The organism is Burkholderia guangdongensis, assembly GCF_013403875.1.
In the GTDB taxonomy this organism is placed as follows: domain Bacteria; phylum Pseudomonadota; class Gammaproteobacteria; order Burkholderiales; family Burkholderiaceae; genus Burkholderia; species Burkholderia guangdongensis.
Map to the genome: position 1 here is coordinate 1 of NZ_JACBNX010000019.1, position 56,550 is coordinate 56,550.

The window sequence follows — 56,550 nt, forward strand, 5'->3', positions numbered from 1 at the left end:
GTCAGCGCCAAAGGAGTCAGGGAACGGGGGGCGGCTTCGCCGCCCCACCCCAACACCATAAACAAGGACAAGACAAAGCCCAAACACCGCGACATTTCAATTTAGCTGGAAGCACGACAATTGAACTTAGCGGGGACATTGTGTGTAGCGGCTAAGTTGTAATGTCCGCTTCTGGCTAAGTTCAAACGTCCGCTTTCTGGCCCATCGTAAGCTGATTGGCTGCTGGGAATCCAGCGCCGGAGGCTTCGATGGCAGCGACGGAACGGATAACAATGACGATGCGCGAGCTGGATCGATTCAAGGTCATTCAGGATGTGGCGGACGGCAAGCTCAAGCCGTGGCGCGCGGCGTAACGTCCGCTTTCGCGACGCGTCAGCTATTCAGCCGCAGATGCCGCGCTGCCCGGACCGTCGTGAAGCGCACGGCCGACGCGGTCGATCAGCGATTTCGCGGCGCTCGTCATCAGCGCGGCATCGACGTTCGACGTTTGCCACGCACCGTCGCTGTCCTGGACGAACGACAGCGGGACGTGCAACGTCGTCGTGTCGCCGTTGCCACTGCCGCCGTTGTCGCCGTCGCTGGACCGCCCGTTGTGCCATGCGATCGCGACCGTGCATGCATACGTGCGGTCGGCGGTTTTCTTGCAGTCGCCGTCGCGCGTGACCGATGTGACGTCGGCCGATACCGGCAGCGGCTGTCCGAGCAGCGTGCTCAGCGGCCCGTGATTTTCCGCGTCGAGCGCGCGTCGCACCGCGGCGTCGACGTCGCGCCCGGATGGGCCGTCGTGGAGCCACCCGCACGCGGCCAGCAGCGTCGACGAAATTCCCAGCAAGTACAGCGTTCGAAGCTTCATGGTTCTCCGTCAGTCGGCAGAATCGTGGAAACGCGGACGCCGCCATCCGCTCGCACCGCGCGGACGCGATGCGCCCGCGCGTAGTCTGCCGCGTTCGGCGCGGCCGCGGCGTATCGATTTGTAACCGAAACCGGCAATCGTGGCAGCCCCCGGTACGCTCGACGAATGCCCGCTCCCGCGCCGCGCGCGCACGGCTTCGGGCCAATCGACCCGCGCGCTGCGACGTCCGCGCAAATCGGCTACATTGAGCGCTTCGTCCGCCCGTGCGGCATCCCACCCCGAACGCTTTCGACCATGCCCGATTTGTCCGCCTTCCCGATCACGCAAAAGTGGCCGGCCCAGCATCCCGACCGCATCCAGCTCTATTCGCTGCCGACGCCGAACGGCGTCAAGGTGTCGATCATGCTCGAGGAGGTCGGCCTGCCCTACGAGCCGCATCTCGTGCGCTTCGACGCGAACGACCAGCTCTCGCCCGAGTTCCTGTCGCTGAACCCGAACAACAAGATTCCCGCGATTCTCGATCCGAACGGGCCCGACGGCAAGCCGCTCGCGCTGTTCGAGTCGGGCGCGATCCTGATCTATCTCGCCGACAAAAGCGGCCAGTTGATCCCGCAATCGCTCGCTGCCCGCTACGAGACGATCCAGTGGGTGATGTTCCAGATGGGCGGCATCGGCCCGATGTTCGGCCAGGTCGGATTCTTCCACAAGTTCGCCGGCCGCGACTATGAAGACAAGCGTCCGCGCGACCGCTACGTCGCCGAGTCGCGCCGGCTGCTCGCCGTGCTCGATGGGCACCTTGCCGGACGGCAATGGGTGATGGGCGACGCGTACACGATCGCCGACATCGCGATCTTCCCGTGGGTGCGTAATCTCGTCGGCTTCTACGAGGCGGGCGAACTCGTCGGCTTCGGCGATTTCGCGAACGTGAGGCGCGCGCTCGACGCGTTCGTCGCGCGGCCCGCGGTCGCGCGCGGGCTCACTATTCCGGCGCGCGGCTGACGTCCGCCGATGCGCGATGCTGCGGCCCCTCCTCCCGACGAAACCCGTCACAGACCGGAGTCCCGATGACGAAGCTCAAGCGCATCCTGGCGAGCGCGTTCATGCTGCTCGCGGCCATGGGCGTCGCGCATGCGCAGACGCAGACCTATCAATTCGGCGAGGGGCAGTCCCAGCCCGAGGACACGACGCATCTGCCGCCGTTGCCGCCGGGCATGCCGACCGAGTCGGCCCCCACTTCGTCGTCCGGGCAAGTCGCGCCGCATGTGCACCGGCGCACGCATGCGGCGCGCCGACACGTCCGGCACGCGGCGCGCGGGCGACATGTCCGGCACGTGCGGCATGTGGGCCATCGGCACCGGCAACATCATCGCCATCATGATCGGCACCACGCCGCGCCGCTCCGCCGCTCGCGCTACTCGTACGTCTGATCCGCCGCCCGCCCGCGCGCGCGCCGACGTGCGCCGACGTGCGCTCGCGCGCACCGACGTACGACGCGCGCGGCAGCACCTCCCGGGCCGGTCGCCACGCCTTGATGACCTTCAGACGAGGAACGTCTCCGCCAACGTGACCCAGTACGACGCACCTGTCGGCAGCGCCGCGTCGTTGAAGTCGTAGCCGGGGTTGTGGACCATGCAGCCGCCCTCGCCGTCGCCGTTGCCGATGGTCAGATAGCAGCCGGGACGCTTCTCGAGCAGGAACGCGAAGTCCTCGCTCGCGGTGAGCGGCACGACGTTCTCGAGAAGACCGCCGTCACCGGCCCACCGACGCGCGACGTCGCGCGCGAACGCGGTCATTTCCGCGTCGTTGACGAGCACCGGATAGCGGCGCTGATAGTCGATTGTCGCGGTCGCGCCGAACACGGCCGCCTGCGCGTGCACGACTTCCTTGATGCGGGTTTCGAGCAGGTCGCGCACGTCGGGCTTCAGCGCGCGCACGGACAGGCGCATCTGCGCGCGATCGGGAATCACGTTCGGCGCCTCGCCCGCATGGATCGCGCCGACCGTGATGATCGCCATATCGAGCGGCGCGACGTTGCGCGACACGATCGTCTGCAGCGCGACGACGATGTGCGCGCAGACGACGACCGGGTCGACGGCTCGGTTCGGCATCGCGCCGTGGCCGCCTCGGCCGTGCACGTCGACGATCACGGTATCCGACGACGCCATGAACGGCCCGGCCAGGAAGCCGAACTTGCCGGTCGGGAAGCCGGGCATGTTGTGCATCGCGAAGATCGCGTCGCACGGGAACTGCTCGAACAGGCCTTCGTCGAGCATGCGCTTCGCGCCGCCGAGGCCCTCCTCCGCCGGCTGGAAGATCAGGTTCAGCGTGCCGGAGAAGCGCCGCTCGTGCGCGAGATGCTTCGCGGCCGCGAGCAGCATCGCGGTGTGGCCGTCGTGGCCGCACGCGTGCATCTTGCCGGGGATCCCGCTCGCGTACGGCAGGCCGGTCTCCTCGTGGATCGGCAGCGCGTCCATGTCCGCCCGGATGCCGAGGCGCTTCGCGCCGTCGCCGACCTTCATCTGCGCGACGACGCCGGTGCCGCCGAGCCCGCGATGCACGGTATAGCCCCACGCCTGCAGGCGTTCGGCGACGAGGTCGCTCGTGGCGAATTCCTCGAAACCGAGCTCGGGATGGGCATGAATGCGATGTCGCAATTCGATCATTTCGTCGGCGAGGCCGGCGGGGAGCACGCTGTGCGTCACGGTGTCGTCTCCTGTTGGATGGGGTGTGTGGACGAAGGATAGCGGGAAGCGGCCGCTGACTGTCAATAAAGAAACAGCCGGATCGTCGCCGTCGCCGAAAACGGCCCGACCTTCGGCGGCCCGAACGGCCTCAGCACCGCGGTGAACGGCACCGACCGCGTCGCCACGTCGACGGGCAGCTCGGTGATCGTGAACTGCCGGTTGAACGACACCGCGTGCCCGTGGCCCTCCTCGATCCCGATGCCGAAATTGCTGTCCGCGTCGGGCAGCAACAGGTCGTTGCGCACCGTATGCACGGTATCGAAATAGCCGTCGACCCGCACCGCGACGTTACATTGTTTCTTGTCCAGCCGCAGTTCGAATCGCGCGCGCGGCTCGGCCGGCGAGAAACCGCCGCTGACCGCCTGCACCGGGCCGAACCGCACGATGCCCGACGTCGGCATGACGGTCACGTCGACGAAGCACGGGGTCGGCTTCAGCCGGCCAAGGCCACTCAGGCTATATCGAAAGCTCGGGTTGACGATGTTCGGCCCGCGCTCGCCGTCGAACTGGAACGCCGTGTAGCTGTCCGGCAGCGCGCCGCGCCACGCTCCTTTCTTGCGCACGATGACCTGAAAGTCGATGCCCAGCCGATACGGCCTGCAGCGCCCGCCGTTGTCGTTGAATTCCTGGCTCGCGCATGGCGGCACCGTGAGCGGCGTCCGCACGCGCGTGTCGCTGAAGTAATCCTGGCCGTTGTAACGGATGCCGACTTCGAGCCCCCATGCGGCCGGGGCCAGCCGGTCCGGATTCGGATAGAAATAGACGGGATCCGGATGGCTCAGCGAATGGCCGAGATCCTTGAAGCACTCGCCGGTCGTCCGGCGCATCGGCGATACCCAGATCACGTAGCCGTCAGGCGCGCTCGTCGGATACGACGCGACCGCGCCGATCGGCTCGGCGAGCCGCGTCGAGCCGTCGTCGGCCACGCAGCGCAGCGCCCGGGCCGGCTGCGCGGCGATCGCGAGCAGCACGAACACGCCTGCGCCAAGCGACGCCCGTGCCGCAAGCCCCCGCTCCCGGCGCGCGCTCATCGCTTCGCGCTCCGGCATTCGTCGGCGCTGCACGCATATTCGACCGTGATCTGGCCGCCATAATCGTCGACGTGCGTGACGAACAGCGACGCCGGCGCCCCGCCGCCAAACGGCGCGTCCGCGCGGCTCATCGGATCGACCATTACCGGATCGAACGACAGCGGCGTCGCGTGCGCGCCAGTCTTCAGGCCAACGATCGTTACGTGATACGGCGTCGGATTGTCGAACACGAGCCGATGCGCGGGCGCATCGACGCGCACCGTCATCGGCAGCGTCGGATCCTCGCCGCGCGCCGGCTGCACGCCCTTCGGACGCCAGAACAGCTTCATCTGCGTGTGCAGCGCGATCTGCAGCGTGTTCGGCGTGTCGGTTTTCGGCGGAATTTCGCGGACGTTCAGATAGAACACCGACTCGCGGTCCGCCGGCAGATCGCCGCCCGGCAGGCGCGCGATCCGCAGCACGGTGCGCTCGCTCGGGTCGATGCGCTGCAGCGGCGGCACCGCCATCAGTGGCGACGTGATCCGCCGCCCGTGCGGATCCTCGATCCACGACTGCACGAGGTACGGGATCGCGCCGTTGTTCGTGAGCGTGACGACCGCCGCCGGCTCGCCCTCGTTGAATATCACGCGTGTGCGGTTGGGTACGATCGACGCGTGCGCGGCGCCGGCGACACCCGCGCAGGCGAATGCGATTCCGATCGCGAACGTGCACGATGCGCGTCGTGTCGGCAGGGAAAAAGAAAGGGTCATCGTCGTTCGAATCACGAGTCGTTCGGGGTGGCCGCCGTGCGCGGCGGATCGGGCGAGCGGCACGCGACCGGAATCGGCGTGCCGTCGAGTTGCTGCGTGTCGGGCAGCGCGCCGAGCGTGCAGAGCGTGTGCGCGGCCGAGCGCACGACGAGCCGCGCGTCGGGCCGCACTCGCGTCAGGTAGACGGCGCCCTGCTCGCCGACGATGCCGAGTTCGCGGCCGTCGTCGGCGTCCTGCACCGACGCGCCGAACGGCACGCGCGGGCCGAGCGTCACGTATAGCGTGCGCCCGCGCGCGGCCGGAAACGCGACGAAGCCGATCGCACCTTCGGTCAGCACGACGCGCCGGATCGGATGATCGACGTGCACGTCGAGCGGCAGCCGTTCGACGTCGATGGCCGCGTCGTACGCCTCGTACGGCAACAGGTCGTCGAGCGTCGCATAGCCGCGTGCGCCCGTCTGCGTACGGGCGCCCGCGAGCGGCACGTTCGGCACGCCGTCGGTCGATACGAGCAGCCGCGTGTCGCCCGCGTTGCCGTTCGCATGCGCGGACACGCCGTAGCGCGTCGCGACGAGCGAGCCCGACACGTCGAGCGACGCGGCCGCGTAATTGCCCGCGACCGTCGACGCCTGCGCGCTCAGCTGGACTGCCGGCAGTCGCGCGAGCATGCTCGCGTTCAGCGACGCGCGGCCATCGGTGGCGCCGCCGTGGAGCTGGAACGTGCGGCCGTCCGGATCGTCATGGGTGTAGCCCGCGTTGACGCTCGTGCCGCCCGGGCTACCGGACAGCAGGTTCGACGTCAACGTCCGCCGCTGGCCGAGCGGCAGCGTCACGGTCAGCGACACCGTGTTGCCGTCATCCGATGCACGCTGCGTGCGAAACGCGGATACGCCGACGCTCACCTGCCGCGCGCGGAACGAAAACGTGCGCGCAAGCGCGACGCCGATCCGACGGTCGGGCGACCGCGACCAGTGCGCTGTGCTGTCGTACGACAGGTACGCGGACGTCCCGCCGAACCGTTTCAACAGCGTCGCCGAAAAGTGCTGCTTGCTGTTCGCGAGCGCATACGCGGCCGGGGCGCCGGCAAACTGCGCGAAGCTCGCGTAGTGGCGCGCCGAGAAGCGATAGCCGAAGAAACGGACGTCGGCGTCGAGCGCGTCGAAGCGTTTCGAATAGTTGACGCGATACGCGCGGCCGCTGTGCGCCGCACCGTTCCACCACAGCCGCGCGCGCGTATAGGTGACGTCCGCCGACAGCGCGCCGAACCTCCCGAAGTCACGGCCGACGCCGAGCGCGGCCGACGTGTAGCGCGAGGCGGCCATGACGCCGCCATAGACGGTCACGTCGAGCGGCAACCCGTACGCGGCCTCGGCGAAGCCGAAGAACGGCGTGATGCCGGTGCCGCCGAAGTGGCGCGGCTGGCCAACGGCGAACTTGTAGCGCAGCTGGCCCGATCGCGAGAGATACGGCACCGACGCGATCGAGACCTGGAAGCGTTCGACCGTGCCGTCCTCCTCCTCGACCGCGACGTCGAGCGTGCCTTGCACGCTCGTGTGCAGGTTCTGCAGCGCGAACGGGCCCGGCGACACCTTCGTGACGAGCAGCACGCGACCCTGCTGCGATACCGTGACGGTCGCGCTCGTGCGCGCGCCCCCGGTGATCAGCGGGGCGTAGCCGCGTAGCGCGGGCGGCAGCATGCGATCGTCGCTGCGCAGCGTCGCGCCGGTCAGCGCGAACGTGTCGAAGATGTCCGAGTGCAGATAGTCGTCGCCGATCGACAGTGTCGATGCGATCGATGGCAGCGCACGGAATCCGTAGAGCCGACTGAAGCGAACGCTGTGCCCCGCATAGGCCGAGCCGCCGTTCGCCTGTGCCTGCGCCTGATAGTCGCCGCGCAAGCGCCACGCGCGCCAGTTCGCGCCGATCGTTCCGTACGACCGCGCCGATTGGCTCCGCTGCGCGCCGTCGCCGAGCGCACGGTGGGCATTCGCGACGACGCGGTAATCGAGCATCGCGCCCGCGATGCCGTCGCTCCAGCGCTCGGGCGGCACATAGGACGGGTCGGTATAGCGAAGCGCGGCCTGCGGGATCGTGATCCGCAGCCGCCCGTCGTTTTTCAGATAACGCACGGTGGCGCCGTCGATCGCGCCGACGTCGACGCAGCGGCCATCGTCGAAGCCCGGCAGTTCGTTCGCGAGCGACGGCTTCAACCCGAACTGCGCGACCAGCGTCGGCGTCAGGCAGGGCCGGCTCGCACGCGAGCTGCCGTCAATGACGAAATCGATCGTCTGCAGCCCGTGGAACGCGTCGTTGACGTCGACGTCGAGCAGATACGCGCCGGGCGGCGTGAAGTCGGGCTGCTCGAACCGCGACAGGTCGACGTTGTCGTTCATGCCGCCGATGTTCAGGAACGATGGATTGAACGTCGTCGCGATGCCCGGATCCCCGACGGCCCACGCGCACAGGCAGATAACGGCAGCTCGGATACGCAGCACGACGGCACGCCCGGGACGCGGAAGAAGACGGGACGGAAAAGTGGGGATCAGGAAGACGGCGCGCGTCTTCCCCGAGGTGCCGCGCTAGTGGTAGCGCACCCGGAAGTTCGCGACGGCGTCGGCTCGGCCGGGTGTGACCGTGGCGGCGGTCGCTTCATACATCGCGGAGAAGCGCACGACGTTCGAACCGTGCTGCAGCACGATCGGGCGCTTCTGCTCGAAGCCGTTGTCGATGTATTCGCCGGACGCCGCCTGCAGCCGCACGCCGACGTTGCGGGCGGCCCCGACGACGCCCAGCAGGGCCGGAGCCGCCGGGTGGCCGGTGCCGATGAACGTGAAGTACGCGTTTCGCGCGACGGACGTGTCGCAGTCGGTGAGCGTCACATCGAAGGTTTGCGACGCCGACCGGTCGCCGGCCGCCTTGAACCTGTTTGCGGACACGACGCCGAGGCGGACGGTCTGATCCAGAGAACCGGCATCGATACCGCACGCACCCGCCACGATCTCGCCGGTGAAGCTGACCGTGCTGCCTCCAGCGGAAAGGCTCGAAGTGGACAGTGCCGCGCTGACGAACACAGGCAAAATGAACTGTTTCATGGCCGATTCTGTGTGTGATTTGTCGATAAATGAAATGCCTGGAAAATACGATGCCGAGACGGTCTGCTTTGTTGTAAAGCTCAGATTATATCGATTGGGTTGGCAAAGCAAATCGCGGATTGTCTTTTGTTGGAAATTGATTTTTCAACCTGAAAATGAAAGCGGCTTGCTCCGCGCCGGGTGGCGGTTCGCGGGTTTCATTGACTGGATCCGCCGAAGTTGCTTTGTTTTTATTGTTCTTGCGCAATGCCGGATGCATCCGTGATGCCGATATAAATAAAATACCGGATCTACAGCTATTTATTTTTTGATCTGTCGTTTTCAGTGAAAGGATTCGATTCGCCGATTTCTCTTTTAATTGTTTTGGCGCGACGTACGATCGGGAGGCGTTTTTTAATTGCCCCCTACCGTCACGGTCATTCCCGCCATGCGAAACAAACGGACAGACCCCGTTTAATATTTTCATCAAATCCGGAACATCTGCGCGTGAACGCTGTCATTATTGGTTAGTTTCTTCGCGCGATCCGGGTTTCGACCCGAATTAACGCCGCCGTTCGGAGCGAGCCTTGCCCGCTCGCTGGGCCGAACGGCAAACGAAACAGGCCCCGTGAGGGGCCTGTTTCGTTGTACGCCCGCTTGTATGCCTGCTTGTACGCTCGCCACACGGCCCACCGCCGCCCGACGCGTGCCCGGCTCGCGGCGTCCGCCCGCCCTCTTTCGTTCGAACCGCTTTTCCTGATGTGGACACCCTTGGTCAAGTCTGTCACCTACCCTGATGCCCGCGCGCCGATGGCCGGCCGCGCGCGGCTGCCCGCCATCGTGCTGGGCGCGGTCGCCGTGCTCGGTCTCGCGCTCGCGTTGCCGGCGCTGTCGAGCGCGCCCGACGTTACCGAAACGCGCGCCGCCGCGCTGCCGCAACGCGTGCTGTCCGACACGCCGTTCCCCACCGCGCAGCATTTCGTCACCGACGAGCTCGCACAAATGACCGGCGAGCGCAGCCCCTCCCCCGGCCTCCTCGCGCCGCTCGCCGCGCATCGCGACGACGTGCTCGGCTCGGCGAGCCTCTTCGCGCTCGCATCCGCCGAGTCCGGACACGGACTGCGCGCCGGCAACGTCGAGCTGACGCTGTCCGACACGCTGAACCGTCTCGATCTGCCGCCCGAAGTCGCGATTCAGCTCGGCGACCTCGTATCCGGCAAGATTCCGATGCACGCGGATGCGCAGCCGGGCGACCGTTACCGGATCGCATTCGACTCCGTCGACGGCACGCCGCGCGTGACCGCGCTCGAGCTGCACGTCGCCGGCCGCACGTTCGGCGCGGTGTGGTTCGTCCCGCCGGGCGCGACGCAAGGCGCGTATTACACGTTCGACGGCGCGCCGCTCGAAGCCGCCGCGTTCGAGATGCCCGTCCAGTGGACGCGCATCAGCTCGCCGTTCGGCGAGCGTATTCATCCGCTCACGCATCAGGCGGAGTTCCATACCGGCGTCGACCTGGTCGCGCCGACCGGCACGCCCGTCGACGCGGCCGCCGACGGCGTCGTCGCGTTCGTCGGCGTCGATCCCGGCGGCTACGGCCGATACGTGATCGTCGATCATGCGAGCCACTACTCGACGTACTACGCGCACCTGTCCGCGTTCGCGCCGGGCCTGAAGGTCGGGGATACGGTCCGGCAAGGCGAGCGGATCGGCGCGGTCGGGATGAGCGGCGAGGCGACGGGCCCGCATCTGCATTTCGAAGTGCGGATCGCCGATCAGCCGGTCGACCCGATCGTCACGCTCGCGAATGCGCAGACTGCGCTGTCCGCAATGCAGCTCACCGCGTTCCGCGTGGAAGCGGCGCAATGGCGCTTCAGATTCGCGTCGATCGGCACGTCGCCGTTCGCGTTCGCGCAGGCGGACGGCCCGCTGTGGGGCGACTTCGCGGCCGGCATGTCGACGACATCGACGCTGCGCGCGATGTTCGACGCGCGGTACGGCGACGTGGCCTGACGACGCGCGAGCCGGCTCAGGGCTCAGGGCACTCGGCTCAGGGCTCCCGGCTCAGGGCTCGTGCCGCAGATACCCTTCCCGGCTCGGATCGCGCATCCGGTACGACACGATCAGCGAGATCGCGCAGAGCGCGGTCACATACCAGTAGAACGTCCCCTCGCTGCCGATCGACTTGAACCACAGTGCGACGTACTCGGCCGAGCCGCCGAACAGCGCGTTCGCAACCGCATACGACAGGCCGACGCCCATCGCGCGCACCTCGGGCGGGAACATCTCGGCCTTGATCAGGCCGCTGATCGACGTATAGAAGCTCACGATCGCGAGCGCGACCGTGATCAGCGCGAACGCGGCGACGGGGCTCGTCACGCCCTTCAGCGCGTGCATGAGCGGCACCGTGCCGACTACCGCGAACGCGCCGAACAGCAGCATCGACGTGCGCCGGCCGATGCGGTCGGACAGCGCGCCGAACACCGGTTGCAGCGCCATATAGACGAACAGCGCGGCCGTCATCACGTTGCTCGCGGTCTTCGCGTGCATGCCGGCCGTGTTGACCAGATACTTCTGCATGTACGTCGTGAACGTGTAGAAAATCAGCGAGCCGCCCGCGGTGAAGCCGATGACGGTGAAGAACGCCCCTTTGTGCTGCCAGACGCCGCGAATCGTGCCGGCGTCCTTCGCGTGGCGCGACGTGTTCGTCGACGTTTCGTCGAGCGACTTGCGCAGATACAGCGAGATCAGCGCGGATGCCGCGCCCACGACGAACGGAATGCGCCAGCCCCACGCCTTCAGATCGTCGTTCGACAGCGTCTGCTGCAGGATCACGATCACGAGCAGCGCGCACAACTGGCCGCCGATCAGCGTCACGTACTGGAACGACGCGAAGAAGCCGCGACGGCCCTGCAGCGCGACCTCGCTCATGTAGGTCGCGCTCGTGCCGTATTCGCCGCCGACCGACAGCCCCTGGAACAGCCGCGCGACGAGCAGCAGCAGCGGCGCGAAGGCGCCGATCTGCGCGTAGGTCGGCAGCGCGGCGATCATGAGCGAACCGCCGCACATCATCAGTACCGAAGTCATCATCGCGGTGCGGCGGCCGTGCTGGTCCGCGATGCGGCCGAACAGCCAGCCGCCGATCGGCCGCATCAGGAAGCCGGCCGCGAACACGCCGGCCGTGTTCAGCAACTGCGCGGTCGTGTTGCCGTGCGGAAAGAACGCGGACGCGAAATACAACGCACAGAACGAATAGATATAGAAGTCGAACCACTCGACGAGATTGCCGGACGACGCGCCGACGATCGCGAATATGCGTCGCCGGGTGTCGTGCGGGGACAGCGCGGTTGGGGTGGTCTGGACCTCCATCTCAGAGCCGCAACTCCGGCGCGACGTAGCGGCATTCGTAGCGCTTGCGCACGGTGCCCGCCTCGTCGACGCTTTCCAGGAACACGTCGAACTGCCAGAGCCGCGCCATGTGCTTCAGCACCTCGTCGCTGTCGTTCGACAGATGGCGGTTATCGGTCATGAAATGGCGCAGCGTGAGGCTGCGGTCGCCGCGTGTGTTGACCGACCAGACCTGGATGTTCGGTTCGCGATGATGGATGTCGTACTGCCGCGACAGCGCCTGCCGCACGTACTGATAGCCGGAGTCGTCGTGGATCGCGGACACCTCGAGCGAATCGCGCATGTCGTCGTCGAGCACCGAGAACAGGCGCATCTCGCGGATCAGGTGCGGCGACAGATACTGCGCGATGAAGCTCTCGTCCTTGAAGTTGCGCATCGCGTAGTGCAGCGCGGGCAGCCACGGGCTGCCGGCGAGCTCGGGAAACCACTTGTAGTCCTCGTCGGTCGGCGCTTCGCAGATCCGCCGGATGTCGCTCATCATCGAAAAGCCGAGCGCATACGGATTGATCCCGCTGTAGTACGGCTTCGTGACGGGCGGCTGATAGACGACGCTCGTATGCGAATGGAGGAACTCCATCATGAACGCATCGGCGAGCTTGCCCTGGTTGTACAGCGTGTTGAGCAGGGTGTAATGCCAGAACGTCGCCCAGCCTTCGTTCATCACCTGCGTCTGCCGCTGCGGATAGAAGTACTGTCCGATCTTGCGCACGATGCGGATCACCTCGCGCTCCCACGGCTCGAGCAGCGGCGCGTTCTTTTCCGCGAAGTACAGCAGGTTCTCCTGCGGCTCCGGCGGATAGCGCCCCTCCTCTTCCTCGGCGAGCATCTGCTGTTTCGCGGGCAGCGTGCGCCACAGCTCGTTGACCTGCGATTGCAGATACGCTTCGCGCTCGCGGCGCAGCGCCGATTCCTTCGACAGCGACGGCTTCTGCGGCCGCTTGTAGCGGTCGACGCCGTAGTTCATCAGCGCGTGGCACGAGTCGAGCAGCTCCTCGACGCGGTCGAGCCCATAGCGCTCCTCGCATTCGGCGACGTAGTTCTTCGCGTAGACCAGATAGTCGATGATCGCGTGCGCGTCGGTCCACAGCCGGAACAGGTAATTGCCCTTGAAGAACGAGTTGTGACCGTAGGCCGCGTGCGCGACGACGAGCGCCTGCATCGTCATCGTGTTCTCTTCCATCAGATACGCGATGCACGGGTTCGAGTTGATCACGATCTCGTACGCGAGCCCCATCTGGCCGCGCCGATAGCTCTTCTCGGTCGACAGGAAATGCTTGCCGAACGACCAGTGCCGGTAGTTGACCGGCATCCCGACCGACGCATATGCGTCCATCATCTGCTCGGAGCTGATCAGCTCGAGCTGGATCGGATAGATATCGAGCTCATACTGTTCGGCGACCTGCGCGATGTGCGTGTCGTATTCCTCGATCAGCTCGAACGTCCAGTCGGACGGGCACGGCAGCGGCTTGCGTTCGGCAACGTTCATACGCGCTTCCTTCCGTTCTGCGGCGGGCGGCGCCGACGGCGCGGGCTGCCCAGGTTCGCCTTCGCCTGATGCCGGCTGGCCGCGCTGCGCTGCGGCATGGCCGTCATCGTCACCCGAACGGCGCGGCTGGTAGCCGCGCGATTCGTTGTGAAGATGGCGAGTCGTCATGACATTTCGACCTGCTTTTCGAACAATTCGCGAAATACCGGGTAAATGTCGGCAGCCGATTCGACTTTTTTCATCGCGAGATGCGGTTGCGACAACGCGAGCTGCGCGTATTCCAGCCACAGATTCTGCTCTTCCGGCGCGACCTGGATATACGCGAAGTAACGCGTCTTCGTGAGAATATCCTCTTCCAGGATTTTGCGACACTTCGGTGAATCGTCGGTCCAGTTGTCGCCGTCGGACGCCTGCGCGCCGTAGATGTTCCATTCGGTCGGCGAGTAGCGCTCGTTCACTACCTTGCGCATCAGCTCGAGCGCGCTCGACACGACCGTGCCGCCGCTCTCGGTCGAATGGAAGAACGTTTCCTCGTCGACTTCCTCCGCGCGCGTGTGATGGCGGATGAACACGACCTCGATGCGCTCGTAGTTCCGCTTCAGGAACAGGTACAGCAGGATGAAGAAGCGTTTCGAGAGATCCTTGCGCTGCTCGTCCATCGAGCCGGACACGTCCATCAGGCAGAACATCACTGCCTGGCTCGACGGCTGCGGCTGCTTCACGCGGTTGATGTAGCGCAGGTCGAATGGATCGATGAACGGAATCCGCCAGATGCGCCCCTTCAGATGATGGATCTGCTCCTCGAGCTCGGCGATCTCGGTGCGACGGTCGTCGGGATCGCTCTTCAGCACGTCGAGCTGCTCCTCGAGTTCGCGCAGTTCGTTGACGAGCGGCGAGCCGAGCGCGATCCGGCGGCCGAGCGCACTTCTCAGCGAGCGCACGACGTCGATGTTGTTCGGCGTGCCCTCGGCCGCCCAGCCGGCCCGCACGCTCTTCCAGCTCGGCACGGTCAGCAGGTGCGTCTTCACCAGGCGCGGCAGCTCGAGATCGTCGAAGAAGTACTGCATGAACTCGTCGCGCGACAGCTCGAACACGAAGTCGTCCTGCCCTTCGCCCTCGTTGCTCGCCTGACTGCCGCCGCCGCCCGCGCCGCCTTGCGGACGCGGAATCTTGTCGCCGCGCACGTAATCCTCGTTGCCGGGGTGCACGTGCTCGCGGCGGCCGCCCGGCCCATGCCGGAACGTCGGCTCCGCGATGTCCTTGCGCGGGATCGTGATGCTCTGCGTGTTTTGAATATCCTTGATGCTGCGGTCGCGCACGGCGTCGGATACGGCGCGACGAATATAGTTCTTCACGCGACGCAGAAAGCGTTCGCGGTTGGCAATGCTCTTATTCTTGCCGGCAAGCCTGCGGTCGATGATTTGATGAAGCACACCCGGTCTCCCGCTCGAATGTCGATACGCCGGGACGCACGCCGCACATGCCGTTTACCGTCATGCGGGCCGCGCCTCGCAGGGCGCCCGTGCGGCCCTGCCGCACGGACTGTGCATCGTGCGTGTCATGACGACTTGCGCACGCGCAGATACCAGTCGCAAAGCAGCCTGACCTGCTTCGGCGTATAGCCCTTTGCGACCATTCGGTTGACGAAGTCTTCGTGCTTGCGTTGCTCCTCCGCCGAGCCCTTCGCGTTGAACGAAATGACCGGCAACAGTTCCTCGGTATTCGAGAACATCTTCTTCTCGATCACGACCCGCAGCTTCTCGTAACTGACCCACGCGGGGTTCTTGCCGCCGCCCGCCGCGCGTGCGCGCAACACGAAATTGACGATCTCGTTGCGGAAGTCCTTCGGGTTGCTGATCCCGGCCGGCTTCTCGATCTTCTCGAGCTCCGCGTTCAGCGCCGCGCGGTCGAAGCTCTCGCCGGTGTCGTGATCGCGGAATTCCTGATCCTGGATCCAGAAATCCGCATACGTGACGTAGCGATCGAAGATGTTCTGCCCATACTCCGAATACGACTCGAGGTACGCGGTCTGAATCTCCTTGCCGATGAACTCCGCATAGCGCGACGCGAGCACGTCCTTCACGAACGACAGATACTTCTGCTCGGTTTCCGGCGGGAACTGCTCGCGCTCGATCTGCTGCTCGAGCACGTACATCAGGTGCACCGGGTTCGCGGCGACTTCGGTCGAATCGAAGTTGAACACGCGCGACATGATCTTGAACGAGAAGCGTGTCGACACGCCGGTCATTCCTTCGTCGACGCCCGCGTAGTCGCGATACTCCTGATACGATTTCGCCTTCGGATCGGTGTCCTTCAGATTCTCGCCGTCGTACACCTGCATCTTCGAGAACAGGCTCGAATTCTCCGGCTCGTGCAGACGCGACAGCACCGAGAACTGCGACATCATCTTCAGCGTGCCCGGCGCGCAGACCGCCTCCGCAAGCGACGAGTTGCGGATCAGCTTCTCGTAGATCTTCATCTCCTCGGACACGCGCAGGCAGTACGGCACCTTCACGACGAAGATCCGGTCGAGCAGCGCCTCGTTGTTGCGGTTGTTGCGGAACGCCTTCCATTCGGACTCGTTCGAGTGCGCGAGGATGATCCCGTCGAACGGAATCGCGCCGAATCCTTCGGTGCCCTTGAAGTTGCCTTCCTGCGTCGCGGTCAAGAGCGGATGCAGCACCTTGATCGGCGCCTTGAACATTTCGACGAACTCGAGCAGGCCCTGGTTCGCAAGGCACAGGCCGCCGGAGTAGCTGTATGCGTCGGCGTCGTCCTGCGCGTATTGCTCGAGCTTGCGGATGTCGACCTTGCCGACGAGCGACGAGATGTCCTGATTGTTTTCGTCGCCCGGCTCGGTCTTCGAGATGCCGATCTGCCGCAGGATCGACGGATAGCGGCGCACGACGCGGAACTGGCGGATGTCGCCGTTGTACTCGTGCAGGCGCTTGACCGCCCACGGGCTCAGGATGCAGCGCAGATAGCGGCGCGGAATGCCGTACTGCTCCTCGAGGATCGGGCCGTCCTCGTCGTAGTCGAACAACCCGAGCGGCGATTCGTTGACGGGCGAGCCCTTCAGCGAATAGAACGGCACGCGCTCCATCAACTGCTTCAGACGCTCGGCGATCGACGACTTGCCGCCGCCGACCGGGCCCAGCAGATAGAGAATCTGCTTCTTCTCCTCGAGCCCTTGCGCGGAGTGGCGGAAGTACGCGACGACCTGCTCGATCACTTCCTCCATTCCGTAGAACTCACGGAATGCCGGATAGACCTTGATGACCTTGTTCGCAAAAATCCGCGACAGGCGCGGTTCGATGCGGGTGTCGATGTGTTCAGGTTCCCCGATTGCAGCCAGCATGCGTTCGCCGGCCGAAGCATACGCGGATGGATCGTTCTTGCAGAGCGCGAGGTACTCCTCGAGAGAAAACTCTTCCTCTTTCGTTTTCTCGAAGCGGTTCGCGAAGCTGCTGTAAATATCCATGCTACCTCCTCGCCTGTGTCTGAAGACGTGCCTGCCTTCTGTGACAACGCGAACGCAGGAGCGTTCGATCCATCCTAAACCCTTTTGTCTTTTTTTTCACGGTCTACATGGTGAATCCTTCGTCGATCGCACGATCCCTTGGACGATCTTTTTTCGGCGCTCTACAATCGATGCCCCGAGCCGCCGAATCGACGTCGCTCACGGTGTGTCCAACCGAGATGCCGCCGCTGCGCCGGACCCTCCTCCGTCGCCGAATGTCGTCGCCGAATTCACCACCACTCTCCCTCTTTCCCTAGACGCTCGAACCCGCGTTTGCGACGACACGACGAACACGCCGTTACAACTTTCTTTTCGTCCGACGTGCTCCGCGAATCGACACGTACGAAGGATGCGCGAATGTGCATCGCATCATCTCAGCCATCGAGCTCGGCCAGGGTCGGGATCGACGGCTGCGCGCCCGCGCGCGTGACCGACAGCGACGCTGCGCGCTGCGCGAAGCGAATCGCCGCATCGACGTCCGCGCCCGCCGCGAGCCGCGCCGAGAAGGCGCCGATGAACGTGTCGCCGGCAGCCGTCGTGTCGACCGCATGCACGGCCGGCGCCGGGTAATGGCGCGCGGCACCGTCGGCGCTCAGCGCGAGCACGCCGCGCGCGCCGAGCGTGATCAGCACGTTGCGCGCGCCGTTCGCCTGCAGCGCGCGCGCCGCGGCTTGCGCGTCGGCCGGCGTGTCGATCGGCAGCCCGGTCAGCGCGGCCGCCTCGACTTCGTTCGGTATCAGGTAATCGACGAGCGGCAACCAGTCCGCCGGCAGCGGCGCGACGGCCGGCGCCGGGTTCAGCACGACGGTCCGGCCGAGCCGCCGCCCCGCGCGCAGCGCCGCATGCACCGCGTCGGCCGGTGTCTCGAGCTGGCAGATCAGCACGTCGGCCGCCGCGAGCGTCGCCTCGTGGCGCGCGATCGTGTCCGGCGTCACTTCGCCATTGCTGCCCGCGACGATCACGATCGCATTCTGGCTCGCGTCGTCGACGACGATCAGCGCGACGCCGGTCGGCGCGGACGCGCTCGACGCGAGCCCCGCGCAGTCGATCCCTTCGGCCTCGAGGCCGGCGCGCAGCGCGTCGCCATGCGCGTCGGCGCCGACACAGCCGATCATCGCGACCCGCGCACCGAGCCGCGCGGCCGCGACCGCCTGGTTGCCGCCCTTGCCGCCCGCCGCCTGCGCGAACGTGCGGCCCGCGAGCGTCTCGCCGGGCTTCGGCAGCCGCGGCGCCCGCACGACGAGATCCATGTTCAGGCTGCCGATCACGGTCACGCGGCCGCCGCCCGGCGCGCCGGCCGCGGCCGGCACCGTCATGTGCGCGCGCCGGCCTCGGCCGGCTCCCGGTATGCGCCCGTCGACTCGCGCAGCACGAGCCGCGGCGAAACGACGCGCCGCCGCTGCGGCGCGCTCGCCGATCCGCCGATCCGCTCGATCAGCGTCTGCGCGGCCATTTCGCCGAGCGCGCGCACCGACTGCCCGACCGTCGACAGCGCCGGATACGTGTAGCGCGAGAACTCGATGTCGTCGAAGCCGATGATCGAGCAGTCGTCGGGCACGCGCAGCCCGCGCTCGGCCGCCGCGCGCAGCGCGCCGAGCCCCATCAGGTCGTTGCCCGCGAAGATCGCGCTCGGCCGCACGCTCGAAAAAAGCCGCGTCGCCGCGTGATAGCCGCCGAGGCACGAGAAGTCGCCCTCCGCGATCGCGCCCGGCACGATCTCGATCCCGCGCTCGGCCATCGCGCGGATGAAGCCGTGCACCCGCATCGCGCTGACCGCCGTCTCGACCGCCCCGGTGATGCAGCCGATGTTCGCGTGCCCGAGCTCGAGCAGATGCCGCGTCGCGAGATACGCGCCGCGCTCGTGGTCGATCTGCACGAGATCGGCGTCGACCCCCTCGATGTTGCGGTCGACGACGACGAGCGGCGCCTGCGTGTCCGCGAGCGTCTGCGCGAGCACCGCGTCGTCGCCGGCCGACGCGACGATCAGCCCGTCGATCCGCTTTTCCTGCAGCACGCGCAGATAGTTGCGCTGCTTCGCGGGATCGTCGTCGGAGTTGCAGAAGAACACGCAGTAGCCGCTGATCGCGCATTGATCCTCGATTCCGCGCGCGAGCTCCGCGAAGTACGGATTCGTGCTGTTCGGCACCACGAGCCCGATCGTCGCGGTCGAGCGCTGCTTCAGCGAGCGCGCGACCGCCGACGGCACGTAGTGCAGCTCGCGGATCGCGGCCTCGACCTTCGTCCGAACGTCAGCCGACACCGGCCGCGTGTTGTTCACGACGTGCGACACGGTCGTAAAAGACACGCCCGCCCTGGCTGCCACATCCTTGATTGTCGCCATACCTTTTTCCTCGTTGTTCTGTCGGTTACGCCTGGCGCGCCCGAGCGCGACGGCGGCGATACGTGTCGAGCAAGACCGTGAGTACGACCGCGATCACGATCACCGCGCCCGTCATGATGCGCTTTATTGGCTTGTTTGCGCCGATTTGCGCAAACCCCGCCTCGTGCTGAACCTATCGTATGTCAGGAAGTGCAAGCTCAAAGCCGAGAATAGCGCGGTCATCTCGGCGGCCGCGCGTCGCGTCACTTCGTGACCAGATCGACCGGCGTCTCGACGACGCGGGACAGATCGGCCTGCTTCCGGTGCTCGGTGATCGCTTTCAGCGCGGTGTCGATGCCGAACACGGCCTGCTTGCCCGCGTACTGGTCGGCGCTCGCGAGCACGCGGCCGTCCTTCAGCATCGGCCTGATCGCGGCGATGTCGTCGTAGCCGACCACGTAGACCTTGGCCTGCTTGCCGGCCGCGCGCACCGCCGACACCGCGCCGATCGCCATGTTGTCGTTGCCGCACAGCAGCGCCTTCAGGTTCGGGTATTGGTTCAGCATCGCTGTCGCGACCGCGTTGCCCTTGTCGGTCTCCCATTCGCCGGACCGCACCGACACGACCTTCATCCCGCCCGCCTTCATCGCGTCCCGGAAGCCGGCGGTGCGCCGCTGCGCGTTCGTCGTCGTCGACACCCCCTCGACGACGACGACCTCGTCGCCCGCCGTCAGCCGCTTCGCCAGATAGTCACCGACCTTGCGCGCGCCCTTGCGGTTGTCGGGCCCGACGAACGGCACGTTCAGGTGCTTCGACTTCAGCGCGTCCGGATCGAGCGGGTTGTCGATGTTGACGACGATGATCCCGGCGTCGACCGCCTTCTTCACGACCGGCACGAGCGCCTTCGAATCGGCGGGTGCGAGCACGATCGCGTCGACCTTCGACGCGATCATCCGCTCGACGATGCGGATCTGGCTCGCGGTGTCGGTTTCGTCCTTGATTCCGTTCGTGATCAGGTCGAATTGCCACGCATTGTGCTTCTGGTACTCCTTCGCACCGTTTTCCATCGTCAGGAAGAACGCGTTGGCGAGCGACTTCATGACGAGCGCGATCTTCGGCTTCGATGCCGCGAACGCAGGCGCGACCGGCACGGCGGCTGCGGCTGCGGCGGCGAGCGCGACGGTCAGGAAACGGCGGCGATGCGTGACGTTCATGCGCAGGTCCTTATATGTTGTTTTAGTGCAACCAAACGTTTGCGTTGTATGAGCGCAACAGCGGCCTTCTTCGATGCGGTTCGGTGCGACAGAGAGGAATCGACGGAGACGGCCGGCTGCCCGGTGCGGAGGTGGCGCCCGCGCGCGACTGCCGGCCCGAGGCCGGCGAGGTGATCGGTATGCTGGACCGTTTCGCGTCGGCGTGCAACCGATCCGATCCGAATCAAGGGTTTATTTCAGACCGCCTCGCGCAATTGCCCGGCGATCTCGGCCTCGGTCAGCTGCGGCGCGAACATCTCGATCAGCCGGTACGCGTACGCGCGCAGGAACGCGCCGCGGCGCAACCCGACACGCGTCGTGCTCGCCTCGAACAGATGCTGGGTGTCGAGCGCGGCGAGGCCCGAATCGCGCTGCGGATCGTATGCCATCGCGGCGACGACACCGATCCCCATCCCGAGCTCGACGTAGGTCTTGATCACGTCCGCGTCGATCGCGGTCAGCACGACGTCGGGCACCGCGCCCGCCTGCGCGAACGCGTGGTCGATGTGCGAGCGGCCGGTGAAGTCCTGGTCGTACGTGATGATCGGATACTCGGCGATTTCCTCGAGCGTCAGGTTCTCGCGCCCGACGAGCGGGTGGTCCTTCGGCACGACGACCGTGTGATGCCACGAGTAGCACGGGAACGTGACGATGTCCGGATAGCGGTCGAGCGCTTCGGTCGAGATCCCGATGTCGGCCTCGCCGTTCAGCACCATCTGCGCGATCTGCTGCGGGCTGCCCTGCCGCAGCGCGAGATGCACCTTCGGGAACACGTCGGAGAACTGGCGGATCACCTTCGGCAGCGCATAGCGCGCCTGCGTGTGCGTGGTCGCGACGACGAGGTGGCCGCTGTCCTGGTCCGCGAACTGGCGCGCGACGCGGCGCAGGTTCTCCGCGTCGAGCAGCATCCGTTCGATCAGCTGGTGCACCGCCTTGCCCGGCTCGGTCAGGCCCGTCAGGCGCTTGCCGCGGCGGATGAAGATGTCGACGCCGAGCTCGTCTTCGAGATCCTTGATCTGCTTCGACACGCCCGACTGCGACGTATACAGCACGTTCGCGACTTCGGTCAGGTTCATGTTCTGGCGTACCGCCTCGCGCACGAAGCGCAGTTGCTGGAAATTCATGGGTCAGGGCCTCTTGGGCTTGGTATTGATCTAATGGGTGATGCGTGATGGCCGCGTCAGCGCGCCGGGAACACGCGCACCGCGCGCGGCACGGCGCGCGCGCGGTCGCCTGCCTGCAGCGCGAGCGCGCGCCACGCGTCGCGGTCGAGCTCCGCCTCGAGCGCGACGCCCGCCGCCGACGCGAGCTCGACGCGCACCGCGCCGCCGAGCGGGATCACGCGCCGCACGTCGACCACGATGCCGCCGCCCGCCGCTTTGTCCACTGCTTCTTCCACTGCTTCGCCCGCCGTTTTGTCCGCCGGCGCGAGCCGCAGGTCGTGCGGCCGCACGTACGCGTGCGCGGGGCCCGTGAAGCCGGCGTCGACCGCGATCGGCGCGTCCGCGCCGTCGGCGACGAAGCCGCTCGCCGCGACCGTGCCCGGCAGGCGGTTCGCGGCGCCGAGGAACGCGTAGACGAACGCGCTTTCCGGATGATCGTAGACGTCCTGCGGACGGCCCGCCTGCTCGACGCGCCCGCGGTTCAGCACGACGATCCGGTCCGCGACCTCGAGCGCCTCCTCCTGGTCGTGCGTGACGAAGATCGTCGAGATGTGCAGATCGTCGTGCAGCCGGCGCAGCCAGCCGCGCAGCTCCTTGCGGACCTTCGCGTCGAGCGCGCCGAACGGCTCGTCGAGCAGCAGCACCTTCGGCTCGACCGCGAGCGCGCGGGCGAGCGCGATCCGCTGCCGCTGGCCGCCGGACAGTTCGGAAGGATACCGCTCCCCGAGCCAGTCGAGTTGCACGAGCGAGAGCAGCGCGTGCACCTTGTCGCGGATCACGGCGTCCGACGGCCGCTCGCGGCGTGGCTTCACGCGCAGCCCGAACGCGACGTTCTCGAACACGGTCATGTGGCGGAACAGCGCGTAGTGCTGGAACACGAAGCCGACCTGCCGGTCGCGCGCGCCCACCGACCCGACGTCGAGCCCCTGCAGCACGACCTGCCCGGCGTCCGCGTGCTCGAGGCCCGCGATCACGCGCAAGAGCGTCGTCTTGCCGCAGCCGGACGGCCCGAGCAGCGCGACGAGCTCGCCCGACGGAAAGTCGAGCGACACGTCGTCGAGCGCGGTGAAGCTGCCGAAGCGTTTGTTCAGATGACGGACGGTGATGCCCATTTCGTTGCCTCTTCAAACATGGGATGGGTGGGGCGCGGCGTGCGCCGGGTCGGGCGAGCCGGCACGACGGCCGCGCTCGGCCGCGACGCGCCGCTCGGCGACGAGCTTCAGCGCGAGCGTGACGAGCGCGAGCAGCGCGAGCAGCGACGCCACCGCGAACGCGGCCGCGAAGTTGTATTCGTTGTAGAGAATCTCGACGTGCAGCGGCATCGTGTCGGTCTGCCCGCGGATGTGGCCGGACACGACCGACACCGCGCCGAACTCGCCCATCGCGCGCGCGTTGCACAGGATCACGCCGTAGACGAGCCCCCACTTCACGTTCGGCAGTGTCACGCGGCGCAAGATTTGCCAGCCGGACGCGCCGAGCACGCGTGCGGCCTCCTCCTCGTCGCTGCCCTGCGCCTGCATCAGCGGAATCAGCTCGCGCGCGACGAACGGGAACGTGACGAAGATCGTCGCGAGCACGATACCCGGCACCGCGAACACGATCTGCACGTCGTGCGCCTGCAGCCAAGGGCCGAACCAGCCCTGCGCGCCGAACAGCAGCACGTAGATCAGCCCCGAGATCACCGGCGACACTGAAAACGGCAGGTCGATCAGCGTCGTCAGCAGCGCCTTGCCGCGGAAGTCGAACTTCGCGATCGCCCACGACGCGCACACGCCGAACGCGAGATTGAGCGGCACGGCGATCGCGGCGACGGTGAGCGTCAGCGTGATCGCGGCCCACGCGTCGGGATCGGCGAGCGACGACAGATAGAACGCGACGCCCTTGCGCAGCGCCTCGACGAATACGGCCGCGAGCGGCACGACGAGGAACAGCGCGAGGAACGCGAGCGCGGCGCCGGTCAGCAGCCAGCGAACCGCGCGTGGCTCGGCGACCGGATCGACGCGCGCGGCGCGCGCGCGGGCGCCGGACGGCGACGGCGTGTCGAATGTGGCGGTACCTTGTCGGCTCATCGCGAGTCTCCTGTGTAAATGACGGGGATCGCACCGGCCGGCGCCGGCGCGGCCGGGTTCGCCGGCGCCGAGCGCGCGCTCGTGCGGTGCTGCAGCATCCATTGCAGCGAGTTGATCGCGAGCAGCATCGCGAACGACACGACGAGCATCACGACCGCGAGCGCGGTCGCGCCCGCGTAGTCGTACTGCTCGAGCTTCGTGATGATCAGCAGCGACGTGATCTCGGACTTCATCGGCACGTTGCCGGCGATGAAGATCACCGAGCCGTACTCGCCGAGCGCGCGCGCGAACGCGAGCGCGAAGCCGGTCAGCAGCGCGGGCAGCACGGCGGGCAGCACGACGCGGCGGAACGTGAGCCAGCGGCTCGCGCCGAGGCACGCGGCGGCCTCCTCCTGCTCGCGCTCGAAGTCCTCGAGCACCGGCTGCACCGTGCGCACGACGAACGGCAGCCCGATGAACGTCAGCGCGACGAGCACGCCGAGCGGCGTGAACGCGATGCGGATGCCGAGCGGCGCGAGCAGGCCACCGATCCAGCCGTTGGCCGCGTAGACGGACGCGAGCGAGATCCCGGCGACCGCCGTCGGCAACGCGAACGGCAGGTCGACGATCGCGTCGACGACGCGCTTGAACGGAAACGTGTAGCGCACGAGCACCCACGCGACGAGCAAGCCGAACGCGGCGTTGATGATCGCGCCGCCGAGCGCGGCCGAGAACGTGAGGCGGTACGACGCGAGCACGCGCGGCGACGTGACGGCGGCGGCGAATTGGCTCCACGACAGGGTCGCGGTCTTCAGGAACGTGGCGGCGAGCGGGATCAGCACCACGAGGCTCAGGTAGGCCACCGTGATGCCGAACGTCACGCCAAAGCCGGGCAGCGCGCTCGGTTTGCGGAAGGTGAACGTCGTCATCGGATGCTCTTGTTGGGGCGAAACATGGGTTCGCGCGGCGCTCGGCGGCGCCGCGTCGGTTGTCGTTGCCGCGACTGCGTGGCGGCGTGACTGCGTTATCGCGTCATTGCGGCTGGTAGATCGAATCGAACACGCCGCCGTCGGCGAAATGCGTCTTCTGCGCGTTCGTCCAGCCGCCGAACGTGTCGTCGACCGTGTACAGCTTCAGCTTCGGGAACGGCTTCGTCAGCTCGGCCGGCACGTCCTTCGAGCGCGGCCGGTAGAAGTTACGTGCGGCGATCCGCTGGCCCTCGGGGCTGTACAGGAAGTTCAGATACGCGTCGGCGAGCTTGCGCGTGCCCTTCCGGTCGACGACCTTGTCGACGACCGCGACCGGCGGCTCCGCGAGAATGCTGGCGGACGGCACGACGATCTCGAACTTGTCCGGCCCGAACTCCTTGACCGACAGGAACGCCTCGTTCTCCCACGCGATCAACACGTCGCCGATCCCGCGCTGCACGAAGCTCGTCGTCGCGCCGCGCGCGCCGGAATCGAGCACGCCCGCGTTCCTGTACAGCTTCGTGACGAAGTCCTTCGCGCTCGCGTCGCTGCCGCCCGGCAGGTGCCGCGCATATGCCCATGCGGCGAGATAGTTCCAGCGCGCGCCGCCGGACGTCTTCGGGTTCGGCGTGACGATCGACACGCCCGGCCTGATCAGGTCGTCCCAGTCGCGGATGTGCTTCGGATTGCCCTTGCGCACGAGGAACACGATCGTCGACGTGTACGGCGACGCGTTGTCGGGCAGCCGTTTCTGCCAATCCTTCGCGACGAGCCCCTTGTTCGCGAGCGCGTCGATGTCGTACGCGAGCGCGAGCGTGACGACGTCGGCCTGCAACCCGTCGAGCACCGAGCGCGCCTGCGCGCCGGAGCCGCCGTGCGACTGCCTGAAGTCGACGGTCTCGCCGGTCTTCGCCTTCCACTGCTTCGCGAACGCCTGGTTCACGTCCTGGTAGAGCTCGCGGGTCGGGTCGTACGACACGTTCAGAAACGCGGTGTCCGCGTGCGCGTGTCGCACGACGCCGAACGCCGCGGCCGCGCCGAGCGCGAAAGTCACGATCCATCGGCGTGCGTCGCCGGTCAGCCCCGTGGTGCGCCTGATCATCTTTTTTCCCCTTCGTGTTGTCGGTGTTGTGATGTCAGGCCAGTCTATCGATCACCTTTCATGATTAAAAATAATCTTTCTTGGAATTTTTATATTGAAAAGTGCTAACGAGGCGGCGGCGATGGCGCACGGTGCCGGACTTCAAGTAACACTTGAATTTCGCGGAACACTGTATAAAAATACAGCTCACTGTCTATCCATACAGCTGAACCATGACCAAACTCACCGCCCGCCAGCAGCAAGTGTTCGACTTGATCCGTCGCGCGATCGAGCGCTCCGGCTTCCCGCCCACGCGTGCGGAGATCGCCGCCGAGCTCGGCTTCAGTTCGCCGAACGCGGCCGAGGAGCATCTGCGGGCGCTCGCGCGCAAGGGCGTGATCGAACTCGCGGCGGGCGCGTCGCGCGGCATTCGGCTGATCGGCATCGACGACGGGCCGTACCAATTCACGCTGCCGCACGCGGGGCTGATGCAGCTGTCGCTGCCGCTCGTCGGGCGCGTCGCGGCAGGCAGCCCGATCCTCGCGCAGGAGCACATCTCGCAGCATTTCGCGTGCGATCCCGCGCTGTTCTCGAGCAAGCCGGACTATCTGCTGAAGGTGCGCGGGCTGTCGATGCGCGACGCCGGCATCCTGGACGGCGACCTGCTCGCGGTGCAGAAACGCACCGAGGCGAAGGACGGCCAGATCATCGTCGCGCGGCTCGGCGACGACGTGACGGTCAAGCGCCTGAAGCGCAGGCCCGGCGGCCTCGAGCTGATCGCCGAGAACCCGGATTACGAAAACATCTTCGTCAAGGCCGGCAGCGCGGAATTCGCGCTCGAAGGCATCGCCGTCGGGCTGATCCGCTCGGGCGAATTCTGACCGTCTGTCCCGCAATCGGTTTCGATCAGGAGCACATCATGGAACGCCTTGCCCGTCTGCTGCCTTTCCGCCAATTCGGCCGTCTGCGTCATCTGCGCGGCCGGATGCCTTGCGCTCCGCTGTCCGCCGCCGCGCCCGTCGACGGGCGCGGGGGTGCGCTTGTCGACGCTGATGCAGCCGAACGGCAGGCGCCGCTGCTGCCGTCGGCGCTGCCGGCCTTCGCGCGTGTATCGCTGAACGCGAACCTCCATCACGCGGAGCCGGCCCGGCGTGCGCCGGTGCGCGTCTATCATGGTCGGTCGCGGCTGATCATGGTCGGAACGATCGACGCGGTGTGCCGAATGATCGATCGCTGCATCGCCGAAGAGCACACGGTCGCGCAACGCGGCCGCTGATCGGGCGCGGGTGAGTTTTCGACGCTTGGCCTGACTTCGTGGAAGCGGTCGGCCGTCGATCTGCGCGACTGAACCGGCGGCCGCTCATGGGCGGCGCGCCGGTGCTGGAGAGTGAACTGGAGCGCTATTTGGATGCCATCGACGCGGCTTCGCGTTCGCGGGCGATTTCGGCCTTCTGCTCCTCTGCCGACGAGCACGCGACGAGAATGCTGCACGACACGCGGTCGAGCAGTTGCGTATTGCCCGAGCCCATCCACCAGCGCGACAGCCCGCTGCGGCACCGGTGGCCGACGACGACGAGGTCGACCTTCAACTCGCTGGCCAGATTCGCGATTTCGTCGATCGGGTAGCCGAACGCGAAATGCCCTTCCGCCTGCACGCCACGCTCGCGTAGCCAGTCCACGCCTTCCTGCAGGATTTCGCGCGCGGTTTCCTCGAACCGTCCGCATGCGACGTCGGTCAGCAGGCCCGCGCTTTGCGCGATGCTCGAGCGCATGTCGACGACCGACAGCAGGTGCGTTTCGGCCTTCAGATCGAGCGCGAGGTCCGCGCCGCAGCGCAGCGCCTTGCGCCCTTCGCGCGTTCCGTCGTAGCACAGCAGGATTTTCTTGTAACTCGTCATGTAGCCTCCCAATTGCGGCAAGTCCGATGAATCAATCATGGTGCGACGCAATTCAAGATGCAAGAGATGGAAAACGCTGATTGGCCCGACCGGCCGTGCCGGAGATGATGCGACGCAAAATCGGCACCCGCACGCGGCATTTCGCCGCACCGCGCGCTGAAGGCGCGCAGGCAATGCACTAGAATGGCCCGTTCATGCCCGGCGCCTGCGCGAAGCCGTCGCTATGCCGTTCCGATGACAGACAGCCTGCCCATGCCCGTTGCACCGATCGATTTCGCGGACGTCCAGAAGCGCTACGGCGACAAGCTCGTCGTCGACGGGCTGTCGTTCCGCGTGCAGGCCGGCGAATGCTATGGCCTGCTCGGCCCGAACGGCGCCGGCAAGACCACCACGCTGAAAATGCTGCTCGGCATCACGTATCCGGACGCCGGCGCGATCTCGCTGTGCGGCGAACCGGTTCCGGTGCGCGCGCGTCATGCGCGGCAGCGCGTCGGTGTCGTGCCGCAGTTCGACAATCTCGATCCCGATTTCACCGTTCGCGAGAATCTGCTCGTGTTCAGCCGCTACTTCGGCGTGTCCGCGCGCGACGCGCGCGCACTCGTGCCGTCGCTGCTCGAGTTCGCGAAACTCGAGCACAAGGCCGACGCGAAGGTCGGCGAGCTGTCCGGCGGGATGAAGCGGCGCCTGACGCTCGCGCGCGCGCTCGTCAACGATCCCGACGTGCTCGTCCTCGACGAGCCGACGACCGGCCTCGACCCGCAGGCGCGGCATCTGATGTGGGAGCGGCTGCGCTCGCTGCTCGCACGCGGCAAGACGATTCTGATCACCACGCACTTCATGGAGGAGGCGGAGCGGCTCTGCGACCGCCTGTGCGTGATCGAGGAAGGCCGCAAGATCGCCGAAGGCGCGCCGCACGCACTGATCGAATCGGAAATCGGCTGCGACGTGATCGAGATTTACGGGCCCGAGCCGATCGCGCTGCGCGACGAACTGGCCGCGCTCGTCGAGCGCACCGAGATCAGCGGCGAAACGCTGTTCTGCTATGTGACCGACCCGGAGCCGGTCAACGCGCGGCTCAAGGGCCGCGCGGGGCTGCGCTATCTGCATCGTCCCGCGAATCTCGAAGACGTGTTCCTGCGGCTGACCGGCCGCGACATGCAGGACTGATCATGGACGTCCGTCCGTACCCGCCGCCTTCCACCCCCGTTACGCCGCGCGAATCGCGCTTCGCGATCGCGATGCCCGCCAACGCGACGAACTGGGCCGCCGTGTGGCGCCGCAATTATCTGGTCTGGCGCAAGCTCGCGCTCGCGTCGATGTTCGGCAACCTCGCCGATCCGATGATCTATCTGTTCGGGCTCGGCTTCGGGCTCGGGCTGATGGTCGGGCACGTCGACGGCGTGTCGTACATCGCGTTCCTCGCGGCCGGCACCACGTCATCGAGCGTGATGATGTCGGCGAGCTTCGAATCGATGTATTCGGGTTTCTCGCGGATGCACGTGCAGCGCACGTGGGAGGCGATCATGCACACGCCGCTCGCGCTCGGCGACATCGTGCTCGGCGAAACCGTGTGGGCGGCCAGCAAGGCGATGCTGTCGGGCGTCGCGATCATGCTCGTCGCGGGGCTGCTCGGCTACGCGAGCTTTCCGTCGATGCTCGTCGCGCTGCCGGTGATCGCGCTGGCCGGCCTCGCGTTCGCGAGCGCCGCGATGATCGTCACCGCGCTCGCGCCTTCGTACGATTTCTTCATGTTCTATCAGACGCTCGTGCTGACGCCGATGCTGCTGCTGTCGGGCGTGTTCTTTCCGCTCACGCAGTTGCCCGAGATCGCGCAGCGTGCGGCGCACGTGCTGCCGCTGTCGCACGCGGTCGAGCTGATTCGCCCCGCGATGCTCGGCCGGCCGGCGACGCAGGTCGGCACGCACGTCGCGGTGCTCGCCGCGTATGCGGTCGGCGGATTTCTCGTGTCCGCCTGGCTGTTCCGGCGGCGCATGATGCGCTGAAGCACGGATACGAGCACGCGCCGCCGCCCGCTGACGTCACTCGTCGTCGTCGCTCCACGGAATTTCGACGTCGGTCAGGAACGCGACGGTCGCGAGCGGCCCGCCGTCGTGGCGGCCGACCTTGCCGTCCGCGCGATGCCACTCGACGCGGAACTGCGTGCCCGGATCGTCGGCGATCAGGTAGACCGCGCGCAGTTCTTCCGGATCGGCATCGGCGATCGGGCCGTCGAACGACACGAGCATCTTCTGCGGCCACAGGCCGTTGACCGGATCGTAGACCCGGTCGCCCTGCGGAATCTCGACACTCGCTTCGACGCCGATCGTCGCGGACGCCTCGACGATCATCTGGCCGAGCGCGTTCAGCACGGCGGTCGCCCGCGCCGAGTTGGCCTGACGGATCGCAAGATCGCCACGCGTCAGCGCGCGTTCGAGTTTCGGGTGAGTCTTGGCTTGAGACATGCGTGATTTTTCCGTTGCTACTGTGAATGGGCGCCACGGCGGCGCCCGGTGAATTCGAGGGTCAGGGTCAGCGTCAGAGCCCGAGCGCGATCGCCAGATAGCCGCTCGCGATCCCGAACACGACGACGAGCGTCGCGACGATCGTGAGCGTCGCCGGCCGGAACGAGCGCGCGAGCATCGCGAGCGACGGCACGCTGACGGGCGGCAGCGTCATCAGCAGCGCGGCGGCGGGCCCGACGCCGATGCCGAGCGACAGCATCGCCTGGATGATCGGCACCTCGCCCGCGGTCGGGATCACGAACAGCGTGCCGGCGACCGCGAACGCGACGATCCAGCCGAGCGTATTGCCGACGTCCGGGCCGATGTGCGGGAACAGCCACGCGCGCGCCGCGCCGAGCAGCAGCACGAGCACCACGTATTCGGGCACGAGCCGCACCGTCATCCGCGCGAGCAGCTTCATCCAGCGGGCGAACGGCGCGCCCTGCGCCGCCTGCTCGGCCGCGAGCGCGGCGAGCCGCGCATCGTCGAGCGGCCGGTCGTCGGGGCCGGCGACGCGGTTCAACAGGTAGCCGATCCCGAACACCATCGCGACGCCGAGCACGAGCCGCAGCGCGCTCCACTGCCAGCCGAGCACGAAGCCCATGAACACGAGCGCGGCCGGGTTCAGCACCGTGTTGCCGAGCCAGAACGCGACCGCGCCGCCCGGCGACGCGTGCCGCTCGCGCAGCCCCGCGACGACGGGCGCCGCGCAGCACGTGCACATCATCCCGGGCAGCGACAGCAGGCCGCCTGCCGCGACACTGCCGAAGCCGGTCCGGCCGAGCACGCGCGCGACCCAGTGCGCCGGCAGCAGCGCCTGCACGGCCGAGCCGAGCAGCAGGCCCAGCACCATCGCCTGCCAGATCGCCTTCCCGTATGCCCACGCGTAATCGAGCGCGGCGCGCAGCGACGGCTCGGGCGGCGCCGCCGACGCGCCCGTCAGGATCGACAGGCCGATCGAATGATGCGAAGCCGCGACGAACGCCTTGTTGTAGTACGGGAACCATTTCACGTAGAACAGCCCCGCGACGGCAATCAGCAGAAAAGTCATCCAGCCAAGCGTCGGGTTGGGTTGGGAACGGGTCGTCGTCATCGCTTTGTCGAAAGTTCGGTCTCGGTGGTTTCGGTGGTCGTGGGTCCGGCAGCCGCCGGCAGTCCGCCACGCGCCAGTTGCGCGATCAGCGTTTCGGCCTGCGCGCGCGCGTCGGACGCGGTCGGGCGGAAATGGAATTCGAGCACGCAGCCCGGCCGGCCGAAATGCTCACGGCTGCTGCGCGCGTACGCGGGATCGTAATGCCGGTCGATCAGCTCGCCGAACAGCTCGGCGCGCGCGTTCGCGTCGATCATCGCGCACCAGCGTTCGACGTCGCCGCGGCTGTGCAGGCCGATCAGCTTGTCGAGCTGCGCCTTGAACGCGTCCGGCGCGTCGAACAGATGCCGGTAGTCGTCGAGCAGGAACGCGATCCGCTCGTCGCGCGCCGCATCGACCTGCACCCACGGGCCCGCGTGGAACGCGCGCATCAGCGCGAGCGGCAGCGACACGACGCCGATCTTGCGGCTCTCCGACTCGACGAACACCGGCTGCGCGGGATCGAAGCGCTCGAGCGTCTCGACGAGCTGCGTGTCGAACCCCTTCTGCGTCGGCTGCGCAATGCCGGGCAGCGCGCCGAGCAGCGACCCGCGATGGCGGGCGAGCGCCTCGAGATCGAGCGTCTGCGCGCCCGCGTCGGCAAGCGCCTGCAGCAGCCGCGTCTTGCCGCAGCCGGTGTGGCCGACGAGCGCGATGTAGCGAAAGCGCGTGGGCAGCGTGTCGAGCGTCTCGACGACCGAGCGGCGGTATGCCTTGTAGCCGCCGTCGAGCTGCCGCGCCTGCCAGCCTATCAGGTTCAGCCACGTCGTCATCGCGCCCGAGCGTTTGCCGCCGCGCCAGCAATAGATCAGCGGGCGCCAGTTGCGCGGCCGGTCCGCGAACGTCGAATCGAGATGGCGCGCGATGTTGCGTGCGACGATCGCGGCGCCGACGCGCGTCGCCTCGAACGGCGACACCTGCTTGTACATCGTACCGACGAGCACGCGCTCCTCGTTGCTGAGGACCGGCGCGTTCAGCGCGCCCGGCAGGTGATCCTCGGCAAATTCGAGCGGCGTGCGCACGTCGACGATCTCGTCGAATTCGCGGGCGTGATCGAGGGAAACGATCAGGTTCTTCAATTTGGGTGACGGAAGGCAGGCCCGGCTCGGCGGGCCCGCTGGATAGGGATCGCGGATGGGCCGGATTATCGCATGCGGCGGCCGCGCGGGGCCGGCGCGCTCGTCGGGCGGTGCGGCAGTGCGGCGGGCTCGGTCGATACGGTCGATACGGTCGATACGGTCGATACGGTCGATACGGTCGATACGGTCGATACGGTCGGCTCGACCGCGGAACGCGCCGCGATGCGTTCGATCAGATGATCGAGAAACGCTCGCACCGACGCCGGCAGGTCGCGGCCGGCCATCGTCTGCACCTGGACGCTACGCTCGCGCAGCTGCGGATTCGTCAGCGGCAGCACGACGAAGCCGTCCGCCGCGTAACGGTCGCGCACCGACAGCGCGCCGGTGAACATCACCGCGCCGGTCAGTTGCGCGTAGCGGTAGGTCATCGCGGTGTTGTTGGTCGTCAGCTCCGGCTCGAGCAGCAGCCCGTCGAGCGCGCATGCGATGTCGATCAGCTGCCGCACCGTCGTGCCCGTCTCGGGCAGCACGTGCGGATGGCGCGCGACGTCGGCGAGCGACACCGCGTCGCGCGCGGCGAGCGGATGGTCGCGCCGCACGAGCGCGTGCACCGGCGCCCGCTCCGCGTGCTCGACGCGCACGCCCTTCTCCGGCGCGAGGCTGAAGGTCAGCGCGACGTCCGCGTCGCCGTCCCGCACGCGCCGCGTCGCATCGGCGGGCGCGACGACCGATACCGAGAAGTCGACACCCGGATGACGCGCCTTGAAGCTCGCGAGCACGCCCGGCAGGAAGTCGAGCGCGAAGCCTTCCGAGCTCGCGACCTTCAGCAGGCTGCCGTGCAGCGCATCGAGCCCGCCGATCTCGTTCGCGACCTGCTCGGCTTCGAGCAGGCTGCGCTGCGCGAACGCGAGCAGCCGCTCGCCGGCCTCGGACAGCGCCATCCCGCGCGGGCGCCGCTCGAACAGCGGCGTGCCGAGCTCGCCCTCGAGCTTCGCGATCTGGCGGCTGATCGCCGAGATCGCGACATGCAGCCGCTCGGACGCATCGCTGATCGAGCCGGTCCGCGCGACTTCGACGAAATACCGCAGCCCGAGCCCGTGCAGGAACGCCGCCATCGTGGATCTCCCCGGCCGTCGGCCGCAATGATTTGCCTTTTCGGCAAAGGAAGGTTCGAAATTCGGCCATTGTGACAAAAATTGCGACTTTCTAGAATCGTCCGCGATACCAAGCACCGAAGTACCGAAAAAAGGGAGACGAGCCTTGACCCGCACCGCCGCCGTCCAGCACGCGCTGGACCAGTTCGAATCGGGCGCATTCTTCGCGACGCTGAGCCGCCGCGTCGGACTGCGCACCGAGAGCCAGGAGCCTGCCTCCGCCGCCGCGCTGCGCGGCTATCTCGACGACGAAATCGCGCCCGAAGCCGCGCGCCTCGGCTTCTCGTCGCGCATCGTCGACAATCCGGCCGACGGCGGCGCGCCGTTCCTGCTCGCGTCGCGTCACGAGGACGACGCGCTGCCGACCGTGCTGATCTACGGCCACGGCGACGTCGTGCGCGGCTACGACGCGCAGTGGCGCGCGCCGCTGTCGCCGTGGACGTTGACCGCCGACGGCGAGCGCTGGTACGGCCGCGGCAGCGCGGACAACAAGGGCCAGCATTCGATCAACCTCGCGGCGCTCGCGAGCGTGCTCGCCGCGCGCGGCGGCCGGCTCGGCTTCAACGCGAAGCTGCTGATCGAGATGGGCGAGGAAATGGGCTCGCCGGGCCTCGACGCGTTGTGCCGCCAGGAGCGCGACGCGCTCGCCGCCGACGTGCTGATCGCGTCCGACGGGCCGCGCGTGTCGGCCGAGCGCCCGACCGTGTTCCTCGGCTCGCGCGGCGCGGTCAATTTCACGCTGACGCTGCGCGCGCGCGACGGCGCGCATCACTCGGGCAACTGGGGCGGGTTGCTGCGCAATCCGGCGATCGTGCTCGCGCACGCGCTCGCGAGCCTCGTCGATGCGCACGGCGCGATCCGCGTCGACGGCCTGCGTCCGCCGCCGATCCCGGCCGCGGTGCGCGACGCGCTCGCCGATCTGAGCGTCGGCGGCGGCCCCGGCGATCCGGCGCTCGACGCCGGCTGGGGCGAGCCCGGCCTGTCCGCGGCCGAGCGCGTGTTCGGCTGGAACACGCTCGAAATTCTCGCGTTCAAGGCCGGCAACCCGGACAACCCGGTCAACGCGATTCCGCCCGCCGCACACGCGCACTGCCAGCTTCGCTTCGTCGTCGGCACCGACTGGGAGGCGCTCGGCGCGCATCTGCGCGCGCATCTCGACGCGCACGGCTTTGCCGACGTCGCGGTCGACGTCGAGCGCGGCGCGCCGGCGACGCGGCTGTCGCCGGACGATCCGTGGGTGCGCTGGGCGGTCGCGTCGCTCGCGCACACGACCGGCAAGCGGCCGGCGATCCTGCCGAACCTCGGCGGCACGCTGCCGAACGAGGTGTTCGCCGACACGCTCGGGCTGCCGACGCTGTGGATTCCGCATTCGTATCCGGCGTGCTCGCAGCACGCGCCGAACGAGCACCTGCTCGCGGGTGTCGTGTGCGAGGGGTTGCGGATGATGGCCGGCCTCTTCTGGGATCTCGGAGAAAAGCGATGAACACGACCACGCTGACGGCGGACGCCGTCGTCCCGCCGAGCGCCGCAAAAATCCGGCGCATCATCTTCGCCGCGTCGATCGGCAACGCCCTCGAATGGTTCGACCTGATCGTCTACGGCTTTTTCGCGGTGACGATCGCGAAGCTGTTCTTTCCGTCGACGAATCACGTGACGTCGCTGCTGCTCACGCTCGGCACGTTCGGGCTGTCCTACCTGATCCGGCCGCTCGGCGGTTTCGTACTCGGTGCGTACGCGGACCGCGCGGGCCGCAAGGCGTCGCTGCTGCTGTCGATCGGCCTGATGATGGTGGGCACCGTGCTGATCGCGGCGATGCCGACGTATGCGTCGATCGGCGTGCTCGCGCCGCTCGGGATCATGTTGTCGCGGCTGATTCAGGGATTTTCCGCGGGCGGCGAGTTCGCGAGCTCGACCGCGTTCCTCGTCGAGCATGCCCCCGCCCGGCGCGGCTTCATGGCGAGCTGGCAGTTCGCGAGCCAGGGGCTGACGACGCTGCTCGCGTCCGGATTCGGCGTGCTGCTGACGAGCACGCTGTCGCCCGCGCAGATCGAGCTTTGGGGCTGGCGCGTGCCATTCCTGTTCGGCCTGTCGATCGGCCCGATCGGGCTCTACATTCGCCGCTACGTCGACGAAGGCGCGGAGTTCCACACCCAGGCGCGCTCGAGCGCGCCGGTGCGCGAGCTGTTCGCGACCCAGAAGCTGCGCGTGCTGCTCGCGACCGGCGTGCTGGCGATCTCGACCGCCGGGCAGTACCTGGTGCTCTACATGCCGACCTACGCGATCAAACAGCTCGGGCTGCCCGCGTCGGCAGGCTTCGCGGCGACGCTCGTGACCGGCGCCATCCTGATGGTCGTCACGCCGTTCGTCGGGCACTGGTCCGATCGCGCGGGACGCATCCCGCTGATGACGGGCTCGGCGCTGCTGACGCTCGTGACGATCTGGCCGACGTTCGCGCTGCTCACGCGCTATCCGTCGTTTGCGGCGATGCTCGCCGCGCTGGTCTGGATCGGCGTGCTGAAGGCGATGTACTCCGGCGCGCTGCCGGCGCTGATGGCCGAGCTGTTTCCCGCGCAGACGCGCGCGACCGGCCTCGCGGTCGGTTACAACGCGGGCGTCACGCTGTTCGGCGGGTTTTCGCCGTTCATGATCACGTGGCTGATCGCCACGACCGGCAACCGGCTGTCGCCGGCGTTCTATCTGATCGGCTGCGCGGTGCTGAGCCTCGTCGCGCTCGGCGTGTCGCGTACGCGCGTCGGGCTGCGCTGAAACGCGACGCGGTTGCCTTATTACGGCGCGGGGTTCGGCTGCAGATCGTGCAGCGCGTCGATCTCGGCGACGATCTCGTCGGACAGCTTCACGTCGACGCTCGCGATGTTCTCCTTCAACTGCTCGAGCGTCGTCGCCCCGATCAGGTTGCTGGTCACGAACGGCCGGCCGTTCACGAACGCGAGCGCGAGCTGCGCGGGCGACAGCCCGTGCCGCTTCGCGAGCGCGACATAGCGCGACGTCGCCTCGACCGCCTGCGGCTTGCTGTAGCGCTTGAAGCGCTCGAACAGCGTGATGCGCGCGCCGGCGGGCCGCGCACCGTTCTCGTACTTGCCGGTGAGCCAGCCGAACGCGAGCGGCGAATACGCGAGCAGGCCGATGCCGTTGCGATGCGAGAACTCCGACAGCCCGTTCTCGAACGTGCGATTCAGCAGGCTGTACGCGTTCTGGATGCTGACGATGCGCGGCAGCCCGAGCTTCTCCGACGCGCGCAGGAACTGCGCGACGCCCCACGGCGTCTCGTTCGACACGCCGACGTGCCGCACCTTGCCCGCCTTCACGAAATCGGCGAGCACCGCGAGCGTTTCCTCGATCGGCACCGTGTACGCGTCGTCGAGCCACGGATACGCGGCGCGGCCGAACGTCGTCGTGCTGCGGTCGGGCCAGTGGAGCTGGTACAGATCGACGTAGTCGGTCTGCAGGCGCTTCAGGCTGCCATCGAGCGCTTCGGTCAGGTTCTTGCGGTCGAACTGGTTGCCCGCGCCGCGAATATGCTGCGGATTGTGCGGCTGGCGCGCGGGGCCGGCGATCTTCGTCGTGAGCACGAGCTTGTCGCGCAGCCCGCGATGCCGCGCGAGCCACGTGCCGATGTACTGCTCGGTGCGGCCCTGCGTTTCCGGCTTCGGCGGCACCGGATACATCTCCGCGGCGTCGATCAGCGTGACGCTCTGCGCGATCGCGTAGTCGAGCTGCGCATGCGCGTCCTGCTCCGTGTTCTGCTCGCCCCAGGTCATCGTACCGAGGCCGATCAGGCTCACGTCGAGCCCCGAATCGCCGAGTGTGCGGTATTCCATGCTGCTCCTGTCGCGTCGGTGGAAAGCCACGAAACTAACACATTGACGCGCTCGCTTCAGACCGGCCGCGCATCGGCTTGCGGCCGGCCTTCGATGCGGCCGGCGCGCGCTGATGGCTGACCATTGGAGGCTGTTGCAGGCTATTGCCGACGATTGTCGATGATCGTTGACTACCGTTGACTATTGCGGACGCTGGATGAAGCAGGTCGCCGACGCGTGCGCGACGATCTTGTCGTCCGGCGTCTTCAGCGTGCCTTCCGCGACGCCGATCGAGCGCGACAGGTGGATCACGCGGCCTTCCGCGATCAGGTCGACGTCGCGCGGCACCGGGCGCAGCATCTTCACGTGCAGATCGATCGTGCCGTAGCCGACGCCCGCGTCGAGCATCGTGTGCACCGCGCAGCCGGTGACCGAATCGAGCACCGTCGCCGCGAAGCCGCCGTGCACGCCGCCGAGCGGATTCAGGTGCCGGCCGTCCGCGCGCGCGGTGAACTTGACGTAGCCGGCCTCGATGCCGTTCATCTGCATCGGGATCGTTTCGGCGATCGACGCACGCGGCAGATCGCCCGCCGCCGCCGCGCGCAGCAGCTCGAGACCGGACATGGAAAGTGGGTTCATCAGGTATCTCCTCGTCGAACGCGCGTCACCGCGCTTGCCAGTTGCAGGTTGTCAGTTCCAAAATGGAACCTATTATTGTCAACGGGACCCGGGCTGTCAACGCGGCCGATGCATGGCTGACTCGCGGCTGATAAGCGGCCTACAAGCGCGTCGAGCACCGGCTCTATAATCGGTCCCGCGCTTTCACTGTCCTTTGCGAGATACGACGATGAAATGGGATGACATCGGCACGCTGAACTGCTCGGTCGCGCGCGCGCTGGCCGTGCTCGGCGATCGCTGGACCATGCTGATCCTGCGCAACGCCTTTCTCGGCTGCCGCCGCTTCGACGCGTTCCAGGCGCAACTCGGGCTCACGCGCCACGTGCTCGCCGAGCGGCTCGCGCGGCTCGTCGACGAGGGCGTGCTCGAGAAGCGCGCGTATCAGGCGCGACCGCCGCGCCACGAATACCGGCTCACCGACAAGGGCCGCGACCTCTATCCGGCGCTGCTCGCGCTGCTCGCGTGGGGTGACCGCTGGAAAAGCGACGCAGCCGGCCCGCCGCTGCAACTGCGGCACCGGCATTGCGGCAAGCTGATGCGCGCGGTGACTGTGTGCTCCGAATGTGGCGAACCGCTCGATCCGCGCGACGTGCAGCCGGAGATCGCCCCCGGGCGGCACGTCGAGCCGGAGTCGCCCGAGCAGGCGTGATCCGGCTTGCACGCAATGCCGGCGCGCACGGTATTCAGCGCAGAACGGTTGCCCTTCGGCTCGTCAGGCGAACGGGTTCTTGACCTTGCCCGTTGGCGCGGCGGGTTCCTCCTGGACGTGTTCCGGCAGCGAAGGATCATGCTGAAGCGCTTCGACGATGCTCGCGATCGCCTGTTGCAGCGCAAGCGCGGCTGCGAGGCCAACTTTGTCGCGCGTTACTTCCAATGTGCCCGACAGCACGACACGCTCCGGATCGTTCGTCACGGTGAAGTCGTCGCCGTGGATATTCAGGATGGCCGTGTCATCCGCAAACGCCTTAAACTCCATTCAAACCTCCGATACGGGTATCTTTCAACGACTCCGGAATGCCGGGGAATCGCAATCCGCTTTGCGCCTCGAGTTCGTGTACCGTCGTCAAGTCGTAGCGGTTCGCCGCCGTGTTGTTCACCACGACCGCAAACGCAAGGTGCCTTTCGGGAACATAGACTACCTTGAAAATTTGAGTGGGGACGATCACGCCGGTCTCCCCGATCGTTTTCAGCTCCGTTCCCTTGAACATCGGCCCCGTGACGACGTAAGTATCGGTGGCGCCCATGCCGATCCGGCGAACGGCTTCCTCGATATGCGCCCACAAGCGACGATTGTTCGTCGGGTTCTGCGGCACCATGTTCGCGAGCGAAAACGACTCGGCCATTGCCTCGTCGTTCCAGCGGTCTCCCGCCGGGCTCATGTGCCCTCGATCGAAGCCGCTCTTGCGATAATCCGCGAGCCGGGCGCCCTCGCCCGGCGGCAAACGGCGTTCTTCGAAAAAGCGATTGGTGCGCACTTCGGTCTTTGCGGCAGCCAGGTGGGCGCGTGTCAGATGTTCCGCGGACCACAGCGGGCCATGCGTGATTCCCGAATGCAGCACCTCGAAATCGGAATAGCAGAGAAGGCGCGCTTGCGAGGCCATCTTCGGATTGGTCAGAACGGGAAGTTCGCCTCGCGGGCTGAACTGGGAACAATTGTCGGATGCGAATGCGTGCGTCGATAGTGCCAACAGCACGCCTGCGAAAGATTTCCGCATGGAATGTGAATTGAGTAAATGGGTGCCGGAGTATACGGGATCAGTTGCACGCGGGATCAGCTGCACGCCCGATCAGGGCGTGCCGTATCCGTCGTCGTATCGATCGGCTGCCCGGCGCTGCCGCGCCGGGCTCGGGTGCGTGTTACTGCTTGCCGGCTTCACCGCAGGTGGCCGGCATCGACGCCATCGCCTGCCGGATCTGCTCGGGCGTCAGGTCGCGCGTGTGCGTGGCGATCGACCAGCGGTGCCCGAACGGATCCACGATCTGGCCGTAACGATCGCCCCAGAACATGTCGCCGACCGGCATCGTCACCGTCGCGCCGGCCGCGACCGCCTGCGCGAGCGTTGCGTCGACGTCCGGCACGTACAGATGAATGCAGACCGGCGTGCCTTTCAGCGCGTTCGGGCCGAGCGCGCCGTGCTCGGGCATCTCGTCGACGAGCATCACCTTCGAATCGCCGATCGACAGCATCGCGTGCATCAGCCGGCCGTCCGGGCCCGGCAGGCGCGTGAGCTCGACCGCGCCGAACGCGCGCGCGTAGAACGCGATCGCGTCGGCGGCGCCGGCGCAGATCAGATGCGGTGTGACCGTGTGCATCCCTTCCGGGATCGGTTTGACGGACGTGGACATGACTGGGCTCCTTGAGGCCGGTTAAGGCGGATTCGAAAACGGGACGGCATCCGGATGTCGGATGCCTCCATCGCCACGACGCGCCGCGAGCCCCGGGATCGACATCGACGTGAAAATTTTTTCGAACGCGGAATCACGGAATCGCGGAATCTGCACGCCGCCGGCCCGCTGCCCGCATTTCGCATTGCAACACGGACGGCCCGGCCGCGATGCTCCGTGGGCGATTCCGGGATACGATGCCGGACGTTCGTACTTTTCGAGGAGACAGTCGATGACATCGGTCGATACGCCCCCGCCCTCCGCCACGCCGGCGGAGCTCGCCAACTACTTCGGCATCGACGTGCCGTTCATGACGCACATCGGGCTCGTGCCGACATCGCTCGGCGACGGCATCTGCGTGACCACGCTGCCGCTGCGGCCCGAGCTTGCGAACAGCCGCGGCGACGTGCACGGCGGCACGATGATGAGCGCGCTCGACTTCACGTTGAGCGCGGCCGCGCGCAGCCACGATCCGCTGCGCTTCGGCGTCGTGACGGTCGAGTTCACGACGCACTTCATCGATCGCGCGCACACGGACCTCACGATCATCGGTCGCTGCATCCGGCGCGGCAAGTCGCTGGCGTTCTGCGACGGCGAAGTCCGCGACGCCCAGGACCAGCTCGTCGTGACCGCGCGCGCGGTGTTCAAGCTGATCGCACGGGATCGGTCGTAGGCGCCGCGCAGCGGAAAAAAATGCTTACAACCTCGCTACAACGATCGCGTCGCATTCGGGTCTTAGTCTTAGTAGTAAGGATGCCGAATATCTGGAACCGCCATGAAAGTCACAGCATGCATTCTCTCGAAGCTGCCGGTACGCACAAGCGTAGTGGCGCTCGCGATCCCGTTCATCGCGGCCGGATGCGTCGCGTATCCGTATGACAATTCGTACTACGGCCAACCGCAGAGCGATTACTACGGCGTAGGCGGCATTTACGACGAAGGACCGTCGTTCGAGTTCGACCGCGAGCATCGCCACCACGATTCAGGTTCCGATCGAGAGCGAGTCGGACACGACCATGACCACTTCCCCGGCGGGCCGCAAGGCGGCCGCGATGCAACGCGCGGCAATTCGCCTGCCGGCGCGCCGCGCGGCGGCGGCCCGGCAACGGCGGGCGGCGCGCATGGCGGTGATCACGGTGGTGATCACGGAGGTGGACATGGCGGTGGCGACCACGGAGGCGGCGGTGGCGGCGGCGACCGTGGAGGGGGCGGCAGCGACTGGACGTCCGGCGGAGGCGGAGGCGGCGGCGGCGGGTACGGCGGCCATTCTCGCTGATCGGGCCACCTGCCAGGCTACCTACCAGACCACCTCCCAGACCACCCCAATGTCGCCGGGCGCCCCGAACGCGCGCGGCGCGGTCAAGCGGATTCCGTGGGAGCGCACGTCGCCGCGCCGACGCGGCATTGCGCGAGCCCATCGCGGAGCTTCGCTTCGGTGTCGGGATCGATGAAGCCGATGAACACGATCACGCCATCGCCGTCGCGCATGGCGACACCCTCCTCTTTCAGCGACGTCAGCCGAAGCCGCCGCGCGGCGACCTGACACAGACGCGTGCTGACGTTGCCCACGTCGCCCGCCGCGTCCCCCGCGTCTGTTATGCGCACGATCCCCTTCGCGCGCAGCACCGTGCGCGGCAGCGCCTTCAGCCACGCGCGCAGCCGCGCTTTGTCGAGCACGTCCGGCGCGTCGAGTGCGATGCTCGAGAATGCCGGCATCGCGTCCGTGTCGATCCGGCGATGCCAGCGCTCGGCGCGAAACAGCGCGCGCTCGTCCGGCACGGCTGCATCGAACAGCAGCGCGAGCGGAATCCGTCCGTGCTCGGCCGCGACGACGATATCGGTCGGCGCGAGCGCGCGCACGTCCGCGAGTGCCCGTTCGCGCGCGCCGGGCGCGAGCAGGTCGAGCTTCGTCACGATGACGGCGCTCGCACCGTCGAGCTGCCGCTGCGCCATCGCGCCGACGAGCGGATCGGCGAGCGTGCGCGTCAGCGCGACCGCGTCGGCGACGACGAGCACCGACGTCAGCCGGAACGCGCCGTTCAACAGGCCGATCTGCGCGATCTTCGCCGGATCCGCGACGCCGCTCGCCTCGATCAGCAGCAGCTCGGGCCGATCGTCGCGCGCGGCGACGCGGGTCAGCGCATCGACGAGCGCGCCGCCGATCGTGCAGCAGATGCAGCCGTTGTCGAGCTCGATCACGTCGTCGCCGCGCGCGCGCACGAGCCGCGCGTCGATGTTCACCGCGCCGAAATCGTTGACGAGCACCGCGATGCGCCGGCCATGCGGCGCCTGCAGGATCGCATTGACGACCGTCGTCTTGCCCGCGCCGAGATAGCCGCCGACGACCGCCAGGTCGATCGGCGCTCGCGCGCGCCGGTGCGGCCGGTGTGATGCTGCGGCGCTCATCGCGGCGCCCTGAAGACGCGCCCGCCGAGCACGGTGCCCCAGATGCCGACCTCCTTCAGCCGTTCGGGCTCGCATGCGCTCGGGTCTTCGTCGAGCACCGCGAAGTCCGCGAACTTGCCGACCTCGATGCTGCCGACCAGATGATCCATCCGCAGCGTGTACGCGGCGCCGAGCGTGATCGCGTAGAGCGCATCGGCGACGCTCAGCCGCTCGCCGTCGCCGAGCACGCGGCCCGACGCGGTCTCGCGCCGCACCGCGCACCACGCGGTGAACAGCGGGCTCAGCGGCGTGATCGGCGCGTCCGAATGCAGCGCGACCGGAATGCCGAGCCGCTGCGCGGTGCCGGCCGGGTTCATCCGGTTCGCGCGGTCCGGGCCGATCGTCTGCGCGTAATGCGCGTCGCCCCAGTAGTACAGATGATTCGAGAAGAAGTTCACGCACATCCCGAGCGCGCGCACCCGTCTGAGTTGCGCGGCGTCCGCCATCTGGCAGTGCTGCAGCGTGTGGCGATGGTCCGGGCGCGGATGGCGCGCGAGCAGCGTCGCGATCGCGTCGAGCGTGACGTCGGTCGCTTCGTCGCCGTTCGTGTGGATGTGCAGTTGCAGGCCCGCGCGATGGAATGGCTCGAACACGTCGACGAGCTGCGCCGGCGGCATCAGCCACAGCCCGTTCGGCTGTCCGCCCGCATAGCCGGGCCAGCGCACGCGCGCGGTGAAGCCCTGGATCGAGCCGTCGACGATGAACTTGACCGGCCCGAAGCGCAGCTTGTCGGTGCTGCCCGCGATCGCCGCGAGTACGCCTTCGGCCGACTGCGCGGGATTGCGCTGCGGCGCGAACGCCGGCACGATCCGCACCGGATAATCCGGGTCCGCGGTGACCGCGTGCAGCGTCCGGTTGCCGTCGGGCGACAGGTCGTTCACCAGATCCGTCGCGGTCGTCACGCCCGCGAGTTGCGCGACGCGCCCGAAATTCCACACCGCATGCGGCTTCTCGCTCGCCGAGATCGCGAGCTTGCCGCCGATCACCTGATATACCGGGAACATCGCCGCGAACTCCTGCAACTCGCCGGTCGGCCGGCCGTGCGCGTCGCGCGCGACGCCGTCGATGTCGGTGTCCTCGTCGATGCCGGCAAGCGCGAGCATCGCGCCGTTCACGTTCATCAGATGCACGCTCGCGTGCAGGATCGCGATCGGGCGGCTCGCCGACACGCTGTCGAGCTCGCGCACCGTCAGGCGCGACGCGCCGAAGAAGATCGGATCGAAGCCCCACGCGAGCAGCGGCCCGTCGCCGGGCATCGCGCGCTCGGCGTCGGCGAGGCGCGCGAGCACCGCGTCGAGCGTGCGCAGGCCGGGCCACAGCGTGCCGTCGGGGCCGCGCCGGTCATAGTAGCCGACGTACGCCGCGTCCCACATCGCGCCTTCCATCAGATGACAATGCCCTTCGACGAGGCCGGGCATCAGCACCTTGTCGCGCAGCGTGTCGTCATGCGCGCACGCGCCGAAGCGCGCGGGCCACGCGGCCGCGTCGTCGTCGCCGCCGACCGCGAGGATGCGGCCGTCGCGCACCGCGACGTGCGTGGCCGACGGCTGGTTCGGATTCATCGTCAGGATGCGGCGCGCGGCGAACACGGTGACCGGCACGTGCGGAGACGGGGATGACGACGCTGGCGCTTGCATGGGCGAACGACCTCCGTTCGAGGGTTGGGAACGATCAGGACATCGCGTAGCGCTTCGACGGGCGCATCAGCAGATGCACGATCGCGACGACGAGCACGTTGACGACGAGGCACACGAGCCCGAGATTGATGCCGCCGAAATCGACGTGATTCAGATACAGGATCATCGCGAGCGCCTGCCCGCTGACGATCCCCGCGGCGACCGCGGCCGGCCGCACGCGGCGCTGCGCGAGCAGGATCAGCACGCCGGGCAGGAATTGCGTAACGCCGTAGTACGTGGTGTTGATCAGCGACAGCATCAGGTTCGGCGTGAGCAGCGTCGTCACGATCGACAGGATCAGGTACGCGACGATTACGTACTTCGCCGCGCGCTTCTGACGCGTTTCGGGCAGGTTCGGCATCAGGTTGCGCGTGACGATCGGCCCGATCGCGAGACAGATGCCGGCGAGCACGAGCAACCCCGACAGCGCGGCGCCGGCCGCGACGAGGCCGAGCAGCCAGTCCGGCAGCAGATGCACGGCGGCCGCGAAGAACGCGTCGTTCGGCGACGCAAGCTTCAGGTTCGCGTTGATCGCGTAGTACGACGCGATCACGAGGAACGGATACATCAGCATGTAAAGCGGCATCGCGATCTGCGTGCGGCGGATCGTGTTGGGGCCGCGCGCGGTGAAGAAGCCCTGCGCGGCGAACGGCATCATGTAGAAGCCGAGCGACTGGAACAGCATCGTGCTCATCGAGAAGCGCAACTGCGGCGCGGTCATCGTGTTGCTGACCTGCCGGCTCGCGGTGTCGAACACTTCGTGCACGCTGCCGACCTTCCACGCGACCGCGACGCCCGTTACGACGATCGCGAGCAGCATCAGGATGTCCTTCAGGATCGCGATGTACGCGGACGCGCGCACGCCGGAGATCGCGATGTACGTGAACGCGAGCGCCGCGCAGACGAGAATCAGCCAGATCGGATCGACGTGCCAGCCGAGGCCTTTCAGCGCGGCGGCGAGGCCGGTGAACTGCAGCTCGCCCCACGGGATCAGGAACAGGATCGACGCGCATGCGACGACGAGTTCGAGCCCGCGGCTCTTGTAATGGCCCTTGAACAGATCGGCGAGCGTGATCGCGTTGTGCCGCTTGCCGGCTTCCCAGTACTTCGGGCCGATGAAATAGCCGACCGGATACGCGAGCAGGATGTAGCCGAGGAACCAGATTCCGTAGGTCGGCCCTTTCGCGTAGATGCCGCCGGGGAAGCCGACCATCGTGCCGATGCTGTAGATCTCGCCGGCGGTGAGGAAAAACACGAACGCGGTGCCGAACTGGCGCGACGCGACGAAGAAGTCGTGCACGCTCTGTCCACTGTGGCCGCGGCGGGAGCGCAGCGCGAGGTAGAGCGAAAACGCGATCAGTGCGGCAAAGACGACCGTCGACATGCGGCTCTCTCCGAAAAGGTGGTTCGCGGCGGGATTCGGGTGTGCGGGACTGGCCGCTATGCGTCGCTCGCGTGGCGGTCGAACAGTTCCCAGCACGCGAACAGGCACCCGGAAGTCAGCACGAACCACGTGAAGATCCACATGTAGACGAACGGCACGCCGAGCACGTAGCGATCCTGCGCGGCGACCCACGGCAACAGGCCGAGCACGCCGAGATACGGCAGGCCGATGCCGATCAGATACCTGAGCATGGTGGTTTCCTCGTCATGAGGCTCCGTCGAAACGGGCAATGCGGGAACGCGGCGATCGTGCGCCGCGGCGGGGGCTGCGAATTCAGTATTGGAAGTAAAAAATCCGGGCGGTAGTGCCAGACGCGGGGAATCGTTGAGGCCACAACGGAGTGGCGGCGCCGTGCGACGGAGCGAATCGCGCCGGTGCTCGGCTGGTGTTATGGACCTTTTTTAAGACGTAAGTATTCGTAACGCAAACGTTTGGCGCGATTTCTCCGAGAAACGCGTTGACATACACTGCGCTTGCATCCTGCAAACCTCGTGCCCCGAGTGGATGCTTTTTTCGCCTCGATCACATCCCTGTGATCGAGGCTTTTTTGTCTGGGTCGGCTGGTATCAGGGAGAAGTGATGGGAACGGGTGCACCAACACCTACCCCGCGCCGCGCTTATCGCGGTTGCGCCGAAACCTGATTCAATTTTGCAACCGGCGGCCCAATCAGGACATCTGCGAATGTGCGTCAATTCCTAATTGACGGCGGCAATCGTCCTGCGGATGCAATCTGGCACCAAATAATAAAACCCGTTATGTCTCGCGATGAATAAGTCGCGCGGAAAATTCGTTCCGGTATGTATTCGGGACGAGCGATGTTATCGCGTGACTGAAAATTCACACGCGCGATTGACACGATGCTGGCGGCGTTTCAAATCTGAATCATTACAGTGTGGGTCTGCATGCTTGGCGTCGTTCCCCCCTCTCTCAACCGATTCGGCTGACCGCCAACGCGCAGTGGCATATTTGATGCGTGCTTGTTCGCGCGAGGCTGTAATCGGGGAAATAAACATCTGCAGGCGTTGGCAGCGCTCCACGTCTGATATGTCACACGCAAAACGATTCGGGGAAAACGATGAAAGAGATAGGGATAGTAACCGGACTGCTTTCCCTCAGAGGCTGCGCGTCGATCATTGACAGCTCGATACCGGTGGCGTGATCACGTCATGAACAAGAGCCTCGAGGGCGTGCGCGGTGCCGCTGCGCTGTTCGTCGTTGTTTATCACATGCATTGCAACATGCCGGGCCTCGGCGCCGCGCATGGCGGCTATCTCGCCGTCGATCTGTTCTTTGCGCTGTCCGGGTTCGTCATCGCGCGCGCGTACAGTGATCGCCTGTCATCGGGCGCGGCGTTCTGCTCGTTCATCATGCGCCGCATCGGCCGCCTATACCCGCTTAACTTCACGTCGATTGCACTGCACTATCTGCTTGTGAACTGCGCGCTCGCGTTGGCGGTTCAATACTTGGCTCATCACGCCGCGCCGGGTTCGTCGATCGCCCGCGTCGCATCCGCCGTCGACGCCATGCACTGGCGCGATCACTATACGCCGCCCGGGGTGAACTGGTCGATACACGTCGAGTTCATGGTGTACCTGATATTCAGCGCGGTGTGCCTGACGCTGCGTGGCCGGGCTCGCCCAGTCGGGTTCGCTGTCATGGCTGCGCTCGGATATACCGCAGCCGTGTATGCGTCGCTCGTGCCGTATCGGTGCGCCGCTGTCGGCGATTGCTTTTCAATGACCGACGGCTTTGGCGTGGCGCGCTGCATGGTCGGATTCTTCGCGGGCGCGCTCGTCGCGCACTATCGCGAGCGCCCGCTCGTCACCGGCCTGACACGGCCCGTTACGCAGATCGCCATGTCGGCCGCTACCGTTGCGTACCTCTATGCTTGCGCCTATGTGAAACTGCTGCCCCTCGCCGCGCCGGTCGTGTTCGCCGCGCTCGTGGCGTCGCTGTCACCCGATCGCGGCCCGGTCGCGCGCGTGCTTCATACACGCATCATTCAGCGGCTCGGCGCGCTGTCGTATTCGCTCTACCTCGCGCACGGCGTGCTGCTCATTACGTTTGGCGTCGCGGTCGCCGTGCCGGACAGCACGATCGGGCGCGTGAGCGTTGCCGCCGCTTATCTTGCCGCAACGTTCATGCTCGCGATCACATTTCATCGCACTATCGAGAACCCGTGGCGCATCCGTTCTCAGGCATGGTCGAAGCGTTTCGACACGCCAGTCAGGGAGGACGCCGGGGCCGCCACGGATAAGCCACGATGCACGGTTCAATGATGACGGTCTGCTGATACCGGCTTCTGCCTTGCACCCTGCCCGCCAGTGCGCGGGCGTATTCGTGCCAGACCGCCGGAACGGTCCGGCACCCACCGTCCGGCGAACGGTCGCTCACTTGCCCGTTTTGAACGGCGCAAAGAAATTCGACGGCATCTCCTGCGGAAAGCCGACTGCGTCGGTCGGCCTCAAATCGTTCATGTCGACGTTGAAGTCGTAACTTTTCTGCCGTTGCTGCGCATCCTGGTGCGCCGCGACCTGCTTGTCGATCGAGTTCTTGATGTTCGTCATGTGGTCCAGCATCTTGCCGCCTACCTGCTGAACATGGCCGATCAGGTTGCTCGCGTTCTGCGATGACGCCACCGATAGATCCGGAATCGCGCTCATGAACGGTTTCGCCATCGAACTACCGGCGTTCTGGCCGAATTCGTGCGCATCCATGCACGCGGACAGGATTTCTTTCGGATCGATCATCTTCTGCTCCTTTTCAAATTTGTGCCCGACAGCACATTGGACACCACGACATGCATCACGATGGACACCTGAATGATTGCAGGATGCCCGACCAGATAGGCGCCGACGCCGTCAGCGCCTGCCATTCGACGCGCACCGTTCCGACGCTCGTCGGGTACAGTCGCTCGCGTCGATCGCCGGCCCCTCCCGCAGGCTGGCCGGCATCGAAAAAGCGGAAAAGCGCCCAGGGGCCATCGAACTGCAACGTACTCAGGCGCCCGTCGACCGATTTCATCTGCAGCACGATCGCCTGCCTGACATGCCGGCCATTCCAGTCGATACGCTGCGGTGAAGTCGTCCCGTGCGCGTAGCGCAACGTTTGTTCGCCAACCGCCAACTGCGCTTCCGACACCTGGGAATCCATGTCCAGGAAGCGCAGCATGACGGAGAGGCGCAGATGCCCGGACTCGTCGAGCATGGCGTCGCGAATCCGGCCGGCGGTCTCATAGGACTTGAGCACGCCCGGGCTCACCATGCCCTCGGCGCCGCCGCTCGAACGCAGCGCCTTCCACGACGTGCCCGACGTATCCACGTGGGCGGCGAGCCTGTCGCGGAAATACGTCGCCATCATCCCTTGTGCGCCGAACATCCTCTCGAAGTCTTCCACGCCGGCGTCGGCCTGCGCTTTTCGGTTGAACGGATACCGGCTCGTAAAGCCGGTGCTGCATACCGTCGACGTCGCACCGGCCGCACCGCGATCGAGCAATGCCCCTGACTCGCGCGTCGTCATCGTGCTGCCGCTGTTGACGAGATCCAGCATGATCCCCCTTACCGGCTCGGGCTGGCGGGCCGCCGTTTCTTTCAGACGCGAAAACGCATCGTACTGAGGCGGCAGGACCTGCCCGGCCTGAAGCGCGCCGTTGACCAACCCCAGTTGCCGGTACAACGGCTCGAAAAGCCGTATGAGCGGATTGCTCGACGCCGTGTTGCGGTTATCGAGCTGCGCGGCCAGTTGTCGAATCGACTGGAAATGCTCGTCGACCCGATGCTCGGGCAACAGCAGCGTCCGCTCACGCCGGCCGCTCAGCTCGCCGACGATCTGGCGCCGGCCTTTCTCGAAGCGGTATTTCTGACGGTCGATCCAGCTGCCGATGTCGCCGTCGTTGCTCGCGGTCAGCGTCGTTTCGCGCGCGGTGAAACGCAGCAGATTGGCGAGCGGCGACTGCGGGTCCATCATCGTCGCCGCCAGTTGCGCCGCGTCGTCGAGCCCCGTGACGCTGCGCACGGTCACGTCGTTGAGGAAATTCTGCCAACTGGCCATGTAGTTCTGGAGGAACTGCGAGCGCGTGGAATCGGCCAGCTTCTGGACGAGCCCATCAATCTGAAAAGCGTTGCCGGCGAGCGATTCGTCGCGCAGTACCCAGCTCTCCTCCTCCAGCATCGTTCGCGCGCTCTTTTCGACGCGCGGGAGGAACGCGTCCGTGTAGCCGGCACGCGTGTACCAGCCGGACACCGCGACGTCGGTACTCGGCACGCCGCTGCGCAGGCGCAAGCTCATCGCCGATTCCGGGCCGGCCGCGCGAGCCAGCGAGATGTCATGAACGTGTGGGGGCAACCCTTGTGCGTGGATGGCCTGCAGCACGCGCGTGATGAGCGGAATCTGCGCCGCGTGCGCACGTGCGGACCGCACGAGGTTCTCGTCCTCCGGCGTAGCAGGCAGGTTCGGCAGCGAAATCAGCGCGTGCACGTGCGCGAGCAGCATGCGCCGATCGTCGTCGCCATAGTGTTGACCGCCGGTCAGGCTGTCCCAGCGGCTGTCCAGCCAACGCTCGACATCCGCCGCATGGCGCCGCTCCGGCCGGCACAGCATCAGATAGACCTTGAGCGTCTGGTACACGTCGCCAGGCGCGCCCCCCGCCTGCGCAACCAACGTGCGCCGGACTTCGTTGTACAACTCCGGCATCAGCATCTTCTGCAACTGGCGGCGATAGGTGTCGAGCGCCGCGCTTGCGACGCGCCGGTGCTCAAAATATGGCGTCACGCCACCCATGCCCCTGCCCGCGCCTTCCGCCTGTGCCTGCGCATATCTCATCTGGTCCGCGATATCGAGCAGCGGCGAGCCGCCATCCGGGCCGTCAGACACCTGAGCCTGCGCGACACGCTTCGCTTCGCTGAACTGCGCGTGCACGTCGTCGAGATAATGGCGCTCCTCGACGTAACCCCACCCGAACCACAGCAACAGAGCAAGCGCCAGGACCGGCAACGCCAACCAGCGCAGCCTCCGCGCAATACGGTTGCGCCATGACCCGGCCCCGCCGGATCTCGCCGAATCACGCTCGAGCAGGACCTGCTGGAACAACGGAGCCCACAGCGCGCTCAGCGGTCGCGTCGGCGCCGGCGCCCCGGTCGGACTGCCCGCGGGCTGCGCCAGCGCCAGCTCGGCCATCGAGCCCATCCATACGCCGCGCAGCCGCGCAGCCGCGTGCAATTCGCCCGGGGCAATCGGTGCAATCGGCGCAGTCGGTGCAATCGCGATATGCAACCAGACGAGCAGCGCCTTGTGCAACTGACTGAGCGCCTCGACGAAGCGCAGTTGCGCGTGATTGACCGTGACGTCGGTCGCGGCAGGCGCGGAAAAAAGCACCTGCCGCTGAACGCGATCCAGCACGCCGCGAAGCGCGGCCTGCCAACGCGCGCCGGCCGCCGACGCGTTTTCGTCGGCCGGATCGTCCGGCAAGCAGAAGCCGACGCCGCCCGACCAGCGCGACGCATCCATCATCGACAACATCGAAACCGCACCTTCCAGACGGTCGATGCCGTTCAGCGCGACGTATATCTGCATCTGCTGCCCGAATACCTCGCGCATTTCGGCGAGCCGACGCCGCACGCCGTCGGCGACGCGCTTGCCGGCCTGCTGCGACGGTCCTGTCATCGCCGCGCTATCGATGCAGATCACGACCCCGCTGATCGCCCCGTCGCCCCGCATCCTCCTCAACTTCCGCAGCAACTGCCGCCACGCGTCGAGCGTCGGCTCGTCCATGTCGTCACGCAGGTTCCAGCGACCGCCGACGTCGAACCATACGGCATCGTCCGATAGGCGGAAATTGAAATCTTCGCCGCGGCTCGCGAACTGAGCAACCGGGTCCGGGCCGGTTCCTTCCGTGTCCGACGCGCGCACTGCCGCTTGTGTCGCCGATTGAGCCGCCGCTTGAGCTGCCTTCGCCACCAGGCTCGTCTTGCCGCTGCCTTGCGCGCCGAGAACGAGATACCACGGCAGCACGCGCAAATATTCGCGCCGCCGTACGCCGCGCCAGTCACGCCAGCGGCCGCGCGGCTCCCGCCGCCACCGCGCCTTCAGCAGGCGACTCAGGTCGCGCAATCGCTCGTCGATGAAATCGTGCGGCTGGGCAACCGGCTGCGGCATGCGCACTTGACGCGCGCTCATGGCCAGACGCATCCACAGTCGAGCCAGCATCGGCCACAGTCCCCACACGAGCACCGCCGCGACCAGCACCTCGCGCACCCAGACAGACGCGAACGGGCGATAAATGCCGAGCGCGAACAGCGGCCCTACCCACCAGATCACGACGGCGATCAGGATCGCGACGCAAATCCGCAAGCCGGCTCTCAACATGGCGATTGCCCCCCGGTCGCCTGAGGCACTTGAGGTACCTGAGACACCTGAGCCGCGGACACGATCACCCCGCGATCCGGCATCGTGAGCCCCACCGCTTCCTGGCCGGGTGCCGCAGCGACGTCCGCCGAACGGTTCCCGCCTGCCGGGATGACTTTCCACAGCACATCGACCCGGCGGTTTCGGTCGTAGGCGGCCGGTGTTCGGGCCGTGTCGATCGGCTGCGTGTCACCGCGTCCGGAATAGTCGATACCGCGCTTCACCGCGTGGTCCGGCGCCTGCGCACCGCCCGCCGTTGCCGTCCTGCGCAGCGCTTCGGCCACGGTGCGCGCCCGCGCTTCCGACAACGCCTGATTGTTTGCAAAAGCGTGGGTCCGGATCGGCTGCCGGTCGGTATGCCCTATCACTTCGAGGTCGCCTGGCCACGGTGCGAACGCGAGACCCAGCCGCTCGATGTTGCGCATGAACGCCGGCCTCACTTCCGCGTTGCCGACATCGAACGCGCCGTCGGTGCGAAACACGAGCAGCCATCCTTGCGGATCCTTGTAAGCGGTCAGCCACCCTTCGGAAAGCAGTTGCGGCAGCGGCGGCGGCAACGTTTCGGCGAGATTGATCGTCCGGGTGGGGGGCGTCCATGCGGCCAGCGCATTGCGTAGCGATCGCCCTTGCCCATCCAGCACCATGCCGAGCGCAGCGTACGTGAGCAGTGCGGTACCCAGCGCGGCCCCCCCAGCCCGCGCTGGCGTCCACCATCGACGCTTGCCGTGCGCACGCGCAGGCGCGACGAGCCCGGTGCCGAGCGGCGCCGGCGCCACGTGATGCCAGATCAGCGCATGAAGTTGCGAACGCAGATCCTGCAACAGCACATCGCCACGATCGAGCACCTGATAACGGCCTCGCCAGCCGAGAGACAGGATCAGCTCATAAAACTCGAGCAGCGGCACCGGCGGATCGTTCTCCTTCATCCAGCGAGCGAGGTTGGCGAATGCATCCTCTCCACCCCATGCGTCGTCATGAAACTCCACCAGCAAGCTGCGTTCACCGTCGTATGGAATGTGCGACGCGGCGCGCGCCGCATCGTTGATGCTTTCGTCGAGGTAGGTGCACAGCAGGTACGATGCATCGCGAATCTGCTCCCAATCCCGCCCCGCGCCGGCCAGCCCCTCCCGGAACAAGCGCACTTCGAGTCCAAGCTGCGTGCGCACCGTGCCGTGGTCGAGCGGGCCACCCGCGAGATGCCGCTGCAGTTGCAGGATCGCGGGCAACGCATGCGATACGAATGGATTGCTCCAGCTCGCCGATTGCTGGCCGGCTTTCAGGATCGCGACCTTGTCGCCTTGCTGGCTGTAAACCACGGGCGTGGCGTCCGCGCCGTCATCCGGAGACGCCGGCACGTGTTCCCCGTGTTCCTGAACGACAGAAGAAAAATTTCCGAGCAGATTCATCGCCGGTCACCGTCCATATCGTGAGTCATGCCACCTTGCCGTCCCTTAGCCCCCACGCCTCGAAGTGCAACTCCGGAAAGTCGCCGACGATACGCAGCGCCATCGCGGAACCCGCGAGCGTCTGTGCCCAGAACGGATCGTTCGACTCGACTTCGAAATAGACGCTTTGCGCGTAGTACGGAATCTGGCGCGGCGGATGGGGTAACGGAATCAGGCGCGCCCCCGGCAATTGCAGATCGACGAGCTTCTGAATCTGCTCGACGGCCCCGAGCTTGGCCTGCTGCGGCAGAAGGTGACGCAGCTTGTCCGCCGGCATCGCGGCCGACACGGCAAAGACGAGTTTCTTGAGATTCCACTGTTTGTCGAGCACGCAGATGTAAACCTGATCGCCGCGATCGTCGAAGCGCAGCGGCAACACCGGCGTCTCGATCACCCGGGCGAGCGCGTGCCGCAGTGTCGCGGCAAGGGGCTCGAAGCTGCGCTGCAAGTCGTCGTGACGGTAATCGAACGGGCGGTCCGCCAGTTCGTCGCCGACGCCGGGCAGCACGCTGAGTCGCCCGAGCAGGCCGACCAATTCGTGATACAGCATCGCCGGCGGCAACGGATCGAACGCATCCAGATGCTCGAGCCGCATCCGGTACTCGGCGATCGCCTGGCGCAGCAGCAGTTCGATCAGATCGGCGACGCCGCCGCCGGTAGACAGCACACGCTGCCCGGAAGTATTCGCCAGCCGTACACGAAGCGCCCCCCGCAACTCGTCGATCAACGCAGTCAGCACGACGTTCGCGCGCGTATCGAGCAGCGGGGGGATGAAGCGCGAATCGAGCCGCACCGCATGACCCGCGCCGCGGCCCTCGACTCTCGCAATCGGCAGCGCAACCTCGTCGGCGCGCAGATGCGATTTCCAGCAGAGGCGCGTCATCAGCCGGCCTGTTTCGATCGTCAGATTGCGCGGCGTGCCGGGCGCGTCGAGGCCGAGTGCCAGATCCGGCACCTCGGTCGGCACGGCGAGATAGCGTGACGTCGACGCCACGTCGCCGAATGCCATCTCCGGCGCGCCGCTGCGAGCGGCCTGAACCGCGAAACACGCTACGTCGCCCGACTGCGCGTGCTCGGTATCGAGCGGCGCGGGCAACGGATCATCGGACGGCAACGAAAATGCAGTGCCGTCCTGGAATACGCCCCGTGCGCGGCGCAGCCCGAGACGGCCAAGCCCCAAACCGTCCTGATCGACGTCGAGCATCGTGAATCCCCAGCCATGATTCGATGTCTGCCCGAGCCGCAACGCGACCTGATGGGACAGATGACGCTCGAGCTGCTGGAAATGCTGCGTTTCGATCAACAGGCCGTCGCTCCATGCGACCGGCCCAACCGGCAGACTGCTCATTGACTGACACTCCTTGCGTCTGATTCGGGGTGGCGAACGGGCTTGCCCGCGTGACCGGCGGCATGGGGGGCACTCGGAGGCGGACCGTCCGGCACCACCGGTACGCGCCCGGGCAGCAACGCTTCGTAGATGCGAGGATGGCGGGCACTCGGAGGCCGACTGCCCGGCGTCACCCGTGCCTGTCTCGGCGGCGACGCCTCGGGCATGCCAGCATGGCGGGTCATCGAAGGTGGACTGCCCGGCGCCACCGGTGCGGGCCTCGGCAGCGACGCGTCGTAGATGCCTGGTGGGCGGGCACCCGGAGGCGGACTGCCCGGCGTCACCGGTACGGGCCCCAGCAGCGACGCGCCCGGGATGCCAGCATGGCGGATACCCGGAGGCGGACTGCCCGGCGCCACGGGTACAGGCGCCGGCAACGGCGCGCCGGGGATGCCAGCATGGTGGGCACCCGAAGTCCGACTGCCCGGCACCACCGGTACGGGCCCCGGAAGCGACGCGTCGTAGATGCCGTCGCGATCGAGCCACAACGCGACCTGAATCACTCCGCTGCCGTCGACGGGCATGCGCAGAGGCGCGTATTGAGCCGGGCGCCGCGCGTAGTCCGCGTCGGCGACGAGCCAGATCTTGCCGCTCGGCGAAACATCGATCCAGAACTGCAGCACCTGGTTCGGCGCGATGACATGGCGCGACACGCTGAGCACGGTGCCGTCCTGGTCCCGGCCGGCACAAGACGCATCGCCGCTCGCCATCGGCACCCAGTCGATCGCATTCACGATGTAGACGCATGACTGAACCGGCCTCGGCTCACCGCTCGTGGTCACGTTCAGCCGGCTCCCGCCGATCAGCGTGACGAGCAGCTGACGCTGACTCGAACTCTGACGCGGCTCGGCAGGCTTCGGCGCGAATAGCGAGCAACCGGACAGCATGCCCAGCACGAGCGCGACGATGAGCGACCGGAGGCCTGTCATCAACTGAGCGTCATCGTGATGGTCTGGGACGGCACGATCGACTGCCCCGCCGTGTTCTGATTGTTCGGCAGGTTCGTATCGGTCAGTCGGGTCTGCGGTGCGCCCTGGATCATCACCTTGCCGGATCCGGTCACGTGCCGCGACAGCGCCGACACCGTGCCCGACGCAACGCCCCCCATCGATCCGCCCTCGTCGCAGTGCGTGATCGGGATGATCGTGTTCATGTTGTGGACCGGCCCGCCCGAATAAATGATGTTCGGCACGTTCGGCACGGCCTCCGGCTTGTTTGCGATATTCGGATAGCAAACCGGAATCGCGAGTGGCGGCGTCTTGCAGACGTCCGCGCCGGCAAGCGCCATGCCGCCGGCGGAACAGTTGGCAAACATGAGAACCTCCGTGTGAGAACCGGGATCAACCCATGTGAATCTGGCCGGCGTCGACTTTCAACAACGACGCCGATGTCACGACCGCGCTATTCGCGTGCAAT

At 66.9% G+C, this 56,550-nt stretch carries 51 protein-coding genes and 3 pseudogenes (1 of these 54 only partly in view); 13 read left to right on the forward strand and 41 right to left on the reverse strand.

What is annotated here, in order from left to right; all coding sequences use genetic code 11:
* Positions 1–376: 376 nt before the first annotated feature.
* Positions 377–853, reverse strand: coding sequence for a hypothetical protein (locus HZI36_RS18745; protein ID WP_179404160.1), 477 nt, complete (start codon positions 851–853; stop codon positions 377–379).
* Positions 854–1,147: 294 nt separating this feature from the next.
* Here HZI36_RS18745 and HZI36_RS18750 point away from each other — a divergent pair, with 294 nt between their 5' ends.
* Together HZI36_RS18750 and HZI36_RS18755 are read left to right on the forward strand one after the other, a co-directional pair.
* A complete protein-coding gene (locus HZI36_RS18750) occupies positions 1,148–1,852 on the forward strand; it encodes a glutathione S-transferase N-terminal domain-containing protein (protein ID WP_179404161.1) in 705 nt (234 codons plus the stop codon).
* Between the two features lie 65 nt (positions 1,853–1,917).
* A complete protein-coding gene (locus tag HZI36_RS18755) occupies positions 1,918–2,280 on the forward strand; it encodes a hypothetical protein (protein ID WP_179404162.1) in 363 nt (120 codons plus the stop codon).
* A 111-nt stretch (positions 2,281–2,391) separates the two neighbouring features.
* On the opposite strand, the gene HZI36_RS18760 is transcribed toward HZI36_RS18755, so the two are convergent.
* The 5 genes from HZI36_RS18760 to HZI36_RS18780 all read right to left on the reverse strand — a co-directional run bounded on the left by HZI36_RS18760 (position 2,392) and on the right by HZI36_RS18780 (position 8,469).
* Positions 2,392–3,555 carry an amidohydrolase gene (locus HZI36_RS18760; RefSeq protein WP_179404163.1) on the reverse strand — a complete coding sequence of 388 codons (1,164 nt, stop codon included), beginning with the start codon at positions 3,553–3,555 and terminating at the stop codon, positions 2,392–2,394.
* 62 nt (positions 3,556–3,617) lie between these two features.
* A complete protein-coding gene (locus tag HZI36_RS18765; protein WP_179404260.1) occupies positions 3,618–4,646 on the reverse strand; it encodes a fimbrial protein in 1,029 nt (342 codons plus the stop codon).
* Complete coding sequence (locus tag HZI36_RS18770; RefSeq protein WP_179404164.1) at positions 4,625–5,377, reverse strand: fimbrial biogenesis chaperone; 753 nt, start codon at positions 5,375–5,377, stop codon at positions 4,625–4,627. The genes HZI36_RS18765 and HZI36_RS18770 overlap by 22 nt, the downstream gene beginning before the upstream one ends.
* An 11-nt stretch (positions 5,378–5,388) precedes the next feature.
* The gene (locus HZI36_RS18775) at positions 5,389–7,869 is read right to left on the reverse strand and encodes a fimbria/pilus outer membrane usher protein (RefSeq protein ID WP_179404261.1); all 2,481 of its coding nucleotides are present in this window, start codon (positions 7,867–7,869) and stop codon (positions 5,389–5,391) included.
* Positions 7,870–7,956: 87 nt separating this feature from the next.
* A complete protein-coding gene (locus tag HZI36_RS18780; protein ID WP_179404165.1) occupies positions 7,957–8,469 on the reverse strand; it encodes a fimbrial protein in 513 nt (170 codons plus the stop codon).
* Between HZI36_RS18780 and HZI36_RS18785 the strand changes: the two genes are divergently transcribed.
* The gene (locus HZI36_RS18785) at positions 8,468–8,734 is read left to right on the forward strand and encodes a hypothetical protein (protein WP_179404166.1); all 267 of its coding nucleotides are present in this window, start codon (positions 8,468–8,470) and stop codon (positions 8,732–8,734) included. The two genes, HZI36_RS18780 and HZI36_RS18785, sit on opposite strands and share 2 nt — an antisense overlap.
* 485 nt (positions 8,735–9,219) lie before the next feature.
* Positions 9,220–10,458, forward strand: a complete 1,239-nt coding sequence (locus HZI36_RS18790; protein ID WP_484478980.1) for a M23 family metallopeptidase — start codon at positions 9,220–9,222, stop codon at positions 10,456–10,458.
* A gap of 51 nt (positions 10,459–10,509) precedes the next feature.
* Here the strand turns inward: HZI36_RS18790 and HZI36_RS18795 are convergent, their stop codons facing one another.
* The 13 genes and pseudogenes from HZI36_RS18795 to HZI36_RS27365 form a co-directional block, all read right to left on the reverse strand.
* Positions 10,510–11,814, reverse strand: a complete 1,305-nt coding sequence (locus tag HZI36_RS18795; protein WP_179404168.1) for an MFS family transporter — start codon at positions 11,812–11,814, stop codon at positions 10,510–10,512.
* Position 11,815: 1 nt separating this feature from the next.
* Positions 11,816–13,507, reverse strand: coding sequence for a SpoVR family protein (locus HZI36_RS18800; RefSeq protein ID WP_179404169.1), 1,692 nt, complete (start codon positions 13,505–13,507; stop codon positions 11,816–11,818).
* Positions 13,504–14,772, reverse strand: a complete 1,269-nt coding sequence (locus tag HZI36_RS18805) for a DUF444 family protein (RefSeq protein ID WP_179404170.1) — start codon at positions 14,770–14,772, stop codon at positions 13,504–13,506. Before HZI36_RS18805 ends, HZI36_RS18800 begins: the two co-directional genes overlap by 4 nt.
* A gap of 125 nt (positions 14,773–14,897) precedes the next feature.
* Positions 14,898–16,820, reverse strand: coding sequence for a PrkA family serine protein kinase (locus HZI36_RS18810; RefSeq protein ID WP_179404171.1), 1,923 nt, complete (start codon positions 16,818–16,820; stop codon positions 14,898–14,900).
* A 413-nt stretch (positions 16,821–17,233) separates the two neighbouring features.
* A complete protein-coding gene (rbsK, locus tag HZI36_RS18815) occupies positions 17,234–18,175 on the reverse strand; it encodes a ribokinase (RefSeq protein WP_179404172.1) in 942 nt (313 codons plus the stop codon).
* Positions 18,172–19,200, reverse strand: a complete 1,029-nt coding sequence (locus tag HZI36_RS18820) for a LacI family DNA-binding transcriptional regulator (protein WP_179404173.1) — start codon at positions 19,198–19,200, stop codon at positions 18,172–18,174. The genes rbsK and HZI36_RS18820 overlap by 4 nt, the downstream gene beginning before the upstream one ends.
* A gap of 242 nt (positions 19,201–19,442) precedes the next feature.
* Positions 19,443–20,393, reverse strand: coding sequence for a sugar ABC transporter substrate-binding protein (locus HZI36_RS18825; protein ID WP_179404174.1), 951 nt, complete (start codon positions 20,391–20,393; stop codon positions 19,443–19,445).
* A 236-nt stretch (positions 20,394–20,629) separates the two neighbouring features.
* The gene (locus tag HZI36_RS18830; protein ID WP_179404175.1) at positions 20,630–21,556 is read right to left on the reverse strand and encodes a CysB family HTH-type transcriptional regulator; all 927 of its coding nucleotides are present in this window, start codon (positions 21,554–21,556) and stop codon (positions 20,630–20,632) included.
* Between the two features lie 56 nt (positions 21,557–21,612).
* Positions 21,613–22,707 (reverse strand): sulfate/molybdate ABC transporter ATP-binding protein, encoded by a 1,095-nt coding sequence (locus HZI36_RS18835; protein ID WP_179404176.1) that lies wholly within the window; start codon positions 22,705–22,707, stop codon positions 21,613–21,615.
* Positions 22,708–22,719: 12 nt separating this feature from the next.
* Positions 22,720–23,664, reverse strand: a complete 945-nt coding sequence (gene cysW, locus HZI36_RS18840) for a sulfate ABC transporter permease subunit CysW (protein WP_179404177.1) — start codon at positions 23,662–23,664, stop codon at positions 22,720–22,722.
* Complete coding sequence (cysT, locus tag HZI36_RS18845; RefSeq protein ID WP_179404178.1) at positions 23,661–24,572, reverse strand: sulfate ABC transporter permease subunit CysT; 912 nt, start codon at positions 24,570–24,572, stop codon at positions 23,661–23,663. The genes cysW and cysT overlap by 4 nt, the downstream gene beginning before the upstream one ends.
* Positions 24,573–24,675: 103 nt before the next feature.
* Positions 24,676–25,713, reverse strand: a complete 1,038-nt coding sequence (locus HZI36_RS18850) for a sulfate ABC transporter substrate-binding protein (RefSeq protein ID WP_179404179.1) — start codon at positions 25,711–25,713, stop codon at positions 24,676–24,678.
* 134 nt (positions 25,714–25,847) lie between these two features.
* Positions 25,848–25,955 (reverse strand): annotated as a pseudogene (locus HZI36_RS27365) (sodium:proton symporter); the annotation flags it as partial.
* Here HZI36_RS27365 and lexA point away from each other — a divergent pair.
* Both lexA and HZI36_RS18860 read left to right on the forward strand, forming a co-directional pair.
* Positions 25,926–26,573, forward strand: coding sequence for a transcriptional repressor LexA (gene lexA, locus HZI36_RS18855; RefSeq protein ID WP_179404180.1), 648 nt, complete (start codon positions 25,926–25,928; stop codon positions 26,571–26,573). The pseudogene HZI36_RS27365 and the gene lexA overlap by 30 nt on opposite strands.
* A 38-nt stretch (positions 26,574–26,611) precedes the next feature.
* On the forward strand, positions 26,612–26,968 hold the full coding sequence (locus HZI36_RS18860; protein WP_179404181.1) for a hypothetical protein: 357 nt from the start codon (positions 26,612–26,614) through the stop codon (positions 26,966–26,968).
* A gap of 124 nt (positions 26,969–27,092) precedes the next feature.
* On the opposite strand, the gene HZI36_RS18865 is transcribed toward HZI36_RS18860, so the two are convergent.
* Positions 27,093–27,590 carry a universal stress protein gene (locus tag HZI36_RS18865; protein ID WP_179404182.1) on the reverse strand — a complete coding sequence of 166 codons (498 nt, stop codon included), beginning with the start codon at positions 27,588–27,590 and terminating at the stop codon, positions 27,093–27,095.
* 252 nt (positions 27,591–27,842) lie between these two features.
* Between HZI36_RS18865 and nodI the strand changes: the two genes are divergently transcribed.
* Both nodI and HZI36_RS18875 read left to right on the forward strand, forming a co-directional pair.
* Positions 27,843–28,757 carry a nodulation factor ABC transporter ATP-binding protein NodI gene (nodI, locus tag HZI36_RS18870; RefSeq protein ID WP_179404183.1) on the forward strand — a complete coding sequence of 305 codons (915 nt, stop codon included), beginning with the start codon at positions 27,843–27,845 and terminating at the stop codon, positions 28,755–28,757.
* Positions 28,758–28,759: 2 nt separating this feature from the next.
* Positions 28,760–29,593 carry an ABC transporter permease gene (locus HZI36_RS18875; RefSeq protein WP_179404184.1) on the forward strand — a complete coding sequence of 278 codons (834 nt, stop codon included), beginning with the start codon at positions 28,760–28,762 and terminating at the stop codon, positions 29,591–29,593.
* A 36-nt stretch (positions 29,594–29,629) separates the two neighbouring features.
* Here the strand turns inward: HZI36_RS18875 and HZI36_RS18880 are convergent, their stop codons facing one another.
* The 4 genes and pseudogenes from HZI36_RS18880 to HZI36_RS18895 all read right to left on the reverse strand — a co-directional run.
* Positions 29,630–30,052, reverse strand: a complete 423-nt coding sequence (locus tag HZI36_RS18880) for a hypothetical protein (protein WP_179404185.1) — start codon at positions 30,050–30,052, stop codon at positions 29,630–29,632.
* A 73-nt stretch (positions 30,053–30,125) separates the two neighbouring features.
* Entirely contained in the window at positions 30,126–31,184 is a 1,059-nt protein-coding gene (locus HZI36_RS18885) for a permease (protein ID WP_179404186.1), read from the reverse strand.
* The gene (gene mnmH / locus HZI36_RS18890; protein ID WP_179404187.1) at positions 31,181–32,299 is read right to left on the reverse strand and encodes a tRNA 2-selenouridine(34) synthase MnmH; all 1,119 of its coding nucleotides are present in this window, start codon (positions 32,297–32,299) and stop codon (positions 31,181–31,183) included. Before mnmH ends, HZI36_RS18885 begins: the two co-directional genes overlap by 4 nt.
* 209 nt (positions 32,300–32,508) lie before the next feature.
* A pseudogene (locus tag HZI36_RS18895) lies at positions 32,509–33,414 on the reverse strand (LysR family transcriptional regulator); the annotation flags it as partial.
* A gap of 145 nt (positions 33,415–33,559) precedes the next feature.
* On the opposite strand from HZI36_RS18895, the gene HZI36_RS18900 reads away from it, so the two are divergent.
* Positions 33,560–34,936, forward strand: a complete 1,377-nt coding sequence (locus HZI36_RS18900) for a M20 family metallopeptidase (RefSeq protein WP_179404189.1) — start codon at positions 33,560–33,562, stop codon at positions 34,934–34,936.
* Complete coding sequence (locus tag HZI36_RS18905; protein WP_179404190.1) at positions 34,933–36,219, forward strand: MFS transporter; 1,287 nt, start codon at positions 34,933–34,935, stop codon at positions 36,217–36,219. The genes HZI36_RS18900 and HZI36_RS18905 overlap by 4 nt, the downstream gene beginning before the upstream one ends.
* Positions 36,220–36,239: 20 nt before the next feature.
* Here the strand turns inward: HZI36_RS18905 and HZI36_RS18910 are convergent, their stop codons facing one another.
* Positions 36,240–37,292 (reverse strand): NADP(H)-dependent aldo-keto reductase, encoded by a 1,053-nt coding sequence (locus HZI36_RS18910; protein WP_179404191.1) that lies wholly within the window; start codon positions 37,290–37,292, stop codon positions 36,240–36,242.
* A 180-nt stretch (positions 37,293–37,472) separates the two neighbouring features.
* Entirely contained in the window at positions 37,473–37,910 is a 438-nt protein-coding gene (locus tag HZI36_RS18915; protein WP_179404192.1) for a PaaI family thioesterase, read from the reverse strand.
* Between the two features lie 208 nt (positions 37,911–38,118).
* Between HZI36_RS18915 and HZI36_RS18920 the strand changes: the two genes are divergently transcribed.
* Entirely contained in the window at positions 38,119–38,598 is a 480-nt protein-coding gene (locus tag HZI36_RS18920) for a winged helix-turn-helix transcriptional regulator (RefSeq protein WP_179404193.1), read from the forward strand.
* A 63-nt stretch (positions 38,599–38,661) separates the two neighbouring features.
* On the opposite strand, the gene HZI36_RS18925 is transcribed toward HZI36_RS18920, so the two are convergent.
* The 3 genes from HZI36_RS18925 to HZI36_RS18935 all read right to left on the reverse strand — a co-directional run bounded on the left by HZI36_RS18925 (position 38,662) and on the right by HZI36_RS18935 (position 40,295).
* Entirely contained in the window at positions 38,662–38,925 is a 264-nt protein-coding gene (locus HZI36_RS18925) for a hypothetical protein (RefSeq protein ID WP_179404194.1), read from the reverse strand.
* Positions 38,915–39,664, reverse strand: coding sequence for a DNA/RNA non-specific endonuclease (locus HZI36_RS18930; protein WP_179404262.1), 750 nt, complete (start codon positions 39,662–39,664; stop codon positions 38,915–38,917). Before HZI36_RS18930 ends, HZI36_RS18925 begins: the two co-directional genes overlap by 11 nt.
* Positions 39,665–39,806: 142 nt before the next feature.
* Positions 39,807–40,295 (reverse strand): VOC family protein, encoded by a 489-nt coding sequence (locus HZI36_RS18935; protein WP_179404195.1) that lies wholly within the window; start codon positions 40,293–40,295, stop codon positions 39,807–39,809.
* Positions 40,296–40,566: 271 nt separating this feature from the next.
* Between HZI36_RS18935 and HZI36_RS18940 the strand changes: the two genes are divergently transcribed.
* On the forward strand, positions 40,567–41,007 hold the full coding sequence (locus HZI36_RS18940; RefSeq protein WP_179404196.1) for a PaaI family thioesterase: 441 nt from the start codon (positions 40,567–40,569) through the stop codon (positions 41,005–41,007).
* Positions 41,008–41,316: 309 nt separating this feature from the next.
* On the opposite strand, the gene HZI36_RS18945 is transcribed toward HZI36_RS18940, so the two are convergent.
* The 5 genes from HZI36_RS18945 to HZI36_RS18965 all read right to left on the reverse strand — a co-directional run bounded on the left by HZI36_RS18945 (position 41,317) and on the right by HZI36_RS18965 (position 46,090).
* Entirely contained in the window at positions 41,317–41,601 is a 285-nt protein-coding gene (locus HZI36_RS18945) for a hypothetical protein (protein ID WP_179404197.1), read from the reverse strand.
* 92 nt (positions 41,602–41,693) lie between these two features.
* Positions 41,694–42,740 (reverse strand): CobW family GTP-binding protein, encoded by a 1,047-nt coding sequence (locus HZI36_RS18950; protein ID WP_179404198.1) that lies wholly within the window; start codon positions 42,738–42,740, stop codon positions 41,694–41,696.
* A complete protein-coding gene (locus tag HZI36_RS18955; RefSeq protein ID WP_179404199.1) occupies positions 42,737–44,416 on the reverse strand; it encodes an amidohydrolase in 1,680 nt (559 codons plus the stop codon). The genes HZI36_RS18950 and HZI36_RS18955 overlap by 4 nt, the downstream gene beginning before the upstream one ends.
* A gap of 34 nt (positions 44,417–44,450) precedes the next feature.
* Positions 44,451–45,839, reverse strand: a complete 1,389-nt coding sequence (locus tag HZI36_RS18960) for a sodium:solute symporter family protein (protein WP_179404200.1) — start codon at positions 45,837–45,839, stop codon at positions 44,451–44,453.
* Between the two features lie 56 nt (positions 45,840–45,895).
* Positions 45,896–46,090: a DUF3311 domain-containing protein gene (locus tag HZI36_RS18965; RefSeq protein WP_179404201.1), complete on the reverse strand. Its 195-nt coding sequence runs from the start codon at positions 46,088–46,090 to the stop codon at positions 45,896–45,898.
* A gap of 976 nt (positions 46,091–47,066) precedes the next feature.
* Between HZI36_RS18965 and HZI36_RS18970 the strand changes: the two genes are divergently transcribed.
* The gene (locus HZI36_RS18970; protein ID WP_179404202.1) at positions 47,067–48,179 is read left to right on the forward strand and encodes an acyltransferase family protein; all 1,113 of its coding nucleotides are present in this window, start codon (positions 47,067–47,069) and stop codon (positions 48,177–48,179) included.
* Positions 48,180–48,290: 111 nt separating this feature from the next.
* On the opposite strand, the gene HZI36_RS18975 is transcribed toward HZI36_RS18970, so the two are convergent.
* From HZI36_RS18975 to HZI36_RS19005, 7 genes and pseudogenes are all read right to left on the reverse strand, one after another.
* Positions 48,291–48,650 (reverse strand): DUF6277 family protein, encoded by a 360-nt coding sequence (locus tag HZI36_RS18975; protein WP_179404203.1) that lies wholly within the window; start codon positions 48,648–48,650, stop codon positions 48,291–48,293.
* Between the two features lie 55 nt (positions 48,651–48,705).
* Complete coding sequence (tssM, locus tag HZI36_RS18980; RefSeq protein ID WP_179404263.1) at positions 48,706–52,263, reverse strand: type VI secretion system membrane subunit TssM; 3,558 nt, start codon at positions 52,261–52,263, stop codon at positions 48,706–48,708.
* A pseudogene (locus HZI36_RS18985) lies at positions 52,257–53,648 on the reverse strand (DotU/TssL family secretion system protein); the annotation flags it as partial. The gene tssM and the pseudogene HZI36_RS18985, both read right to left, overlap by 7 nt.
* An 85-nt stretch (positions 53,649–53,733) precedes the next feature.
* A complete protein-coding gene (gene tssK / locus HZI36_RS18990; RefSeq protein ID WP_179404204.1) occupies positions 53,734–55,095 on the reverse strand; it encodes a type VI secretion system baseplate subunit TssK in 1,362 nt (453 codons plus the stop codon).
* Entirely contained in the window at positions 55,092–56,063 is a 972-nt protein-coding gene (locus HZI36_RS18995; protein ID WP_179404264.1) for a type VI secretion lipoprotein TssJ, read from the reverse strand. Before HZI36_RS18995 ends, tssK begins: the two co-directional genes overlap by 4 nt.
* On the reverse strand, positions 56,063–56,449 hold the full coding sequence (locus HZI36_RS19000; RefSeq protein ID WP_179404205.1) for a DUF4150 domain-containing protein: 387 nt from the start codon (positions 56,447–56,449) through the stop codon (positions 56,063–56,065). Before HZI36_RS19000 ends, HZI36_RS18995 begins: the two co-directional genes overlap by 1 nt.
* Positions 56,450–56,474: 25 nt before the next feature.
* Positions 56,475–56,550: the final stretch of a DUF3540 domain-containing protein gene (locus tag HZI36_RS19005; protein ID WP_246327133.1), read on the reverse strand. 530 nt of this gene lie beyond the right edge of the window; 76 of the gene's 606 nt are visible here — the last part of the coding sequence; the start codon falls outside the window, past its right edge; the stop codon is at positions 56,475–56,477.

Bases quoted from the DNA above. Each gene is read 5' to 3' on its own strand.
- HZI36_RS18880 (WP_179404185.1), bottom strand. From the start codon at position 30,052: ATGTCTCAAGCCAAGACTCACCCGAAACTCGAACGCGCGCTGACGCGT.
- HZI36_RS18765 (WP_179404260.1), bottom strand. From the start codon at position 4,646: ATGCCGGAGCGCGAAGCGATGAGCGCGCGCCGGGAGCGGGGGCTTGCG.
- HZI36_RS18905 (WP_179404190.1), top strand. From the start codon at position 34,933: ATGAACACGACCACGCTGACGGCGGACGCCGTCGTCCCGCCGAGCGCC.
- HZI36_RS18825 (WP_179404174.1), bottom strand. From the start codon at position 20,393: ATGAACGTCACGCATCGCCGCCGTTTCCTGACCGTCGCGCTCGCCGCC.
- HZI36_RS18850 (WP_179404179.1), bottom strand. From the start codon at position 25,713: ATGATCAGGCGCACCACGGGGCTGACCGGCGACGCACGCCGATGGATC.
- HZI36_RS18995 (WP_179404264.1), bottom strand. From the start codon at position 56,063: ATGACAGGCCTCCGGTCGCTCATCGTCGCGCTCGTGCTGGGCATGCTG.
- HZI36_RS18785 (WP_179404166.1), top strand. From the start codon at position 8,468: ATGGCCGATTCTGTGTGTGATTTGTCGATAAATGAAATGCCTGGAAAA.
- tssM (WP_179404263.1), bottom strand. From the start codon at position 52,263: ATGTTGAGAGCCGGCTTGCGGATTTGCGTCGCGATCCTGATCGCCGTC.
- HZI36_RS18780 (WP_179404165.1), bottom strand. From the start codon at position 8,469: ATGAAACAGTTCATTTTGCCTGTGTTCGTCAGCGCGGCACTGTCCACT.
- HZI36_RS18810 (WP_179404171.1), bottom strand. From the start codon at position 16,820: ATGGATATTTACAGCAGCTTCGCGAACCGCTTCGAGAAAACGAAAGAG.
- HZI36_RS18910 (WP_179404191.1), bottom strand. From the start codon at position 37,292: ATGGAATACCGCACACTCGGCGATTCGGGGCTCGACGTGAGCCTGATC.
- HZI36_RS18950 (WP_179404198.1), bottom strand. From the start codon at position 42,740: ATGAGCGCCGCAGCATCACACCGGCCGCACCGGCGCGCGCGAGCGCCG.
- HZI36_RS18935 (WP_179404195.1), bottom strand. From the start codon at position 40,295: ATGTCCACGTCCGTCAAACCGATCCCGGAAGGGATGCACACGGTCACA.
- HZI36_RS18835 (WP_179404176.1), bottom strand. From the start codon at position 22,707: ATGGGCATCACCGTCCGTCATCTGAACAAACGCTTCGGCAGCTTCACC.
- HZI36_RS18875 (WP_179404184.1), top strand. From the start codon at position 28,760: ATGGACGTCCGTCCGTACCCGCCGCCTTCCACCCCCGTTACGCCGCGC.
- HZI36_RS18975 (WP_179404203.1), bottom strand. From the start codon at position 48,650: ATGATCGATCCGAAAGAAATCCTGTCCGCGTGCATGGATGCGCACGAA.
- cysT (WP_179404178.1), bottom strand. From the start codon at position 24,572: ATGACGACGTTCACCTTCCGCAAACCGAGCGCGCTGCCCGGCTTTGGC.
- HZI36_RS18770 (WP_179404164.1), bottom strand. From the start codon at position 5,377: ATGACCCTTTCTTTTTCCCTGCCGACACGACGCGCATCGTGCACGTTC.
- HZI36_RS18860 (WP_179404181.1), top strand. From the start codon at position 26,612: ATGGAACGCCTTGCCCGTCTGCTGCCTTTCCGCCAATTCGGCCGTCTG.
- HZI36_RS18865 (WP_179404182.1), bottom strand. From the start codon at position 27,590: ATGACGAGTTACAAGAAAATCCTGCTGTGCTACGACGGAACGCGCGAA.
- HZI36_RS18970 (WP_179404202.1), top strand. From the start codon at position 47,067: ATGAACAAGAGCCTCGAGGGCGTGCGCGGTGCCGCTGCGCTGTTCGTC.
- HZI36_RS18965 (WP_179404201.1), bottom strand. From the start codon at position 46,090: ATGCTCAGGTATCTGATCGGCATCGGCCTGCCGTATCTCGGCGTGCTC.
- nodI (WP_179404183.1), top strand. From the start codon at position 27,843: ATGCCCGTTGCACCGATCGATTTCGCGGACGTCCAGAAGCGCTACGGC.
- HZI36_RS18820 (WP_179404173.1), bottom strand. From the start codon at position 19,200: ATGGCGACAATCAAGGATGTGGCAGCCAGGGCGGGCGTGTCTTTTACG.
- HZI36_RS18885 (WP_179404186.1), bottom strand. From the start codon at position 31,184: ATGACGACGACCCGTTCCCAACCCAACCCGACGCTTGGCTGGATGACT.
- tssK (WP_179404204.1), bottom strand. From the start codon at position 55,095: ATGAGCAGTCTGCCGGTTGGGCCGGTCGCATGGAGCGACGGCCTGTTG.
- HZI36_RS18960 (WP_179404200.1), bottom strand. From the start codon at position 45,839: ATGTCGACGGTCGTCTTTGCCGCACTGATCGCGTTTTCGCTCTACCTC.
- HZI36_RS18750 (WP_179404161.1), top strand. From the start codon at position 1,148: ATGCCCGATTTGTCCGCCTTCCCGATCACGCAAAAGTGGCCGGCCCAG.
- lexA (WP_179404180.1), top strand. From the start codon at position 25,926: ATGACCAAACTCACCGCCCGCCAGCAGCAAGTGTTCGACTTGATCCGT.
- HZI36_RS18955 (WP_179404199.1), bottom strand. From the start codon at position 44,416: ATGCAAGCGCCAGCGTCGTCATCCCCGTCTCCGCACGTGCCGGTCACC.
- HZI36_RS18830 (WP_179404175.1), bottom strand. From the start codon at position 21,556: ATGAATTTCCAGCAACTGCGCTTCGTGCGCGAGGCGGTACGCCAGAAC.
- HZI36_RS18915 (WP_179404192.1), bottom strand. From the start codon at position 37,910: ATGAACCCACTTTCCATGTCCGGTCTCGAGCTGCTGCGCGCGGCGGCG.
- rbsK (WP_179404172.1), bottom strand. From the start codon at position 18,175: ATGACGGTGCCGGCCGCGGCCGGCGCGCCGGGCGGCGGCCGCGTGACC.
- HZI36_RS19000 (WP_179404205.1), bottom strand. From the start codon at position 56,449: ATGTTTGCCAACTGTTCCGCCGGCGGCATGGCGCTTGCCGGCGCGGAC.
- HZI36_RS18940 (WP_179404196.1), top strand. From the start codon at position 40,567: ATGACATCGGTCGATACGCCCCCGCCCTCCGCCACGCCGGCGGAGCTC.
- HZI36_RS18755 (WP_179404162.1), top strand. From the start codon at position 1,918: ATGACGAAGCTCAAGCGCATCCTGGCGAGCGCGTTCATGCTGCTCGCG.
- HZI36_RS18920 (WP_179404193.1), top strand. From the start codon at position 38,119: ATGAAATGGGATGACATCGGCACGCTGAACTGCTCGGTCGCGCGCGCG.
- HZI36_RS18795 (WP_179404168.1), bottom strand. From the start codon at position 11,814: ATGGAGGTCCAGACCACCCCAACCGCGCTGTCCCCGCACGACACCCGG.
- HZI36_RS18925 (WP_179404194.1), bottom strand. From the start codon at position 38,925: ATGGAGTTTAAGGCGTTTGCGGATGACACGGCCATCCTGAATATCCAC.
- HZI36_RS18800 (WP_179404169.1), bottom strand. From the start codon at position 13,507: ATGACGACTCGCCATCTTCACAACGAATCGCGCGGCTACCAGCCGCGC.
- cysW (WP_179404177.1), bottom strand. From the start codon at position 23,664: ATGAGCCGACAAGGTACCGCCACATTCGACACGCCGTCGCCGTCCGGC.
- HZI36_RS18945 (WP_179404197.1), bottom strand. From the start codon at position 41,601: ATGGCCGCCGTACCCGCCGCCGCCGCCTCCGCCTCCGCCGGACGTCCA.
- HZI36_RS18745 (WP_179404160.1), bottom strand. From the start codon at position 853: ATGAAGCTTCGAACGCTGTACTTGCTGGGAATTTCGTCGACGCTGCTG.
- HZI36_RS18930 (WP_179404262.1), bottom strand. From the start codon at position 39,664: ATGCGGAAATCTTTCGCAGGCGTGCTGTTGGCACTATCGACGCACGCA.